Annotated in this window: 49 protein-coding genes, 1 tRNA gene and 1 riboswitch (1 of these 51 cut by a window edge); of the genes, 32 read left to right on the plus strand and 18 right to left on the minus strand. The window is 64.8% G+C overall.

Going from position 1 to position 56,731, the window contains the following annotated elements; all coding sequences use genetic code 11:
* Positions 1 to 275: 275 nt before the first annotated feature.
* Genes Q4543_RS06915 through Q4543_RS06925 form a run of 3 tightly spaced genes read left to right on the plus strand, consistent with a single transcriptional unit; the run spans position 276 to position 2,145 of the window.
* The gene (locus tag Q4543_RS06915; RefSeq protein ID WP_303437064.1) at positions 276 to 926 is read left to right on the plus strand and encodes a MerR family transcriptional regulator; all 651 of its coding nucleotides are present in this window, start codon (positions 276 to 278) and stop codon (positions 924 to 926) included.
* Positions 926 to 1,132, plus strand: coding sequence for a hypothetical protein (locus tag Q4543_RS06920; RefSeq protein ID WP_303437065.1), 207 nt, complete (start codon positions 926 to 928; stop codon positions 1,130 to 1,132). The genes Q4543_RS06915 and Q4543_RS06920 overlap by 1 nt, the downstream gene beginning before the upstream one ends.
* Positions 1,126 to 2,145: a tyrosine-type recombinase/integrase gene (locus Q4543_RS06925; protein ID WP_303437066.1), complete on the plus strand. Its 1,020-nt coding sequence runs from the start codon at positions 1,126 to 1,128 to the stop codon at positions 2,143 to 2,145. The genes Q4543_RS06920 and Q4543_RS06925 overlap by 7 nt, the downstream gene beginning before the upstream one ends.
* An 81-nt stretch (positions 2,146 to 2,226) precedes the next feature.
* Here Q4543_RS06925 and Q4543_RS06930 read toward each other — a convergent pair.
* A tRNA-Cys gene (locus tag Q4543_RS06930) sits at positions 2,227 to 2,300 on the minus strand.
* Between the two features lie 240 nt (positions 2,301 to 2,540).
* Here Q4543_RS06930 and coxB point away from each other — a divergent pair.
* From coxB to Q4543_RS06965, 7 genes are read left to right on the plus strand one after another with little or no spacing between them, the layout of a single operon-like run.
* Positions 2,541 to 3,509, plus strand: coding sequence for a cytochrome c oxidase subunit II (coxB, locus tag Q4543_RS06935; RefSeq protein WP_303437067.1), 969 nt, complete (start codon positions 2,541 to 2,543; stop codon positions 3,507 to 3,509).
* Positions 3,506 to 6,061, plus strand: a complete 2,556-nt coding sequence (locus Q4543_RS06940; protein ID WP_303437068.1) for a cbb3-type cytochrome c oxidase subunit I — start codon at positions 3,506 to 3,508, stop codon at positions 6,059 to 6,061. Before coxB ends, Q4543_RS06940 begins: the two co-directional genes overlap by 4 nt.
* The gene (locus Q4543_RS06945) at positions 6,058 to 6,474 is read left to right on the plus strand and encodes a hypothetical protein (RefSeq protein WP_303437069.1); all 417 of its coding nucleotides are present in this window, start codon (positions 6,058 to 6,060) and stop codon (positions 6,472 to 6,474) included. The genes Q4543_RS06940 and Q4543_RS06945 overlap by 4 nt, the downstream gene beginning before the upstream one ends.
* Entirely contained in the window at positions 6,474 to 7,040 is a 567-nt protein-coding gene (locus Q4543_RS06950) for a cytochrome c oxidase assembly protein (protein WP_303437071.1), read from the plus strand. The genes Q4543_RS06945 and Q4543_RS06950 overlap by 1 nt, the downstream gene beginning before the upstream one ends.
* On the plus strand, positions 7,037 to 8,110 hold the full coding sequence (locus Q4543_RS06955; protein WP_303437072.1) for a c-type cytochrome: 1,074 nt from the start codon (positions 7,037 to 7,039) through the stop codon (positions 8,108 to 8,110). The genes Q4543_RS06950 and Q4543_RS06955 overlap by 4 nt, the downstream gene beginning before the upstream one ends.
* A gap of 35 nt (positions 8,111 to 8,145) precedes the next feature.
* Complete coding sequence (locus tag Q4543_RS06960; protein ID WP_303437073.1) at positions 8,146 to 8,544, plus strand: hypothetical protein; 399 nt, start codon at positions 8,146 to 8,148, stop codon at positions 8,542 to 8,544.
* A complete protein-coding gene (locus tag Q4543_RS06965; protein ID WP_303437074.1) occupies positions 8,545 to 9,228 on the plus strand; it encodes an HTTM domain-containing protein in 684 nt (227 codons plus the stop codon).
* Between the two features lie 3 nt (positions 9,229 to 9,231).
* Here the strand turns inward: Q4543_RS06965 and Q4543_RS06970 are convergent, their stop codons facing one another.
* Genes Q4543_RS06970 through Q4543_RS06990 form a run of 5 tightly spaced genes read right to left on the minus strand, consistent with a single transcriptional unit; the run spans position 9,232 to position 14,165 of the window.
* On the minus strand, positions 9,232 to 10,338 hold the full coding sequence (locus Q4543_RS06970) for a P1 family peptidase (protein WP_303437075.1): 1,107 nt from the start codon (positions 10,336 to 10,338) through the stop codon (positions 9,232 to 9,234).
* Entirely contained in the window at positions 10,335 to 11,153 is an 819-nt protein-coding gene (locus Q4543_RS06975; RefSeq protein ID WP_303437076.1) for an ABC transporter permease, read from the minus strand. Before Q4543_RS06975 ends, Q4543_RS06970 begins: the two co-directional genes overlap by 4 nt.
* The gene (locus tag Q4543_RS06980; protein ID WP_303437078.1) at positions 11,150 to 12,028 is read right to left on the minus strand and encodes an ABC transporter permease; all 879 of its coding nucleotides are present in this window, start codon (positions 12,026 to 12,028) and stop codon (positions 11,150 to 11,152) included. Before Q4543_RS06980 ends, Q4543_RS06975 begins: the two co-directional genes overlap by 4 nt.
* Positions 12,025 to 13,086, minus strand: a complete 1,062-nt coding sequence (locus Q4543_RS06985) for an ABC transporter ATP-binding protein (RefSeq protein ID WP_303437079.1) — start codon at positions 13,084 to 13,086, stop codon at positions 12,025 to 12,027. Before Q4543_RS06985 ends, Q4543_RS06980 begins: the two co-directional genes overlap by 4 nt.
* A 50-nt stretch (positions 13,087 to 13,136) precedes the next feature.
* Entirely contained in the window at positions 13,137 to 14,165 is a 1,029-nt protein-coding gene (locus tag Q4543_RS06990; protein ID WP_303437081.1) for a spermidine/putrescine ABC transporter substrate-binding protein, read from the minus strand.
* A 105-nt stretch (positions 14,166 to 14,270) separates the two neighbouring features.
* On the opposite strand from Q4543_RS06990, the gene Q4543_RS06995 reads away from it, so the two are divergent.
* Positions 14,271 to 15,137, plus strand: a complete 867-nt coding sequence (locus tag Q4543_RS06995; protein WP_303437082.1) for a MurR/RpiR family transcriptional regulator — start codon at positions 14,271 to 14,273, stop codon at positions 15,135 to 15,137.
* Between the two features lie 116 nt (positions 15,138 to 15,253).
* Here Q4543_RS06995 and tal read toward each other — a convergent pair whose 3' ends face one another.
* The 6 genes from tal to Q4543_RS07025 form a co-directional block, all read right to left on the minus strand.
* A complete protein-coding gene (gene tal / locus Q4543_RS07000) occupies positions 15,254 to 16,192 on the minus strand; it encodes a transaldolase (RefSeq protein ID WP_303437083.1) in 939 nt (312 codons plus the stop codon).
* 28 nt (positions 16,193 to 16,220) lie between these two features.
* On the minus strand, positions 16,221 to 17,012 hold the full coding sequence (locus Q4543_RS07005) for an SDR family oxidoreductase (RefSeq protein ID WP_303437084.1): 792 nt from the start codon (positions 17,010 to 17,012) through the stop codon (positions 16,221 to 16,223).
* 30 nt (positions 17,013 to 17,042) lie between these two features.
* On the minus strand, positions 17,043 to 17,810 hold the full coding sequence (locus Q4543_RS07010; RefSeq protein ID WP_303437085.1) for an SDR family NAD(P)-dependent oxidoreductase: 768 nt from the start codon (positions 17,808 to 17,810) through the stop codon (positions 17,043 to 17,045).
* Positions 17,811 to 17,832: 22 nt separating this feature from the next.
* On the minus strand, positions 17,833 to 19,314 hold the full coding sequence (locus tag Q4543_RS07015; RefSeq protein ID WP_303437087.1) for a sugar ABC transporter ATP-binding protein: 1,482 nt from the start codon (positions 19,312 to 19,314) through the stop codon (positions 17,833 to 17,835).
* Positions 19,315 to 19,360: 46 nt separating this feature from the next.
* Positions 19,361 to 20,287 (minus strand): substrate-binding domain-containing protein, encoded by a 927-nt coding sequence (locus Q4543_RS07020; RefSeq protein WP_303437088.1) that lies wholly within the window; start codon positions 20,285 to 20,287, stop codon positions 19,361 to 19,363.
* A gap of 97 nt (positions 20,288 to 20,384) precedes the next feature.
* Positions 20,385 to 21,359, minus strand: a complete 975-nt coding sequence (locus Q4543_RS07025) for an ABC transporter permease (protein WP_303437089.1) — start codon at positions 21,357 to 21,359, stop codon at positions 20,385 to 20,387.
* A gap of 227 nt (positions 21,360 to 21,586) precedes the next feature.
* On the opposite strand from Q4543_RS07025, the gene Q4543_RS07030 reads away from it, so the two are divergent.
* Genes Q4543_RS07030 through Q4543_RS07045 form a run of 4 tightly spaced genes read left to right on the plus strand, consistent with a single transcriptional unit; the run spans position 21,587 to position 25,835 of the window.
* Positions 21,587 to 22,408 carry a transketolase gene (locus Q4543_RS07030; RefSeq protein ID WP_303437090.1) on the plus strand — a complete coding sequence of 274 codons (822 nt, stop codon included), beginning with the start codon at positions 21,587 to 21,589 and terminating at the stop codon, positions 22,406 to 22,408.
* A complete protein-coding gene (locus tag Q4543_RS07035) occupies positions 22,405 to 23,364 on the plus strand; it encodes a transketolase family protein (protein WP_303437092.1) in 960 nt (319 codons plus the stop codon). Before Q4543_RS07030 ends, Q4543_RS07035 begins: the two co-directional genes overlap by 4 nt.
* Positions 23,365 to 23,368: 4 nt before the next feature.
* Complete coding sequence (locus Q4543_RS07040; protein WP_303437094.1) at positions 23,369 to 24,826, plus strand: FGGY family carbohydrate kinase; 1,458 nt, start codon at positions 23,369 to 23,371, stop codon at positions 24,824 to 24,826.
* A 43-nt stretch (positions 24,827 to 24,869) separates the two neighbouring features.
* Positions 24,870 to 25,835, plus strand: coding sequence for a sugar-binding transcriptional regulator (locus Q4543_RS07045; RefSeq protein WP_303437096.1), 966 nt, complete (start codon positions 24,870 to 24,872; stop codon positions 25,833 to 25,835).
* A gap of 198 nt (positions 25,836 to 26,033) precedes the next feature.
* On the opposite strand, the gene Q4543_RS07050 is transcribed toward Q4543_RS07045, so the two are convergent.
* Complete coding sequence (locus Q4543_RS07050; RefSeq protein WP_303437097.1) at positions 26,034 to 26,507, minus strand: 6,7-dimethyl-8-ribityllumazine synthase; 474 nt, start codon at positions 26,505 to 26,507, stop codon at positions 26,034 to 26,036.
* A gap of 65 nt (positions 26,508 to 26,572) precedes the next feature.
* Positions 26,573 to 26,703: riboswitch (FMN riboswitch) on the minus strand.
* A gap of 95 nt (positions 26,704 to 26,798) precedes the next feature.
* Entirely contained in the window at positions 26,799 to 27,983 is a 1,185-nt protein-coding gene (locus Q4543_RS07055; RefSeq protein WP_303437098.1) for an ROK family transcriptional regulator, read from the minus strand.
* A 146-nt stretch (positions 27,984 to 28,129) separates the two neighbouring features.
* Here Q4543_RS07055 and Q4543_RS07060 point away from each other — a divergent pair, with 146 nt between their 5' ends.
* The 7 genes from Q4543_RS07060 (at position 28,130) to Q4543_RS07090 (ending at position 35,030) form a co-directional block, all read left to right on the plus strand.
* Positions 28,130 to 29,383 carry an ABC transporter substrate-binding protein gene (locus tag Q4543_RS07060; protein ID WP_303437099.1) on the plus strand — a complete coding sequence of 418 codons (1,254 nt, stop codon included), beginning with the start codon at positions 28,130 to 28,132 and terminating at the stop codon, positions 29,381 to 29,383.
* 125 nt (positions 29,384 to 29,508) lie between these two features.
* A complete protein-coding gene (locus tag Q4543_RS07065; RefSeq protein WP_252737505.1) occupies positions 29,509 to 30,357 on the plus strand; it encodes a carbohydrate ABC transporter permease in 849 nt (282 codons plus the stop codon).
* On the plus strand, positions 30,354 to 31,205 hold the full coding sequence (locus Q4543_RS07070) for a carbohydrate ABC transporter permease (protein WP_303437100.1): 852 nt from the start codon (positions 30,354 to 30,356) through the stop codon (positions 31,203 to 31,205). The genes Q4543_RS07065 and Q4543_RS07070 overlap by 4 nt, the downstream gene beginning before the upstream one ends.
* Before the next feature lie 4 nt (positions 31,206 to 31,209).
* On the plus strand, positions 31,210 to 32,325 hold the full coding sequence (locus Q4543_RS07075; RefSeq protein WP_303437101.1) for an ABC transporter ATP-binding protein: 1,116 nt from the start codon (positions 31,210 to 31,212) through the stop codon (positions 32,323 to 32,325).
* Positions 32,325 to 32,963 (plus strand): nucleoside/nucleotide kinase family protein, encoded by a 639-nt coding sequence (locus Q4543_RS07080; RefSeq protein ID WP_303437103.1) that lies wholly within the window; start codon positions 32,325 to 32,327, stop codon positions 32,961 to 32,963. The genes Q4543_RS07075 and Q4543_RS07080 overlap by 1 nt, the downstream gene beginning before the upstream one ends.
* 9 nt (positions 32,964 to 32,972) lie before the next feature.
* The gene (locus Q4543_RS07085; RefSeq protein ID WP_303437105.1) at positions 32,973 to 33,719 is read left to right on the plus strand and encodes an SDR family oxidoreductase; all 747 of its coding nucleotides are present in this window, start codon (positions 32,973 to 32,975) and stop codon (positions 33,717 to 33,719) included.
* 72 nt (positions 33,720 to 33,791) lie between these two features.
* A complete protein-coding gene (locus Q4543_RS07090) occupies positions 33,792 to 35,030 on the plus strand; it encodes an aminopeptidase (RefSeq protein WP_303437106.1) in 1,239 nt (412 codons plus the stop codon).
* Between the two features lie 566 nt (positions 35,031 to 35,596).
* On the opposite strand, the gene Q4543_RS07095 is transcribed toward Q4543_RS07090, so the two are convergent.
* From Q4543_RS07095 to Q4543_RS07110, 4 genes are all read right to left on the minus strand, one after another.
* Positions 35,597 to 38,671: an efflux RND transporter permease subunit gene (locus tag Q4543_RS07095; RefSeq protein WP_303437108.1), complete on the minus strand. Its 3,075-nt coding sequence runs from the start codon at positions 38,669 to 38,671 to the stop codon at positions 35,597 to 35,599.
* Positions 38,668 to 39,735 (minus strand): efflux RND transporter periplasmic adaptor subunit, encoded by a 1,068-nt coding sequence (locus tag Q4543_RS07100; RefSeq protein ID WP_303437109.1) that lies wholly within the window; start codon positions 39,733 to 39,735, stop codon positions 38,668 to 38,670. Before Q4543_RS07100 ends, Q4543_RS07095 begins: the two co-directional genes overlap by 4 nt.
* Positions 39,732 to 40,802 carry an efflux RND transporter periplasmic adaptor subunit gene (locus Q4543_RS07105; RefSeq protein ID WP_303437110.1) on the minus strand — a complete coding sequence of 357 codons (1,071 nt, stop codon included), beginning with the start codon at positions 40,800 to 40,802 and terminating at the stop codon, positions 39,732 to 39,734. Before Q4543_RS07105 ends, Q4543_RS07100 begins: the two co-directional genes overlap by 4 nt.
* Positions 40,803 to 40,898: 96 nt before the next feature.
* Positions 40,899 to 42,140: a replication initiation protein gene (locus tag Q4543_RS07110; protein ID WP_216003556.1), complete on the minus strand. Its 1,242-nt coding sequence runs from the start codon at positions 42,138 to 42,140 to the stop codon at positions 40,899 to 40,901.
* Between the two features lie 554 nt (positions 42,141 to 42,694).
* Here Q4543_RS07110 and Q4543_RS07115 point away from each other — a divergent pair.
* From Q4543_RS07115 to treY, 10 genes are all read left to right on the plus strand, one after another.
* Positions 42,695 to 44,119, plus strand: a complete 1,425-nt coding sequence (locus Q4543_RS07115) for an AAA family ATPase (RefSeq protein WP_216003557.1) — start codon at positions 42,695 to 42,697, stop codon at positions 44,117 to 44,119.
* The gene (locus Q4543_RS07120; RefSeq protein WP_303437112.1) at positions 44,119 to 45,189 is read left to right on the plus strand and encodes a ParB/RepB/Spo0J family partition protein; all 1,071 of its coding nucleotides are present in this window, start codon (positions 44,119 to 44,121) and stop codon (positions 45,187 to 45,189) included. Before Q4543_RS07115 ends, Q4543_RS07120 begins: the two co-directional genes overlap by 1 nt.
* A 125-nt stretch (positions 45,190 to 45,314) precedes the next feature.
* A complete protein-coding gene (locus tag Q4543_RS07125; protein ID WP_303437113.1) occupies positions 45,315 to 45,848 on the plus strand; it encodes a hypothetical protein in 534 nt (177 codons plus the stop codon).
* 12 nt (positions 45,849 to 45,860) lie between these two features.
* Positions 45,861 to 48,446: an HWE histidine kinase domain-containing protein gene (locus Q4543_RS07130; RefSeq protein WP_303437114.1), complete on the plus strand. Its 2,586-nt coding sequence runs from the start codon at positions 45,861 to 45,863 to the stop codon at positions 48,444 to 48,446.
* Positions 48,447 to 48,683: 237 nt separating this feature from the next.
* Entirely contained in the window at positions 48,684 to 49,667 is a 984-nt protein-coding gene (locus Q4543_RS07135; protein ID WP_303437115.1) for a TRAP transporter substrate-binding protein, read from the plus strand.
* A complete protein-coding gene (locus Q4543_RS07140; RefSeq protein ID WP_303437116.1) occupies positions 49,645 to 50,163 on the plus strand; it encodes a TRAP transporter small permease in 519 nt (172 codons plus the stop codon). Before Q4543_RS07135 ends, Q4543_RS07140 begins: the two co-directional genes overlap by 23 nt.
* Positions 50,160 to 51,443 carry a TRAP transporter large permease gene (locus tag Q4543_RS07145; protein WP_303437117.1) on the plus strand — a complete coding sequence of 428 codons (1,284 nt, stop codon included), beginning with the start codon at positions 50,160 to 50,162 and terminating at the stop codon, positions 51,441 to 51,443. The genes Q4543_RS07140 and Q4543_RS07145 overlap by 4 nt, the downstream gene beginning before the upstream one ends.
* A gap of 147 nt (positions 51,444 to 51,590) precedes the next feature.
* The gene (gene glgX / locus Q4543_RS07150) at positions 51,591 to 53,666 is read left to right on the plus strand and encodes a glycogen debranching protein GlgX (protein ID WP_303437118.1); all 2,076 of its coding nucleotides are present in this window, start codon (positions 51,591 to 51,593) and stop codon (positions 53,664 to 53,666) included.
* Positions 53,663 to 55,369 (plus strand): malto-oligosyltrehalose trehalohydrolase, encoded by a 1,707-nt coding sequence (gene treZ / locus Q4543_RS07155; RefSeq protein WP_303437119.1) that lies wholly within the window; start codon positions 53,663 to 53,665, stop codon positions 55,367 to 55,369. The genes glgX and treZ overlap by 4 nt, the downstream gene beginning before the upstream one ends.
* On the plus strand, positions 55,366 to 56,731 hold the 5' portion of the coding sequence (gene treY, locus Q4543_RS07160; protein WP_303437120.1) for a malto-oligosyltrehalose synthase. 854 nt of this gene lie beyond the right edge of the window; only the first 1,366 of its 2,220 coding nucleotides appear in the window; it begins with the start codon at positions 55,366 to 55,368; its stop codon lies beyond the right edge, outside the window. The genes treZ and treY overlap by 4 nt, the downstream gene beginning before the upstream one ends.

The following is a 56,731-nucleotide window of genomic DNA, read 5'->3' on the forward strand; positions in this document are numbered from 1 at the left end:
CCGTGACCGAGGCTGTAGGATAAGTGTGTCCGGGGGAAGGGGCAGCTTGGCCATCAGCGGCTTTGTGCAACAGAGCCCTAAAACACCCTCACGTCCCCGCCGCTGTGGCATCGCTGTTGGAGGTTATTGCAGACCTTAGCGCGCGCGCAGAGAACGACTGCTCCGAAGCTGCGGGAAACGCTGATTTGGGGTGGTGAAAATCCCCCTGCCTCAAAATGCGTTTGTTGACACGAAGTTATAAATTGCGTTACGTTACACGAATTTAGGTGTAGCAGATGAAACTGAAACTTGAGACATATACGCCAGCGGAAGCCGAGGCGATTACAGCGGTCAAACAAGCGACAGTTCGCAACTGGCGCCGTGCTGGCCACCTGCCTCGGCAGGAAGGTCACGCACGTTACAACTTGGCTGACATGCTGGTCATGTTCGTGATGGGCATGCTGGTTTCGCGCGGGACCACCCCGGAAGCGGCAAAAGAGTTTGCGAGCGAAACTGCCCGTGCGATTTTCCAAAGCACGATCTGTAGCATGAAAGCATTTTCGGAAGGTGTTCATGCCATGGCAAAAGCAGAGCTTGGGGAAATCTCGGAAGAAGAGATTTCCCCGTTCAAGGCAAGGTTTGGCGCCGAGTTTCGCATTGAGACGCTTGAATTCGTGCGCAGCCAAGAAATCATGATCAAGGCGGCTGAGCAGATGGCCGGAGTTGCCGAGATGAAGCATCCTAGCTGGTTGATTATTTGGGCGGACGGAGGGCTGGAGTTTCTTTTCGGCGATGAGGATGAAGACGACGACTTCTTCGGGAATATTCAACACGGTCAGCCATATGTACAAGGGCCGGTCATGCTCTTTTGCCTCGGGGCTCTGGCGCAAATGGTGATCGACCGACTTCCCCGCCCGGCAATTCGTTTGGACGAGGAAGGCCAGTGATGGCATCGCTTGCGCTTATTCTCGCCACTGAACGCAACGCTGCGAAGCTGCTCGACATGAAGCCCGCCGATTTTCGCGGGCTAGTGGATGCGGGAGTGTTGCCAAAACCTGCCGAAATCGGCGGATTCGAGCGTTGGGATGTGGAGCAACTGCGCGCCATCGCCCTCGGTGATTTGGCCAATGGTGCAGGGGTGATCGAATGGTGACCCATCGCAAGAAACTGCTTTGGCGTCATCCCGCTGGCCGCTGGTATGTCAGGAAGTACATGAACGGCAAGATGGCCTACCTGGGCCGGATCAAGGCGGAGGAAGGCACCGCCGAATTTGATCGCCAGTATTGGGAAATCGTGAGCGGCAAGAAAGCAGCGGCTAAAACTTCATGGGGCGCGTTGATCGAGGCGATGAAGGAAACGGACAAATGGTCCAACTTCTCACCGCGCTATCGCAAAGACCTTGAACGTGTCTTTGAATATCTCAAAGAGAAGGTCGGTCATGCGGATGTAGCCTGCCTGACCCAGGCGGACATCTATGACGCGATGGAGAAGAATCGGGATCGTATCCGGTTCGCCAATTATATCCCGACCGCAATCAGCATGTTGTCCAAGCTCGCGATCCGAAAGCGGTGGCGAAAGGATAACCCGGCGATCGACATTGAGCCGCTCAAGGTGCCAAAGGCACGTCAGAAGCCTCATCTGCCGTGGGAGGACTGGGCGGTGGAAAAGATGCGCAGTGAAGGCGAGGCAATCCCGCTGCTCATTTTTGAGATCGGTGTGGGTAGCGTCCAGCGTCCGGGCGATTGGGTAGACTTCCAGTGGGGAGACTATGACGGGGATACGCTCAAGCTGCGCCAGAATAAGACAGACAAGCCGCTCCAACTTCCCTGCACTGCCGCGCTCAAAGCGGCGCTGGATCGTGCCAAGGCTGAGCTTGCATTCGCACCACACCCGTCTCGGCACATCCTGACGCGATCGGATGGCTCGGCGATGGACTATCACGCAATGGCACGCGTCATGGTGCGCGAACGCAAGCGACTGGGCCTCATGGACTTTGATCAACACGCCCTGCGCTATCGCGGCGTGATGGAATTGGCATGGGCGGGATGCACCGATGACGAGATCGCCAGCTTCAGCGGTCACACTTCAAAAGCGATGATTATCAAATATGCGGGGGAGGCAAGGCAAATCATGCGAGCACGTCAAGCTGCGGCGAAGCGCAAATGAATAGAACAAGCACAGAACGTGAAACTGATACCCAAATTGATACCCTGACCCAACGCGATCATGCTAACGCATTGAAAAATATGGAGGCGAGTAGGAGAATCGAACTCCTGTACACGGATTTGCAATCCGCTGCGTCACCACTCCGCCAACTCGCCATCCGTGTGGTTCACGCCATTTAGCCGATGTCACAAGGCGGCGCAAGTGGTCAAGCGGTCTGTGGTGAAAGCTGGTAGCCTCCGGCCCGGATCGGGTGCGCATTGGCCCTCGTCGGGAGCGCCTGCAAGCGTCTTGGAGGCCCGTGGTCACACACGCGAACACATCAGTTCATTTTCTCGGGAACAGTTTGCGATCCCGTTGGTTCGCCTCTCAAGGGTTATCCAGACAGGGCCGAACCATTGCGGAACGCCGTTTTCCTCATCAGCCCGCTGCTGCTCGGCGGCTGCGCGGGACGACATAACTGGCTTGCGGGCGCCGGGGCCGAGGCGGCCCGTATCGAACATCTGTTCTGGGTCCTGCTGATCGGCGCAGCCGTCATCTGGTGCACCATCATCGCCGCCGCCGTCTATGCGAATCGGCGGCAGGTCGACCCCAAGCTGGAACGACAGGCGCGCTGGTTCATCATCTGGGGCGGCGCGGTGATTCCGACATTTCTGGTCAGCGGCCTGCTGATCTGGGGCATGGTCATCCTGCGCGACATCACCTCGGATGGCGGCGACATCACCGTGCGGGTCGATGGCGAGCGCTGGTGGTGGCGAGTGATCTACGACGGCCCTGATGGCGACGTGGTGACCGCCAACGAGATCCGCCTGCCGGTGGGCCAGACCGCGCTGTTCCGGCTGACGGCGGATGATGTAATTCATTCGTTCTGGGTTCCCGCCCTGGGCGGCAAGATGGACATGATCCCCGGCCGCGAAACCACGCTTGCGTTGACCCCGCAAAAGACCGGCAGCTGGGGCGGGCTCTGCGCCGAATTCTGCGGCGGGGCGCATGCGCTGATGCGCTTTGACGCGGTGGTGATGGAGCCGGAGGATTTCGACGCATGGCTCGCCGCCGAAGCCGCGCCTGCGCAGGTGGCCGAGGGCGATCCCGGCCTTGCGATCTTTCTCGAAGAGGGCTGCGGCGCCTGCCACAGCATTCGCGGCACGCAGGCTGCCGGACCGGTCGGCCCCGACCTGACCCATGTCGCCGCCCGCGAGCGGCTTGGCGCCGGGATCTACGCCATGAACGCAGACAACATGGCCCGGTGGGTCACCGAAACCCACGAGATGAAGCCGGGCATCGACATGCCGCCCTATCCCGATCTGGACGGCGCGCGCCTTGACCGGCTCGTCACGTTCCTCATGAGCCTGGATCACGCCGAATGACACAGGAAATAGACCTTTCCAAGCTGCCGCCCGCCCAGCCTTTTGACGAGGCCCGCGACAAGGCGCAGCGCGCACGCCTGATGACGGTCTGGCAAGAGCCGCCGGGCTGGAAGATCATCACCGCAGTCAACAACAGCCATATCGGCAAATGGTATCTGCTGACCTCCTTCGCCTTCTTCGTCTTTGCGGGCATCCTTGCGCTGATGATCCGGGCGCAGCTGGCGGTGCCGAACAACGATCTGTTCAGCCAGCAGCTTTATAACCAGCTGTTCACCCTGCACGGCACGGCGATGATGTTCCTGTTTGCGGTGCCGATCTTCGAGGCGGTGGCGATCCTGATCCTGCCCGAAATCCTTGGCGCGCGCGATCTGCCGTTTCCGCGGCTGTCGGCCTTTGGCTACTGGTGCTTCCTGATCGGCGGTGTGTTCGTCTGCGGCTCGATCCTGTTCGGCGTGGCCCCCGATGGCGGCTGGTTCATGTACACGCCGCTGTCGTCGAACACCGAATACAGCGGGCTTGGCGCCGATATCTGGCTGCTCGGCCTGTCGTTCATCGAGGTGTCGAGCATCGCCGCCGCCGTCGAGCTGATCGTCGGCGTGCTGAAATGCCGCCCCCCGGGGATGCGGCTGAACCTGATGCCGCTTTATTGCTGGTACGTTCTGGTGGTGGCAGGGATGATCCTGTTTGCCTTCCCGCCGTTGATCGCCGGGGATCTGCTGCTCGAGATGGAGCGCGCCTTTGGCTGGGCCTTCTTCGATGTCGACCGGGGCGGCGATCCGATGCTGTGGCAGCACCTGTTCTGGATCTTTGGCCACCCCGAGGTTTATATCGTGTTCCTGCCATCGATCGCGCTGATCGCGACGATGCTGCCGACCTTTGCCGGGCGGCCCATGGTGGGGCATAGCTGGATCGTGCTGTCTGCGATCGGCGTGGCCTTCCTGAGCTTTGGGCTCTGGGTGCATCACATGTTCACCACCGGGCTGCCGGAAATCTCGCTGAGTTTCTTCAGCGCGGCCTCCGAGGCGGTGGCGGTGCCGACCGGCATCCAGATATTCTGCTTCATTGCCACGATGCTGGTCAGCAAGCTGCGCCCTTCGGTGCCGATGCTGTTTGCAGGCGGCGCGCTGGCGATCTTTGTCTTTGGCGGGCTGACCGGTGTCATGGTGGCGCTGGTGCCCTTCGACTGGCAGGCGCATGACAGCTATTTCGTCGTGGCGCATCTGCATTACACGCTGATTGGCGGGATGCTGTTCCCGCTGATGGCGGGGATTTGCTACTGGTACCCGTTCGTGACGCAAAGGGCGATGAATGACCGTGCGTCCCGCTGGGCGTTCTGGCTGATGTTCGGCGGGTTCAACCTTGCCTTCCTGCCAATGCACTGGACCGGCATCATGGGCATGCCGCGCCGGGTCTGGACATATGATCTCTCCGATGGCTGGGCGGTGCTGAACATGGTATCGACCATCGGGGCCTTTGTTTTTGCCGCCGGTTTCGCGGTGCTGGCCGCCAACGTGCTCTGGCCACGGGGCAAGGCGCCACTGGTCGCGCGCAACATCTGGAACGCTGGCACCATGGAATGGTCCGGCGAAGTTCCGGGCAAGCCGTGGGGCGCGCGGTCGATCCCCTATATCCACACCCGCTATCCGCTGTGGGAGCAGCCCGGCCTCGTCGAGCAGATCGACCGGGGTGAATGGTTCCTGCCTGACGCCGAAGAGGGCAAGCGCGAGCTGATCGTGACCGATATTCTCGACGCGCGGCCCCTCTACGTGCAGCGGGTCGGCGGGCCGACCTTCCTGACGCTTGGCTCGGCCTTCTGCCTTGGCACGGTGTTTATCCTTGCCACCTTTCACCTCTGGTCGCTGGCGCTGGCATTCGGCGCGGGATTCATCGGCTTCACCCTGTGGTGGCTGTGGACCGGCACCTCTGAAATTCCCGAGCGGCCCAGCAAGCCGGTGGGGCGCGGGCTGACGCTGCCAACCTATGCGCAGGGCAACCGCTCGCCCGGCTGGTGGGCGGTGTTCATCACCATGACCGGCGATATGACCGCCTTTATGGGGCTGGTGTTCAGCTATCTCTTCTACTGGACGGCGCTGCCCGATTTCTTCCCGGTCGCGGCGCAGATCCCGGCGTTGCACTGGCTGCTTCTCGGTCTTGGCGGGCTGATTGTCGGCTGGTTGATGAGCGTCGGCGCGCGCCGGCAACTGGGGCAGGGCGCGCGCGGCACCGCGATGGCGCTGCTGCTGGGGGCAGTGCTGGCGGGCTTTGCCGGGCTGGGGGCCTGGGCCTTTGCCGCCCATGAGGCCGGGCTTGATCCGACCGTGCACAGCTTTGATGCGATGGTCTGGATGCTGGTGCTGTGGATGGGGCTGCATTTGCTGCTGAACGCGGTGATGCATGTCTATGTCGCGGCGCGCATCTGGGCCGACATCTGCAACCCGGACTACCGGGCAGACCTGATGAACCTGACGCTGTTCACCCATTTTCTGGCACTGACGGCGATTGTCATCTTCATCCTGCTGGCGGTGTTCCCAATGCTGATGGGTGCGGTATGAGACACGAATCCGACAAGCAGCCGGGCCGCTTTGGCCCTCCGGGAGACGCACCGCGGGTCATCGATCAAGGCTCGGTCTGGATCATGGTCGCCGCCCCGACGCTCTGGGCGATTCATTTCGTGGCCAGCTATGTGCTGGCGGCGACATGGTGCGCCAAGGCCGGGCCAGCGCTGAGCGAGCCGCGCTGGATCATCGTCGCCATGGGGGTGGTTTGCATCGCGCTGATCGTCTGGCTGGGGATGATGGCAGTGCGGCGCTACGGCGGCGTCTTCGTGATCTTCGAAGAAATCACCGAAAGTTCGGAGCGCGGGCGCGACAAATTCATCGGCCATGTCTCGTTGTTGCTCTGCGTGCTCTCGGTGATGGCGATCATCTTCACCACGCTGCCCGGCTTCATGTTCAGCACATGCTGATGCGGCGCGCCATCGCCTGCGCGCTGCTGGCGGCGCTGTGGTTCGGGCCATTGCCGGGGCTGGCGACGGGGTCGATGGTGCTGCACATGGTGCTGCATCTGGGGGTGACCACGGCGGTTCCGGCGCTCTGGGCGCCGCGCCTGCCGCTGGCCGGGCCGGTGGCACTGCTGCTGGGCGGTGTGGTCGAAATGGTGGTTGTCTGGGGCTGGCACCTGCCGGGCCCGCATCTCTGGGCGCGGTTCACCGGCAGTGGATTTGCGCTGGAACAGGCGTCCTTCCTTGGCGCGGGGATGCTGCTTTGGGCGGCAGCGCGCAGCGCTGGCCCGTTCGGCGGCGCGCTGGTGCTGCTGGCGACCACCATGCACATGACACTGCTGGGGGCGCTGATCGGGCTAAGCCCGCGCGATCTCTATGGCGGGATCTGCGCCGGGCATCTGAGGCTGAGCGCGCTTCAGGAACAGCAGATCGCCGGGGCGCTGATGGCGGGCGCGGGCGGCGCGATCACCCTTGTCGCCGCGCTGGGGCGGCTGGCGAGGGCATTGGAACTCAAGGAGGCGCAGGCATGACGCGCTGGAAACTCTGGGCGGGGGCGGCGCTGGCCGTGCTGGTTATCGGTGGCAACGCTTTTTACTGGCTGGGTGCCTATAACATCGCCGCCAGCAAACCACATCTGCCGGGCGTCAGCGGGGCGCTGCACCAGTATCTGCGCAACGCGGTGACGGTGCGCGGCTGGGGCGTGCATATGCCCGAACATGTCGATCTTGCCGACGACGGGCTGATCCGCCTTGGCGCAGGGCATTTCGCCACCGGCTGCATGAGCTGCCACGGCGCGCCGGGGATTGCGCGCAACCCGGTCGTTACCGGAATGCAGCCCGAACCGCCGATGCTAAGCGGCGATTACGAGGCCCCCGAATACTGGTGGATCGCCCGCCACGGGTTCAAATACACCGGCATGCCGGCTTGGCCCGGCGAAGGGCGCGATGACGAACCATGGGCGCTGGCGGCCTTCCTGTCGCGCTACGACAGCTTTGACCGGGCCTCTTTCGAGGCGGCCGCCTTTGGCCGCGCCGGGGCCTATGACGGCGATGGCGTGCGCTTTGGCGGCCTGCCGGGCGCGATCCCGCCCGAGCTGGGCTGCGCCCGCTGCCATGGCGACGACGGGCTGGGCCGCGACGGCACCGCGCCCAAGCTTGCGGGCCAGTCACAAGCATGGCTGTCGCTGGTGCTGAGCGCCTATGCCGACGGGCACCGCGAGAGCGGCTTCATGGAACCGCTCGCCGCCCCGCTGAGCGAGCAGACCATCGACGCGCTGGCGGCGCGCTACGCCGGGATGGGCGGGACATGGCAGGCAAAGACGCTGGCGATGGGCGATCCCGCGCGCGGCGAAACGCTCGCCCGGCAGGGCAGCGAACATGACGACATCCCCAGTTGCGCATCGTGCCACGGCGCCAATGCCCGCGCCGACACTCCAAGGATCGCGGGGCAGGATGGCTACTGGCTGGTCAACTGGCTGCACTTGTACCGCGATGGCCCGGTGCCGCAGACCCCGCGCGCGCATCTGATGGCCGCCGCCGCAAGACCGCTCAGCGACACCGATATTCTTGACCTTGCCGCCTATTACGCCGGGGGCGGCTAACCTCGCCTTAACCAGACCCGCGCGAGGATCGGCGCATGATTGTCCTGCGCCTGCTTCGCCTGTTGCTGCCTGCCCTGATCCCGTCCTGGCGGTTCTTTCGCGCTGTCGCCGCCTCGCCCCGGATCGAGGTTTGTGCCGCTGGCAGCGCCGATTGGCGCGAGGTGGCGCCGCGCCCCGATCACCTGTCTCTGGCGCGCATGTGCCGACGGATGCTGTGGAACCCGCGCTGGAACGAGGCGCTGTATCTTGTCAGTCTGGCGGAACGGGTGGTGGAACAGGGCTCGGCCCATGCCATGCACGAGTTGCAACAGCGGGTCAGCAAACTGCGCCCGAACGAGCGGCTTGAGCTGCGGCTAGTGTTCATCAACGTACAGGGCGGCGCGCTGATGCGCGAGGTGCTGTACCAGAGCGCCCCGTTCGGAGGGCCGTGCTGAATGGGCTTTGAGTTCGCGCTGCGGCTGACCGAGGTGATGCTGGCGCTGGCACTGGCGCAGCAAAGCCTCGAGCAGATCGCGATAGATCGCCGCGATGCGCCGTGGCTGGGCCTGCGGCTGGCGCTATGCGCCGCGCTGCTGGTCCCGGCACTGGCCGCGCCGGCGATCTGGGGCCTGTTCGGGTTGGGGCTCTGGTGGCTCTGGCGCTACGACGGCCCGTTCAACGGCGGCTCGGACAAGATGACCTTGCTGATCCTCGCCTGCCTGAGCGCCGCGCATCTGGCGCCAGACCGGTTCTGGGCCGAAATGGCGCTGGCCTATCTCGCGGTGCAGCTGGTGCTTAGCTATGTGATTTCGGGGCAGGTCAAGCTGATGAACCCGGCTTGGCGCAGCGGCGAGGCACTGCGCGACGTGTTCCTGTTTTCCGCCTATCCGGTCAGCGAAGGGCTGCGCGGGCTGGCCGACCGGCGGCTCGTCACCTTTTGGGGCGGCTGGCTGGTGATGCTGACCGAGAACGCCTTTCCGCTGTTCCTGCTGCACCCGCTGGCGCTGCTTGCCGGGCTGGTGCTGGCGGCGGGGTTTCACTTGTCGAACGCCCTGCTGTTCGGGCTGAACCGGTTCTTCTGGATCTGGCTGTGCGCCTGGCCCTCGCTGATCTGGCTTCAGGGGCGGCTGACGGGCTAGGGGTCAGCCCGCCAGCAAGCCCATCAACCGCTCTGTATCGATCGCATGACACAAGCCCGCGGCGGGCCGGGCCAGCGGCACGGTCTGCGCGGCGCACAGCGCATTCAGCACCGCCTCATCCACCGCCTCGACCGCGGCCATGTACACCGGGTCCAGCCGCTCGTCGTTCAGGCAGCTCATCTGGCGCCACGCCCCCGAAAATTGCGGCAGCTCCATCTGGTTGGCAGTCGAGAGCGCAAGGAAGATATCGCCGGAATTGTTGCCTCCGGGCGAGCCGGCCCGCCCGATGCCGATGGCGGCACGGCGCGACAGCCGTTCCAGCTGACCGGGCAACAGCGGCAGGTCGGTGGCGAGGATGACGATGATCGAGCCGCGCTCGCTGCTCATGCCGGGAATCCGGTGATCCGTCATCGCCTCGCCGACGCGCTTGCCGGCAACCGTCAGCCAGGGGCGCAGCCCGTGGTTCGCCTGCACCAGCGCCCCAAGCGTAAATCCCTGCCCGTCGATGTCGATGGCGCGCGACGCGGTGCCGGTGCCGCCCTTGAACTCGTAGCAGATCATCCCCGCGCCGCCGCCGCTGTTGCCCTCGGCAACCGGGCCGGGGCGCGCCGCGTCCAGCGCCCTGCGGGCAAGGTCTTCGGTGACGTGCAGGCCGTTGATGTCGTTGAGAACGCCGTCATAGGTTTCGGCAACCACCGGCATCGCCCACAGGTGGTTGTCTTCCCACGTGGCGCCATAGGTTTCGATCATCCAGCGCACCGCCGCGGTATGACAGGCCCCGATGGCATGCGAATTCGAAATCATGATCGGCCCGGCCAGCCAGCCGCCATCGCGCACCCAATGTGCCCCGGTCATCTCGCCATTGCCGTTCAGGCTGAACTGCCCGGCCCAGACCGGGCGTGGCACCGGATCGCGCCCGCGCGGCAAGATCGCGGTGACGCCGGTCTGCACCTGGATGCCACGGGTCGCCAGCTTCGGGTCACGCGATGACAGCAGCTCGGCGGTGCCGACCTCGATGCCGGGCACATCGGTGATGGCGTTGAGCGGGCCGGGCGTGCCGGGCAGGGGAATCCCCACCGCACGGGCGCGGGGACGGGTTGGCGATGTCATGTCTGGCGTCTCGATCTGAGGTAGAGGCCGATGGCGGCGACAAGCAGCGTGAACAGCAGCATCAGCGTCGCGATGGCGTTGATTTCCGGCTTGATGCCACGGCGCAGCATCCCCCAGATGTGGATCGGCAGCGTGGTGTTGCCGGTGCCGGCGATGAAATAGGTGATCACCAGATCATCCATCGAGATGATGAAGGCCAGCAGCCCGCCGCCAAGAATGCCCGGCGCGATGGTCGGCAGGGTGATCTTGCGAAAGGTCTGCGCCGGGGTGGCGCCCAGATCGGCCGAGGCCTCTTCGAGACCGGGATCGCTTTGCGCCAGCCGGGCCGAGACGGTGACAAAGACATAGGACACCAGAAAGGTCGACTGGCCGATGATGATCGTCATCATCGACAGGTTCATGCCGATGGTGATGAAAAAGATCAGCAGCGCGATGCCCAGCACGATATCGGGCATGATCATCGGCAGCATCATCAGCGCCCGGTACATCGGCGCCAGCCGGAAGCGATAGCGCGCCACCGCCAGCGCCAGCGCGGTGCCGAACACGGTCGACAGCGCCGAGGTCGACAGCGCGACGATCAGGCTGGTGCGCACCGCGTCGTACAGCTGCCGGGTGCTGTCGACATAGGTGGCGCTGTCGGCCAGCGCGGTCTTCATCCCGAGGATCTGCCGGTACCAATCCAGCGTGAAGCCGTCCCAGATCATCATGTTCAGCGTGTTGGCGTTGAACGAATAGATCACCACCAGCAGGATCGGCGCGTAGACAAAAGCAAGGAACAGCAGGCCATAAAGGCTCAGCAGGCGGCGCATACTCATGCCCTTGCCCTCGCAAGCCGCATCTGTGCCAGCAGCAGAACCAGCACCGCCGCCATCACCAGCATCGCCAGCGCCGATCCGAAGGGCCAGTTGCGCGCCGACAGGAATTGCTGCTCGATCAGGTTGCCGATCATCAGCACCTTTGCCCCGCCCAGCACCGAGGGCACGATGAAATTTCCAAGCGCCGGGATGAAGGTGATCACCGATCCGCCGACGATCCCCGGCATCGTGGCTGGTAGCACCACCTTGCGAAAGGTCTGCCAGCGGATGGCGCCAAGATCAGACGACGCCTCGATCTGCGCCATGTCGAGCTTTTCGATCGCGCCGTAAAGCGGCAGGAACATGAACGGGATGAACACGTAGGTCATGCCAAGGATCACCGCGAAATCGGTGTACAGGAATTCCACCGGCGCCGAGGTCAGCCCGGCCCCCATCAGCGCCTGATTGAGAAACCCGGTGGGCCGCAGGATCAGCACCCATGCGAACAGCCGCACGATCAGGCTGACAAAGAACGGCAGGGTCACAAGAAAGATGGCAAAGGCGCGCAGCCCAGGGCGCATCCGGCTGATCCAGAACGCCGCCGGATAGCAGATCAGCAGGCTGCTCAGCACCGTCAGCCCGGCCAGCCGCAGCGAGCGCAGGAAGATGGCGATATAGACCGGGTCAAACGTCTCGTAGCGGGTGTTGGCCCAGCCAAGGATGCGCCCGAAATTGAGATGCGAGAACACCCAGTCGACGCCGCCATACAGCCCCGGCGTCAGAAAGGCATAGACCAGCATGATCAGCAGCGGGCCGAAGAAAAAGACCAGCAGGAACAGTGTCGGCGCGCCCAGCAGCCCAAGCAGGTGACCCCGTTTGCGGCGCTCAAGACTCATGGCAGCACCTCGTCGATCAGGTGCAGCCCCTGCGCATCGGCATAGAGCGTCATCGCCGCGCCGATATCGGGCAGCGCCCCGTCGGCGCGCAACAGCGCACGCAGCGTGCCATGCCCGGCGGTGTCGAGCACGACCTGATGATCCGTGCCGGTGTAAAACGTCTCGCGCAGCGTGCCGTCAAAGCGCAGGGCGGGGCCGTCGGGGGCACGCAGGCAAAGCGCTTCGGGACGCAGCAACAGCGTGGCAGGCCCGCCCCGGCGCACCGCCGCAAAGCCTTGCCCGTCACGCAGGCGCGCAGTGGTGCCCGAGACCTCTGCGGACAGCAGGTTGCTTTCGCCCAGGAAATCGGCGGTGAACAGGTTGGCCGGTGTGCGGTACAGCGCGCCCGGCGTGCCGATCTGCTGGATGCGGCCATGCGCCAGCACCGCGATGCGGTCAGACATGGTCAGGGCTTCTTCCTGATCGTGGGTGACGAAAATGAAACCGATGCCCAGCTCGCGTTGCAGCGCCTTGAGTTCCTGCTGCATCTTCTGGCGCAGGTTCTTGTCGAGCGCCGACAGCGGCTCGTCGAGCAGCAGCAGTCGCGGCTTTCCCGCCAGCGCCCGTGCCAGCGCCACCCGCTGCTGCTGGCCCCCGGAAAGCTGCGCGATCGAGCGCTGCTGCATGCCGGACATGCCGACAAGATCCAGCATCTCGCCGACGCGGGTGTCGATCTCGCGCTTGTCGCGCCCCGCGATTTCAAGCGCATAGCCGACGTTGCGCCCCACGCTCATATGCCCGAACAGGGCGTAGCGCTGGAACACCGTGTTCACCGGGCGGCGATGTGCGGGCATCTGCGTGACGGCGGTGCCGTCGATCAGCACATCGCCATCGTCCAGCGTCTCAAAGCCGCTGATGGTGCGCAGCAAGGTGGTCTTGCCGCAGCCCGACGGGCCCAGCAGCGTGACGAATTCGGCGCTGGCAAGCTTCAGCGACACACGGTCGAGCGCGGTCATGCTGCCGCCCTCGGGCGTGGCAAAGACCTTGCGGGCCCCGACGATTTCAAGGGGAGAAGGCATAGTCGTTCGTTCCTGCGATCCGGCGGGACGCGCCCGCCGGAGAGTTTCAATCAGCGGGACGTTTTGATGCGGGTCCATTCCGCATTGTACAGTTGCAGATCGCGGCCAAGGTCTTCGAAGATCTGCAGCGACTGGATGACCTCCTGCGACGGGTAGATCGTCTCGTTGGCGGCGATCTCGGCGGGGATCAGCTCTTGCGCGGGCAGGTTGGGGGTGCCGTTCATCTGCTGCGCCACGTTCAGCGCGGCGATCTCGGGGTGCAGGTAGAATTCAAGAAACGCCTGTGCGGCCTGCTTGTTCGGCGCCGATTCCAGAACGCAGATGTCTTCCTGATACATCGTCGCGCCTTCCTTGGGGATGATGTAGCCGATGGTGTCGGGGTTCTCGGAGACGTAGAGGTTCGCGCCCACGTACCAATGCGCGGCGGCCACATCGCCCGAAATCACCTGCGGCACGGAATCATAGGTAAAGGCGGTCACCCCGGCGCTGTGCTCGATCACGTAATCCGCCGCCGCTTTGACCTGCGCAGGATCGGTGGCGTTGACCGGAGCGCCGGTCATGATCAGGCCGATGCCGATGGTTTCGCGCAGATCGTCCAGCAGGGTGATCTTCTTGCCCGCCTCGCCAAGGGCAAAGAAATCCTCCCAGCCGGTGATCTCGCCCGCCAGCGCCTTGTTGTAGACGATGCCGACATTGCCCCATGCATAGGGCAGGCAATATTCGGCATCGGGATCGGTTTTCGCGCGCACGAATTGCGGGTCGATATTGGCAAAGCCGGGTGCCTTGCCGATGTCGGTCTTGGCTAGCAGGCCAAGCTGGAACAGGATGTCATGCATGTGCACCGACGGGAAAACGATGTCGTAACCCGTGGCACCGGCTTGGATCTTGGCAAGCATTTCCTCGTTTGAACCATAGCTGTCGAGGGTGACCTCGATGCCGGTTTCTTCGGTAAAGGCGTCAAGCACGGCGGGGTTGATGTAATCGCCCCAGTTGTACAGCGACAGCCGCTCTTGAGCAGAGGCGGCAAGCGGCGCCAGCAGCAGGGTTGCGCTTAGGGCAAGGGGCGATTTGTGCGTCATGGGGGCGTCCTGTCAGATGATGTTCCGGTTTTTCCTTGAGTCGGGAAGATGGAGTGATACTGTCATTTTGGTCAAATGTTAGTTTTCTGTCATATAGGATTGCGCATGTCTCACGGGTTTTCCTCCTTCGCCCAGGCGTCTTTCGATGAATTTATAGGCAAGATGGAAGCCGGGCTGCCGGATCTGCCCCGGCAGGAAGCCAAGGTGGCGCAGTATTTCCTGCTGAACCTCAACGCGATCTCGTTCGAGACCGGCAAGACCATCGCGCAAAAGGCCGGGGTGGCGGAAATCACCGTCGGGCGGATGCTGCGCCGCTTCGGCTGCGCCGGGATGAAAGAGTTCAAGGAGCTGCTGCGCCACCGCTATTCGGTGATCGGCGACAGCGTGAGCGATGACACCGCCGAGCTCAGCGGCGACTGGCAACAGCAGAGGGCCGCCGAGCTGCGCGCCGTCGGTACGGTGTATTCGCGGATCGGCTCTCCGGCCTTTGCAGCGGCCGAACGCTATCTGCGCGAGGCGGACGAGGTACATGTCACCGGGTTTCAGACCGTGCGCGGCCTTGCCGAAGACACCGCGCGACGGATGGCGCTGGCCCGCCCGCGCGTGCGCTTTGTGTCTGGCCACGACAGCATGTTGTCCGAATGGCTTGATCCGCCCAAACTAGGCGCAAGCTGCCTGCTGATCATCGACGTGGTGCCCTATGCCGCCGAATGCGAAACGCTGGCGCGGCTGGCCCGCGAGCAGGGCCGCACGGTCGTGGTGGTGACCGACGAATATTGCCACTGGGCGCAGGAGGTGACGGATGCGGTGATCAACGCGCCTTCGAAAACCGGCCTGTTTCTGGAATCGGTTCTGGGCCTGACCGCTGCGACCAGCCTGCTGATCCATGCGGTGGCAACCGGCCCGGGCAGCGACCCCGACCAGCGCCTGCGCGACTGGAAGCGTCTGGCGCAGCGCATCGGTATCTTCTGAACGCGCCTACGCCGGACGCAAGCGGGCGGGCCGACACAGTGTTGGTCAGCCAGCCGCGCCTAATCTGGTTTATGTAAGCTTTGCCCCAGACCAGAAACCCGGCCCGGGGCAGATGCTCAGCGCTCTGCGATCAGCGCGATAAGCTTGCGGTGATCGGCGTCAAAATTGCGGATGCCCTCGGCCAGCTTTTCCGTCGCCATGGCATCGGCGTTGAGCGCCCAGCGGAAGGCAGGCTCGTCATAGCTGGCCTTCGCCACACCGGTGGCCTTTTCGGGCGACAGCATGCGCGGCAGCTCGGATGTATCCGCCGCCATCTCGTCGAGCAGCTTGGGCGAGATCGTCAGGTTGTCACAGCCCGCAAGCGCCTTGATCTGGTCGGTGTTGCGGAAGGACGCGCCCATCACCACGGTGTCGATGCCGTTGGACTTGTAATAATCGTAGATGCCGCGCACCGATTTGACGCCGGGGTCTTCATCGGGGGCGTAGCTGTCGACGCCCTCGGCCTTCTTGTACCAGTCGGTGATCCGCCCCACGAAGGGCGAGATCAGGAAGGCCCCCGCATCGGCGCAAGCCACCGCCTGCGCCATGCAGAACAGCAGCGTCAGGTTGCAGTCGATGCCCTCGTCCTGAAGCACTTCCGCCGCGCGGATGCCCTCCCAGGTGGCCGCGAGCTTGATCAGGATACGGTCCTTGCCGATGCCGCGCGCGGCATAATCGGCGACGATCTCGCGGGCGCGGGCGATCGAGGCGTCCTTGTCAAAGCTCAGGCAGGCGTCGACCTCGGTCGACACCCGGCCCGGCACCAGCCGCGTCAACTCGGCGCCCACGGCGACGGTCAGCGTCGCGACCAGCGCTTCGGGCGACAGCCCGGCGGCGCGGCCCTTTTCGATCTCGGCAGCGATCAGCGCCTCGGACGCCGGGTCCTTCAGCGCCGCCAGCACGAGGCTGGGGTTGGTGGTGCAATCCACCGGCGCCAGCCGCTTGACGGATGCGACCTCTCCGGTGTCGGCCACGACCTTGGTTATGCCGCGCAATTGTTCCAATACGGTGGTCATCGGATGTCCTTTCCCTTTGCTGCCAGCGTTACCAGCAGCAGAAACCGCCGTCTACCAGCAGGTCCACCCCGGTGACATAGGAGGCTGCATCCGACAGCAGGAATACCGCCGGGCCGACCATCTCATCGACCGAGGCCATGCGCTGCATCGGCGTCTGGCTTTCGAATTCCTTGGTCTGGTGCACCATCTCGGGGCGGGTGTTCATCGGCGTGGCGGTATAGCCCGGCGAGATCGAATTGACCCTAATGCCATGGCCGACCCATTCCATCGCGATGGATTTCGACATATGGATCACCCCGGCCTTGGACGCATTGTAATGCACCTGATTGAGGCCACGATTGACGATCACCCCCGACATCGACGCGATATTGACGATCGCGCCGCCCTTGCCATGGGCGATCATCGCCCGGCCCTGCGCGCGGCAGGTCAGCCAGATGCCCTTCATGTTGATGTCCATCAGGGTCTGGTACTGATCCTCTTCCATCTCTTCGATCTTGTTGGCATTGGCGATGCCCGCCGCATTCAGACACAGCGTCAGCGGGCCCAGATCGGCCTCGGTTCGTGCCACGGCCTCGGCCATGGCATCGCACGAGGTCACATCAGCCGCGATCTGAACCGATTTCGCGCCCGCCCGCGCGATGAAATCGGCGGTCTGCGCAAGCCCGTCATCGCTGCGCCGGTCGATCAGCGCGACATTGGCGCCGCATTGCGCTAGCCCCATGGCGATGCGCTGGCCAATGCCGCTACCAGCGCCGGTGACAAAGGCGGTCCGGCCCGAAAGGTCGAACATCTTTGGGGTGTTGAGAGTGATCTCGGCCATGTCTGGCACTCCTTCCGTGCTGCCCTGAGCTCAGGACATGATCAGGCCGCCATCGACGTTGATGGTCTGGCCCGTGATGTAATCGGCGTCGCTGCTGGCAAGAAAGGCGATCAACGCCGCCACGTCCGCGCCCGACCCGGCGCGTTTCATCGGGATATTCTGCACCCAGCTGTCCATCAGCTCGCCGGGGCCGTAATCGCCCAGCATCTTGCCCCAGACGCGGTCGTTGTAATCCCACATATCGGTTTTGATGATGCCCGGGCAGATGGCGTTGACGGTGATGTTGTCCAGCGCCACCTCCTTGGCAAGGCTCTGGGTCATCCCCATGACGCCGAATTTCGACGCGGCATAATGCGGGGTATAGATGAACCCCGCGCGCGCCTGCCCCGAGGCGATGTTGATCAGCTTGCCGCCGCCGCGTTGCCGCATCCGCCGGATCGCTTCCTGGCAGCACAGGAAGGCGCCCTTGGCGTTGACGTCCATGGTGGCGTCCCAGTCGCGCTCGCTCAGATCCTCGATCTTGGCGATGGTGATGATCCCGGCGTTCTGGACCGAGATATCAACCCCGCCGAACGCCTCCTCGGCGGCGTCATAAAGCGCCACCACGGCGGCCTTGTCGGTCACATCGCAGATCACGCCGATGGCGCGGGGCAGCGAGGCCGCCGCCGCCATCACCTGCTCCTCGACCGAGGCAAGCACCACATTCGCCCCCTCGTCCGAGAAACGCTGCGCGATGGCAAAGCCGATGCCCTTGTTGCCGCCGGTCACGACGACGGTCTTGCCTTGAAAACGGGTCATGATGTCCTCCCTTTGGCGCGGATCAGGCGGTTGCCAGCTCCATCACCGATACGTTGTTGGCTTGCGCATGATCGAGAATGCCCGACTGCCGCCCCGCCGCCATCACCATGATGCGGTTGGACACCCCCAGCACTTCCTCGAGATCAGAGCTAACGACGATCACCGCCACGCCCGATTGCGCGAGGCCGACGATGATGTCGTAGATCGACGAGCGCGCACCGACGTCGATGCCCCGCGTCGGCTCGTCGAGCACCACGACCTTGGGATCGCGCGCGAGCCACTTGGCGATGACCACCTTCTGCTGGTTGCCGCCCGACAGCTCGTTGGCCTTTTGCGGGCCTTTGCCCTTGACGCCGAACTTGGCGATATTGGCATCACCGAACGCGCGCACCTTGCCCGAGGTGATGAAGCCGCCGGTCGCAACCTTGCCCAGATTGGCGTAGCCGATGTTTTCCGCGATGCTGTGCTCCAGTACCAGCCCCTGAAGCTTGCGGTCCTCGGGAACCAGAACGATGCCGCTCCTGATGGCATCGCGCGGGGATTTCGGCGTGATATCGCGCCCGTGCAGCAGCACCTTGCCCGATGCGATGGGATCGGCCCCGGCGATGGCGCGCACCAGCTCGGTGCGGCCCGCGCCGACCAGCCCGGCAATGCCGAGGATCTCGCCCTTGCGGACGGTGAAATTGACGCCCTCGAAATCGCCGCGGGCCGAGGCAAGGCCCTGCACCTCGAGCACCGGTTCATCGCAAGGCGTGGGCAGCGCCGGGAACATCCGGTCAAGCTGACGGCCCACCATGGCCGCGACAATGCTGCGGATCGGCACATCGGCGCTGTCGAAATCCTGCACCTTGGCGCCGTCGCGCATCACCACGATGCGGTCGGCAACCTGACGGATCTCTTCAAGCCGGTGCGAAATATAGATGATGCCGACGCCTTCGGATTTCAGCCGCGCGATCTGTTCGAACAGCCGCTTGGTCTCTTCGCCGCCCAACGCGGCGGTCGGCTCGTCGAGGATCAGCAGCTTTGCGTTCAGCGTCAGCGCCTTGGCGATCTCGACAAGCTGCTGGTTGGCGGTCGACAGCCCATCGACCTTGCGGGTGGGCGACACATCAAGGCCCAGCCGTTCCAGCCCGTGCTTCGCCTGCTGCGCCATGGCGCGCCGGTCGATCATCCCGGCGCGGCGCGGGTAGCGCCCGACAAAGACGTTTTCGGCGATGCTCAGATGCGGCAGCAGCATCAGTTCCTGATGGATCATGCCGACGCCCGCGTCGATCGCCCCCCCCGGATTGGCCGGGGCGTAGGGCTGGCCCTGCCATGTCATCTCGCCCGACGAGGGCGCGACGGTGCCGCTGATGATCTTGGACAGCGTTGATTTGCCCGCGCCGTTCTCGCCTAGAAGCGCGACCACCTCGCCCGGACGGACATCGATATCGATGCCGTGCAAGACCTGAATCGGCCCGTAGGACTTGCGGATATTGCGCAGCGACAGGATCGGAGCGGTCATGAGCATTGCCTTTCGCAGGTGTCGATAAGGGTGGCCGGTGCCGTGGTTACGGATGCTCGGCGACGTAGTCGGCCGCGTTCTCGGGCGTGGTCAGGAAGCCCGGCAGCAGCTGCTCGGCGGGCAGCTTTTCGCCAGCGGCCAGCTTGATGGCGCTGTCCACGGCAAGGCGACCGATGCCGCGCACCTGCTGGGTCGCGGTGGCGTCATAGCCCCCCTCGGCCAGAACCGGCAGCGCGGTGGTGTCGCCGTCAAAGCCGCCGATATAGACGCGGTGATCGATGTTCGACACTTTCACGCCCTGCATCGCGCCCATCGCCAGACCGTCGGCCTGACCAAAGATGATGCTGACCTTCGGGTTCGCCTGAAGCAGGTTCTGCGAGATATCAAGCCCTTCGGCCTGCGACCACTGGTTCGACCACTGCTGCGCCACCAGTTCGACGCCGGGGTTTTCCTCGATGGCCATCATGCAGCCCTTGGTGCGCTCGACCTCGGGGGTGGTGCCCTTCTGGCCGTGGATCATGATCATCTGGCCCTCGCCCCCGGCGAGAGAGATGATGTGCTTGCAGACCTCATAGGCCGACGCGGCGTTGTTGGTGGCGATGAAAGTATCGCCCGGCTCGCCTTCGGCGTTGCGGTCGACGTTGACGACGGGGATGCCTTGCGCCCGTGCCAGACGCGCCGGAACCGTCGCGGCGGCGGCGCCAGCGGGCAGATAGATCAGCGCGTCGATGTTCTGGGTCAGCAGATCCTGCACCTGGCTGACCTGTGTCGCACCATCGTTCTTGGCGTCGACGGTGATGACCTCGATGCCCTTTTCCTTGGCGTATTCCTCAACACCGATCTTGATCTGGTTGAAATAGTCGGCCTGCAGGTTGGTCACGGCAAGGCCAAGGCGCTTGACCTCGGCGGCCTCGGCGCTGAATGCGAACGCGGCCATGGCGGATGCTGCAAGCAGGGATGCCTTGAGTTTCATGGATGTCTCCTCCGGTCGTTTCGAAACGCTCCTCGCGTCTCGTCAGGGTGCCCCGCAGGGCAGTGGCCGGCGGGCGCGGGGCACCCGCCGGGAAAATTCAGCGCTTCTTGAAGGCTTCGGCAGCGACGGCGAGCGCGATGACCACGCCGATCACCACCGCCTGGGTAAAGGGCGACACGCCCAGCAGGTTCAGCCCGTTGCGCAGCACGCCGATGATCAGCACGCCGATGATGGTGCCGACGATGCCGCCCTGCCCGCCGCTCAGGCTGGTACCGCCGATCACCACCGCCGCGATGGTGTCGAGCTCATAGGTAAAGCCAGCGGTGGGCTGCACCGAGTCCAGCCGCATCGCCAGAACCACGCCGCCAAGCCCGGCCAGCACGCTGGACACCACATAGACGCCGACGGTCAGCAGATTGGTGCGAATGCCCGCAAGCCGCGCCACCTCGGGATTGCCGCCAATGGCATACAGGCTGCGCCCGGCAGAGCTGTAGCGCAAGAACACCCACCCCAGTGCGAACACCACCAGCATCACGGCAACGGTCGCGGTCAGAAAGCCGCCGTAACGGATGAAGGCCAGCATCGAGAACCACGCCGGAAAGCCGACGATCTGCTGGCCATCGGTGATCATGTTGGCAAGGCCGCGCGCGATCGACATCATCGCCAGCGTAGAAATAAAGGCGGGCACGTTGAACAGGGTGATCAACAGCCCCGACACCGCGCCGCTGGCCGCCGCGCAGGCCAGCGCCACCGCGATGCCGATGCCCAGCGGGTAGCCCGCGACATTGGCGACATATCCCATCACCATCATCGCCAGCGCCAGCACCGAGCCGACCGCAAGGTCGATGCCGCCGATCAGGATGACCAGCGTCATGCCCACCGCCATGATCCCCAGCACGGTGATCTGGTCGAGCACATTGAGCAGGTTGCGCAGGGTGAAAAACGAGTCGGTCGCAAAGGACAGGAAGATGCACAGCAGCACCAGCCCGATCAGGGGGCCAGTTGCCCCGCTCAGCGAGAACATGTCAGAAAGCCGCGGCCGCTCCGACGACGTGGATTGGGTCATGGTCATCCGATCCTCCTCCAAGGGTGCCCGATGGGCCTTCGGTGTAATGCATATTTATTCATGCATGATGGAAAATGCCTAATCCGACATAACCCCGCTGTCAAGCCATAGATGCACCTTAAATTCGCCGCAGCGCAGCGCCAGCTTCCGCTATCTCGGCAGCTTGACAGCGTCGGTTTTTGTATGTTTATATCTGCTGGAATATTTATTCACTCATGCAAGGGGATACCGAAATGGACACCCAAGACCTTCGCCGCATGGCGAACCAGATCCGGCAGCGCGACGTTCGGGCCGTCTTTGAGGCTGGGGCCGGACACATCGGCGGCGAGATGTCGGTCACCGATCTGCTGACGGCGCTGTATTTCGACATCATGAACGTCGATCCGGCCAACCCGTTGGACCCCAACCGCGACCGCCTTGTGCTCAGCAAGGGCCACACCGCGCTGGCGCTCTACATCACGCTGTCGAAAAAGGGCTTCATCCCCGAAGCGGAAATCGAGACCTTTCTGGCGCATAACTCCCGCCTCAATGGCCACCCCAACCGGGTCAAGGTTCCGGGGGTCGAAACCAACACCGGCCCGCTGGGCCACGGCCTGCCGGTTGCGGTTGGCATGGCCACGGCGGCCAAGCTGAACGGCGCGTCGTGGCGCAGCTTTGTCATCACCGGCGACGGCGAGATGCAGGAAGGCTCCAACTGGGAGGCGATCATGGCCGCCGCCCAGTTCAAGCTGGATAACCTGACGCTGATCATCGACCACAACCGCCTGCAGCAGGGCGCAAGGCTGGCCGACACCAACAACCTCGCGCCCATCGCGCCAAAGGTCGCCGCCTTCGGCTGGGCGGTCGAGGAAATCGACGGTCACGACATGGAGCAGATCACCCGCGCCCTGTCGGCAGACACGATCACCCAAGGCAAGCCCAAGTGCATCGTCGCCCACACCAACAAGGGTCAGGGCATCAGCTTCATGTCCGACAACGTCGCATGGCACCACAAGGTGCCCAGCGAAGACCAATACCGGCAGGCCATCGCCGAACTCGAGGAGGCCCTTCAATGAACATGCCCTTCAAGGACGCCAAACTGCACGATTGCCGCAATGCCTTTGTCGCCGCTCTGGAAGAGCTGGCCGAGGCGAACCGCGACATCGTCACCGTGTGCAACGATTCGGTCGGAAGCTCGAAGCTGGGCGGCTTCAAGGAAAAGTTTCCCGAACGGCTGATCAACGTCGGCATCGCCGAGCAGAACATGGTCGGCGTCGCGGCCGGGCTGGCCAATGGCGGCAAAATCCCCTTTGTCTGCTGCGCCGCGCCGTTCCTGACCGGCCGCGCGCTGGAACAGATCAAGGCCGATGTCGCCTACAGCCAGACCAATGTGAAACTGGTCGGGATTTCTTCGGGCATGGCCTATGGCGATCTGGGCCCGACGCATCACTCGATCGAAGATTTCGCATGGATCCGCGCCTTGCCGAACGTTGCGGTGATCGCTCCCGCCGATCGCATCGAAACCGATGCGGTGATCCGCTGGGCCGCGCAATATGACGGCGGCTGCTTCCTGCGCCTGAGCCGCGTCGGCGTGCCCGACCTGCTGCCCGAGGGCCATGTGTTCGAACTGGGCAAGGCCAACCTGCTGCGCGACGGCGCCGATCTGACGATCATCGCCAATGGCACGCTGGTGCACCGCGCCATGAGGGCCGCCGCCCTGCTGGCCGACAAGGGCATCGAGGCGCGCGTTCTGAACATGGCCAGCGTGCGCCCCATCGACGAAGACGCCATCGTGGCCGCTGCAACGGACACCGGCGCGATTGTGACCGTCGAGGAACACACCACCTTTGGCGGTCTGGGCTCTGCCGTGGCCGAAGTGGTGGTCGACAAGGCCCCGGTGCCAATGGCACGGCTCGGCGTGCCGGGGGTGTTTGCGCATACCGGCTCGGCAGAGCAGCTGCTCGATGATTTCGGCATGGCCCCCTCGGCCATCGCCAACAGCGCCGAAGCGCTGCTGAAACGGAAAGGCTAAGACCATGGAACGCGCCATTCTGGCAATCGACGAAGGCACCACGAATTCCAAGGCCGTGCTGGTGTCGCAAACCGGAGAGATCCTCGCCAGTGGCGCGTCCCCCGTCCCCACGCAATATCCCCAGCCCGGCTGGGTACAACAGGACGCCAATGCCATCTGGGCGGCGACGCAGAGCGCCATCAAGGCCTGCATCGCCGCCCGGCCCGATGTGCAGGTCTCGGCCATCGGCATTTCCAACCAGCGCGAATCGGTGTTGATCTGGGATCGCGCCACCGGTGCGCCTCTGGGGCCGGTGGTGACCTGGCAATGTCACCGCACCTCCGCTGCCTGCGAGGCGCTGAAGGCCGCTGGCCACGAGCCAGAGGTCATCGCCAGAACCGGCCTGCCGATCGACCCGATGTTCCCGCCGACCAAGGCGGCATGGCTGCTGAAACATCACGCCAGCGCGCCCGACATCTGCATCGGCACGGTGGACAGCTGGCTGATCTGGAACCTCTCGGGCGGTGCGGTGCACGCAACCGACCGGTCCAACGCCGCGCGCACCCAGCTGTTCAACCTCGCGCAAGGCACATGGGACGATGATCTTTGCGCACTTTTCGGCGTCGCGAAATCCATGCTGCCCGAGGTCCACGACAGCGCGCATGTCTTTGGCACCACCAAGGGCGCGGGCGTGCTGCCCGACGGCATCCCCATCGCCTCGGCCATCGGCGATTCCCACGCCGCGCTGTTCGGGCATGGCGCCTTTCACCCCGGAGACGGCAAGATCACCTTCGGCACCGGCTCTTCGGTGATGACCACTGTGCCCGATTTCATTGTGCCGCCCAAAGGCATCACCACCACCATCGCCTGGTCGCTGAACGGCCAGAGCACCTATGCCTTCGAGGGCAATATCCTTGTCTCCGCCTCGATCCTGCCATGGACACAGGCGCTGCTTGGCCTGCCCTCGGTCGATGCGCTGATGGATCTGGCGCAAACGGTCGACGATAGCATGGGCGTCACGCTGGTGCCCGCGCATGTCGGCCTCGGCGCGCCGCATTGGAACGCCGAGGCGCGCGGGCTGATCAGCGGCCTGACCTTCGGCGCGGGCCCGGCGCATGTGGCACGGGCGGCGGTCGAAAGCATTCCTTTTCAGGTGCGCGATGTGTTTGCCATCATGGCGCAGGCGGCGGGCGGCATCGGGCGGGTCTCGGTCGACGGAGGTCCGTCGCGCAACCGCTTCCTGATGGGGCTGGTCGCCGACATGCTGAACCACCCGGTCACCCCGGCACGCAGTACCGAAGCCTCGGCGCTTGGCGCGGCCCATCTCGCCGGGCTGGCAACCGGCCTGTGGCCGGACCTGAAGGCGCTGTCGCAACTGGAAAGCCGCGACGCCGACATCGCCCCGCAGATGGCCCCAACGCAGCGCGCGCAACGCCAGAGCGCATGGCACAAGGCAATTGCCCGCAGCATCCTTGACGTGTAGTGAATAAAAATTCACAGGCAACCTTGGCCGGGAGAATCCACAAATGTCGCGCCTGAACGAGCTGCGCATGATCGCGCGGGTGGCCCAGATGTATTACGTCGAAAAGCAGCGGCAGGCCGACATCGCGAAACACCTGCGCATGTCGCAGGCCACCGTGTCGCGAATGCTCAAGAAGGCGCAGGAAGAACAGATCGTGCGCACCACGGTCGTCGCCCCGTCGGGCACCTATGCCGAACTCGAGGCCGGCCTGCGTGAACGCTTCGGCCTGTCCGAGGCCATCGTCGTCGAATGCTCCGAAGACCGCGACGGCGCGATCATGGCCCGCATCGGCGAGGCCGCAGCGCATTTCCTTGAAGCAACGCTGCAACCGGACGAGATCATCGGCGTGTCAAGCTGGTCGGAAACCATCCTGCGCATGGTCGACAACATTCACCCGATGAAATCGGGCAAGGCGAAATACGTGGTGCAGACGCTCGGCGGCATGGGAGACCCGGCGGTCCAGACCCATGCCAACCAGCTCACCACTCGGCTGGCGCGGCTGACCGGCGCCGAGGCCCACCTGCTCAGCGCCCCCGGCGTGGCGCAATCGCGCGAGGCCAAGCTGGTTCTGCTGGGCGACCCCTATGTGCGGGAAACAATGGATCTTTTCAGCAAGATCACGCTGGCCATCGTCGGCATCGGCGCGATTGAGCCATCCTCGATGCTGGCGCGCAGCGGCAATGTCTTCTCGTCGCGCGAATTGTCCGATGTGACCGACGCAGGCGGGGTCGGCGACATCTCCTTGCGCTTCTTCGACAGCTCCGGTGACCCGGTACGCACACCGCTCGACGAGCGCGTGATCGGCATGTCTCTGGAAGAGCTGTCAAACGTTGAGCGGGTGATCGGCCTTGCGGGCGGCCAGTCCAAGACCGAAGCCATCCGCGGCGCGCTGCAGGCCGGTGTGCTCGACCTGCTCGTGACCGACAAGTTCACCGCCGCGCGACTACTCCGGAACGGTCCCGAGTCATAAAAACGCCCCGCCCCGCCGCGATGCCCGGCCTGCCTCCGGCGGGGATATTTAAGGCCAGAAGAAGCCATGGGCGCCGCGCACCGGTTTCTTCTGGCTTCAAATATCCCGGGGGGAGCGCGAAGCGCGGGGGGCTGGCCCCCCTCTGCCCACAGTCAAGGGTGAAGAGGCCCGGAGCAAAGCGCCCCGGACCCGTCAGCCTCAGGCGACGGCCTTTGCTGCGGCGGGCCGGTCCAGTTGCCCATGGAGCGCGGCAATCGACAGGGCTGCGCGGGCGGCCTCGCGTCCCTTGGTCACGAAATGCGTGCCAAAGAACCCTTCGTGCTCGGCGGTCGGTTGGAAGTGGTGCGGCGTCAGCGACACCGACAGCACCGGAACGCCGGTGTCGAGCCCGGCCTTCATCAACCCGTCGACCACCGCCTGCGCCACAAAGTCGTGGCGGTAGATGCCGCCATCCACGACAAGCGCCGCGCAGGCGATGGCATCGTAGTCACCGCTTTGCGCCAGTTTGCGCGCCAGAAGCGGCATTTCGAAGGCGCCCGGCACCTCGAAGACATCGACGGGCGCAGTCACGCCGGCGTCTTTCAATTCGGCAAGGAATCCTTCGTGCGCGCGGTCGACGATATTGGCGTGCCAACGCGCCTTGATGAAGGCAAACTTGGGGGATTTTGTCATAACTCTGGTCCTTTCCGCATGACAGAATCCCAGAGCGTCGAAGCACGGCGCCAAATGGCCCCGCCCCCCCTTCTCTACCATCCGGACTTTCACCGTCGGCCCCGGAGTTCCACCGGATCTGCTGACCCATCGTCTATGATGGCGCTCGCGGGCTGTCACCGCCGGTGGGGAATTGCACCCCGCCCTGAGAATTCCCCAGATCTGGAATCGCTGCACCGCAAGGTCAAGTCGTTTTCCTGCGAATGATTGCTGAAAATGCTCTGACGCCCAGCCAGACGGCATTTTTGCGCATCAGGTGACCGCGACAACTGGCTCACCGGCGAATTCCGTCTCGTGCAGCATCATCGCGGCCCCAAGCGCTACCCCTTCGGGCCCGACTTCCGACAGGATCAGCCGTGGCCCCGGCGTCTGTTCGAGCAGGTTGCGCGACAGCGCCTCCTGCACCAGCTTTTCGCTGCGGGCGAACAGCGTGCCGACGCGCCCGCCAATCACCACCGTCGCGGGATTGAGCAGCGTGGTGACAATCGCCAGTCCGCGCGCCAGCTGCCAGGACCAGTCCTCGAGCACCTGCCGGGCGGCCTTGTCGCCGGTATCGAGCGCGTCGAGATATTCGGCAAGATGCGCCGCCTGCCCGCCAAGCGTCTGGAACCGCGACAGAACCGCCTGCCGCGCCACGTAGCTTTCGAAACTGCCCCGGATCGCGGTCAGATTACAAAAGCCCGCCTCGCCGATCGGCATATGGCCGAGTTCGCCAGCGATACCCCCCACGCCTTCGAGGATGCGCCCCCCGGTCATGATGCACCCGCCGACGCCATCGTCGAGCAGCACGAAGACCGCCTCATCCAGCGATTCCGGCCCCCGATGCAGCGAGCGCGCCGCCAGCGCAAAGGCGTTGGCGTCATTCACAAGGCGACGCACCGGCAGCGCCCCCAGCCGGTCCTGCAGCATCTCCTGCACCGCAACACCGACCCAGCCGAGCGGCGGCGCGCGCAGCACCCGCCCATCCAGATCGACGATCCCCGGCACCGCGACATTGACCCCGGCGACGATCGACGGGTCCTTGAGCGTTGACAGGTAATCCTCGACCATGACGCCGATGCGCTCGACCACGGTGCCCGGATCGGCCGGGCGGCTGGGCACCCGCTCTTCGCGCAGATAGCGCGAGCGGCCCCGGTAATCGACCGCCGCCACCCGCAGAAAGCTCGCGCCGATATCGGCGCCAAGGTAATGCGCGTGATCCGGGTTCAGGCGCAGGCGGATCGACGGCCTGCCCGTGCGGCTTTCGCGCCACTGGCCGGAATCGTCGATCTCCTGCACGCGGCCTTCGTCGAGCAGCGAGGCGACGATGCTGGAGGAGGTCGAGCGCGTCATCGACAGCGCGCGGGCAAGATCGGCGCGGCTCATCGAGCCGGTTGCCGCAAGGCATTCCAGCGCCCGCATTTCGTTCATCCGCCGCAGCACCACAGGCCCTGCCATGACGCTTTCCTCCGCGTTCAAATCCCCCCGTCCGTGCCCCGCCGTCCGTGGTTGACAAGTATTACACAATATGTTTGTTTTGCAACCAAACAAACTGGCGACCCGGATGGAGAGACGGATTCGCCAATACCCATGAGGAGGAGATCATGGCTCTCGGAAAATCGGCTCGGCTGCTGGCGACAGTGGCCGCTTGTGGACTTGCGACCGGCGCTTCTGCGGCGGATGTCGAAGTCCTGCACTGGTGGACTGCTGGCGGCGAAGCCGCGGCGCTCAACGTGCTGAAAGAAGATCTCGCCGGCCAGAGCGTCGGCTGGGAAGACATGCCCGTAGCCGGCGGGGGCGGCGCGGCCGCGACCACCACGCTCAAGGCCCGCGTTGCCGCCGGCAACCCGCCGACCGCCGCGCAGCTGCTTGGCATGTCGGTGCGCGAATGGGCGCAGGAAGGCTCGCTTGGCGACATCACCGCGCTGGCGGATGAGGGCAACTGGGCCGACGTGCTGCCGCAGGCCGTAGTCGATTTCGCCACCTATGACGGCAAGTGGGTTGCGGCGCCGGTCAACATCCACCGCCCGAACTGGCTGTGGATCAACGCCGCGATCTTCGAAGAAAACGGCCTGACCCCACCCACCACATGGGAAGAGTTCAACACCGTCGCCGCCGCGCTTCAGGAAAAGGGCATCACCCCGCTGGCGCATGGCGGCCAGCCCTGGCAGGACGCCACCGTCTTCGATGACGTGGTGCTGGGTCTTGGCGGCGCCGATTTCTACCGCAAGGCGATCATCGAGGCCGACCTCGACGCGCTTGGCTCTGACACCATGGTTCAGGTCTTCGACCAGATGCGCACCCTGCGCGGTTATGTCGATGACAACTTCTCGGGCCGTGACTGGAACCTTGCCACCGCGATGGTGCTGAACGGCGAAGCCGCGATGCAGCTGATGGGCGACTGGGCCAAGGGCGAAATCATCCGCGCCGACATGGTGCCGGGTGAGGACATCCTGTGCATTCCCGCGCCGGGCACCGCCGGGTCCTACCTGTTCAACACCGACTTCTTCGCCTTCTTCGACGTGACCGGCGACATGAAGGCGGCACAGGACGCGATGGCCAATTCGGTCATCTCGCCGGAATTCCAGCACGCTTTCAACAAGGTCAAGGGCTCGATCCCGCCGCGCACCGACGTGGACATTTCCGACTATGACGCCTGCGCCCTCAAGGCCAAGGACGACATCGCGGAAGCCTCGGCCAATGATGCCCTGCTGGGCAGCCTCGCCCATGGCCATGCCCAGACCTCGTCCGTGCAGCGCGCCATCTTCGACGTGGTGACCGAGCATTTCAACTCGGACATGTCGTCGGAAGACGCCGTGGAAGAACTGGTGCTGGCGGTCGAATCCGCCTCGATCTGATCTGACACCCCACAAGGACCGGCGGCGCCCACGCTGGCGGTCCTCTCTGCCTCAAGACAACCCACCCGGAGGTCATCGTGGCCGCTCACCCCGCCCCGTCGGCGAGGGCAAGGTTGCGTGTGCTCTTGCCGCGCCTCGTTCTCAGCCCGTCGCTCGCGCTTGTCGCGTTCTTCGTCTATGGCTTCATCGCCTTCACCACCTATCTCAGCTTTTCCGACAGCAAGATGCTGCCGAGTTACGGCTGGGTCGGGTTCCAGAATTACGAGACGCTGTTTTCCCTGCGCATGTGGGATATCGCGGTCACCAACCTCGCGATCTTCGGCATCCTGTATATCGTGATCTGCTCGTTCCTCGGTCTGATGCTGGCGATCCTGCTCGACCAGCACATCCGCGCCGAAGGCTTCATCCGCACCGTGTACCTGTATCCGATGGCGCTCAGCTTCATCGTGACGGGCGTGGCGTGGAAATGGTTCCTCGATCCGGGCATCGGGCTGGAAGCCGTGATGCATGACTGGGGCTGGACCAGTTTCGAATTCCGCTGGATCAAGGATCGCGACATGGCGATCTATACCATCGTCATCGCGGCGGTCTGGCAGACCAGCGGCTTTGTCATGGCGACCTTCCTTGCTGGCCTGCGCGGCATCGACAGCGAGATGCTCAAGGCCGCCCGCGTCGATGGCGCCGGAACCTTTGCCGTTTACCGGCGCATCGTCATCCCGCAGCTGCGCCCCGCCTTCCTGTCGGCGTTCGTGGTCTTGGCGCATATGGCGATCAAATCCTATGATCTCGTGGTCGCGCTGACCAATGGCGGGCCCGGCAACGCCACCGCCGTGCCGTCGACCTTCATGTATTCCTACACCTTCACCCGCAATCAGATGGGCATCGGGGCGGCCTCGGCGGAAATCATGCTGCTGACCATCGCCGCCGTGATCATCCCCTACCTGTGGTCCGAACTGAAGGAGGACAAGCGATGACCCTGCGCCCCGCCCGCATCCTTCTTTACGCCATTCTGGGGCTGTTCTGCCTGTATTACCTGCTGCCGCTTTACGTGATGCTGGTGAATTCGGTGAAACCCCTACAGGAAATCACCTCGGGCGGCATGATGGAACTGCCGCAGGTCTGGACCCTTGCGCCATGGCACAATGCCTGGTCGCAGGCGCAGGTCGGCGTCGAGGCAACCGGTCTCAAGCCCTATTTCCTCAACAGCTTCCTGATGGTGGTGCCCGCCGTGACGATTGCCACGGTGCTTGGCGCGCTCAACGGCTACGTGCTGACGAAATGGCGCTTTCGCGGCGATACCATCCTGTTCGGCCTGATGCTGTTCGGCTGCTTCATCCCGTTCCAGATCGTGCTGATCCCGATGGCCCGCAGCCTTGGCTTTCTCAATCTTTCGGGCACCGTGACCGGCCTTGTCTTCGTGCATGTCGTCTATGGCATCAGCTTTTCCACGCTGTATTTCCGCAACTATTATTCCGCCTTCCCGACGGAACTGGTGCGCGCGGCGGAAATCGACGGGGCTGGGTTCTTTACCATCTTCTGGCGCATCCTCGTGCCCAACTCGGGCCCCATCGCGGTGGTCTGCGTGATCTGGCTGTTCACCAATATCTGGAACGACTTCCTGTTCGGGGCCTCGTTCAGCGATTTCAGCAGCCAGCCGATGACCGTCGCGCTCAATAACCTCGTGCAAAGCTCGACCGGCGAAAAAGAATACAACGTGCATTTCGCCGGGGCCATCATGGCCGCTTTGCCCACTCTGTTTGTCTACATCGTCGCCGGGCGCTTCTTTGTGCGCGGGCTGATGTCCGGCTCCGTGAAAGGATGACCTGATGACCCAGGCATTTCTCAACATCGACAAGGTCACCAAGGCCTATGGCGCAGTGCAGGTGCTCAACGAGACCAACATCGCCGTGCAGAAGGGGGAATTCCTCGTGCTGGTCGGCCCCTCGGGCTGCGGAAAGTCGACCCTGCTGAACATGATCGCCGGGCTGGAAAACATCACCTCCGGCGAGGTGAGCATCGACGGGCGTGTGGTCAACGACGTGCCGCCCGCCGATCGCAACATCGCCATGGTGTTCCAAAGCTATGCGCTTTATCCCAACATGACGGTGCGCGGGAACATCTCGTTCAGCATGGAAATGCACAAGGTTCCCAAGCCCGAGCGCGAAGCCAAGATCGCGCAGGTGGCCGAGCTGCTGCAGATCACCCACCTGCTCGATCGCAAGCCGGGGCAGCTGTCGGGCGGCCAGCGCCAGCGCGTTGCCATGGGCCGGGCGCTGACCCGCGATCCGGCGGTGTTCCTGTTCGACGAGCCGCTGAGCAACCTCGACGCCAAGCTGCGCGTCGACATGCGCACCGAGATCAAGAAGCTGCACCAAAAGCTGGGCACCACCATCGTCTACGTCACCCATGATCAGGTCGAGGCGCTGACCCTGTCGACCCGCATCGCGGTGATGTTCGGCGGCGACGTGCAGCAGCTGGGCACCCCCGAAGAGGTCTACAACAACCCCGCCAACATGTTCGTGGCCGGGTTCATGGGCTCGCCCGCGATGAACCTGTTCCCCGCCGAGCTGATCGAGCTGAACGGCACGGTCGGGGTCAGGGTGGTGACGGCGGGCGGGTTCATCACCCTGCCCTTCCCGCATGGCGCGCATCTCACCGATCAGATCGGCCGCGAGATCGTTCTCGGCGTGCGCCCGGAATCGATGACCGACCCCGAAAGCGCCGACCACGACAGCCATTGCCTTGAACATGTCGATCTGCCGGTCGAACTGGTGGAAACCACCGGGGCCGACAGCTTTGTCACCATCCTTCTGGGCGGCAAGGAATGCATCGGACGTTTCCGCGGCAAATCGACCGCCACCGCCGGGCAACTGACCCATGTCACCTTCGACATGACCCGCGCCGTCGCCTTCGATCCGAAAACCGAACAGCGGCTGGCCTGATGTTTGCCCTGCCCGAAACACTGGTGGATCGCGTGGTCTCCCTCCAGGGAGACCGCCGGCGCATCGTCGCCGTAGTCGGCGCGCCCGGATCGGGCAAGTCGACGCTGGCCGAGGCCCTGGCCGAGGCGCTGAGCGCGCAGGGCATCAGCGCCGCCGTGCTGCCGATGGATGGCTTTCACTACGACGACGCGCTGCTGGAGGCGATGGGCCTGCGCCCGCGCAAGGGCGCGCCGGAAACCTTTGACGTGGCGGGCTTCTCGCAACTGCTGACCCGGCTGCGCGCCAATGACGAAGATCAGGTCTGCGTGCCGGTCTTCGACCGGGCGCTGGAAATCTCGCGCAATGCCGCGCGGATGATCCCGTCATCGGTCGAAATCCTCATTGTCGAGGGCAATTACCTGCTGCTCGACGCCCCCGGCTGGCGCGATCTACGCAAGCATTACGATGTCTCGGTGATGCTCGACGTCCCCGAGGCCAAATTGCGCGCCCGCCTGTGGAAGCGCTGGCAGGATCACGGCATTCCCGAAGCCGAAATTCCCGCCAAGGTCGAAGGCAACGATTTGCGCAACGCCCTCACCGTTCTGACCCAGTCGCTGCCCGCGGATCTGACGATCCCGCAGCCCTCCCCCACGCTCTGAAAGACCCCCATGACCAACTTCTCCTCCCCCGGTTTTGCCGACAAAGGCCCGATCCTCGTCACCGGCGCATCCGGTGGCATCGGCGGCGCCACCGTGCGCCAGCTGGTCGCCGCTGGCGCCACCGTCATCGCCAATGGCCGCAACGAAGAGGCGCTGGCCGAGCTGGCAAAGGACACCGGCTGCCGCACCCTGCCCTTCGATTTGACCTGCGAAGATTCGGTCAAAGCTGCGCTGGAAGGGCTCGACCTCTGGGGCGTGGTGAACTGCGGCGGCTGGGGCGGCGAAATCGCCACCCCGATGGAAACCGACATCAGCGTCTTTGACAAGGTCATGGCGATCAACGCCCGCGGCGCGCTGCTGGTCACCAAATATGCCTCGCAGACCATGGTCGCCGCAGGCAAAGGCGGCGCCATCGTCAACGTCTCGTCGCAAGCCTCGCTTGTAGGGCTGCGTGGGCACATCTCATATGGCTCGTCCAAGGCGGCGCTCGACAACATCACCCGCGTCTCGGCGCTGGAACTGGGCGAATACAACATCCGGGTCAACGCGGTGAACCCGACGGTGGTCATGACCCCGATGTCGGCCTGGTACTGGGGCCGCCCCGAAGTGCAAGGCCCGTTCCTTGACACCATGCCGCTGCACCGCTGGGCCACCGAAGACGAGATCGCCGCGCCCATCGTCTTTCTGCTGTCGGACGGCGCGTCGATGATTTCGGGCATCACCCTGCCCATCGACGGCGGTTTCACCGCGGTTTGATCGCGGCGCGGCGCGGGGTTGCCCGCGCCGCAGGGCATGTTACCTCTGGCGGGACAACCCATGAGAGGTACCATGACCGACAGCCCCATCGACCCAAGCCTTCTCGACCGCCTCGCCGACGTGGCGGTGCACACGGGGCTGAACCTTCAGCCCGGCCAGCAGCTTATCATCACCGCCCCGGCCGAAGCCCTGCCCTTGGTGCGCCGCATCACCGTGGCGGCCTACAAGGCCGGCGCCGCGCTGGTGACCCCGATCCTGAGCGATCCTGAACTGACCCTCGCCCGCTTTGCCCATGGCAGCGACAACGGCTTCGACAGCGCGGCCGACTGGCTCTTTTCCGGCATGGCCGACGCCTATGCCAACGGCGCCGCCCGCCTCGCCATCGTCGGCGAAGACCCGATGCTGCTCTCCGAAATGGACCCGGCCAAGGTGTCACGCGCCGGCAAGGCAACCTCGAGTGCCTACAAACCGGCGCTGGAAAAGATCTCGAACTTCGAGATCAACTGGTCCATCTGCTCTTATCCCGGCCTCGCATGGGCCAAGCGCATGTTCCCCGAGCTTCCCGAAACGCAGGCCCAGCAAAAGCTGGCCGAAGCGATCTTTGCCGCCTCGCGCGTAGATCGCGACGATCCCGTCGCCGCATGGGCCGAACACAACGCCGCGCTCAAGACCCGCAGCAGCTGGCTCAACGAACAGCGCTTTGCCGCGCTGCATTTCAAAGGCCCCGGCACCGATCTGACAATCGGTCTGGCCGACGATCACGAATGGCACGGCGGCGCCGCCCCGGCCCAGAACGGCGTGACCTGCAACCCCAACGTGCCCACCGAAGAGGTCTTCACCACGCCCCACGCCCACAAGGTCAACGGCACGGTGCGCAGCACCAAACCGCTGTCCCATCAGGGCAGCCTGATCGACGGCATCGAGGTCACCTTCACCGATGGCAAGATCACCGAAGCCAAGGCCGACAAGGGCGGCGACATCCTGCGCGAGCTGATCGCGACCGACGACGGCGCCTCGCGCCTCGGAGAGGTCGCACTGGTGCCCCATGGCTCGCCGATCTCGCAATCGGGGCTGCTGTTCTACAACACGCTCTTCGATGAAAACGCCGCCTGCCACATAGCCCTTGGACAATGCTACTCGAAATGCTTCGTCGACGGCGCCTCCCTGACCCCCGAAGAGATTGCAGCCAAAGGCGGCAACTCCAGCCTGATCCACGTCGACTGGATGATCGGCGGGCCAGACACCGACATCGACGGCCTCACCGCGGACGGCACGGCGGTACCGGTTTTCCGCAAAGGCGAGTGGGCCTGACGCCTCACTGATCCCGGAAACCAACACCAGACCGCAAAATCCGGCCTGCCTCCGGCGGGGATATTTAGAGCCAGAAGAAACCAGAGCGCAGCGCCCCTGTTTCTTCTGGCCTCAAATATCCCGGGGGGTGAGGCCGTAGGCCGAGGGGGGCAGCGCCCCCCTTGCCGCGTCAGCCAGCCAACACCACACCTTCATATCTGAATCGGTACAACCGAGCGGACCCTCGCCCGGCGAAAACGTATGCCGGAGAGAACTTAACTCAGGTACCTTGGCTTCGAACCCCCGTGTTTCGCGAGGTTCTGTTAAGGTTGCTCGCGCAGGCCTCGTCTTCAGATTGGAAGGCGCACAAACGGTTAAACGGACTCTATCGCACCGGCAGCGCCGCATTCGCGGTGATCCCGCGTCCGCCCGAAGAGCCCAGAACCTGTACCAGCCCCCCGGCTGCCCCCCACTATTGCGGCGAAGGCGGCTAGCGTCGCCTCGGCCGGAACCTCGAATGACTGCATCTCGCATGCCGGCTTCGGAGGCGCGGGCGTCCTTGATGCGAACACCCGCCGCACGCCCGGTCAGGCCTGCGGGCTTGCATGGCGCGGATGTTTGCCGTCTGCGCCCTCCTTCACCTGAAACACCGCGAGATACAGCGCCGGAGCAAAGACCAGCGTGATCACCGTACCTGCGATGATGCCGCCCATCATGGCAAAGGCCATCGGCCCCCAGAAGATCTGCCGCGAAATCGGAATCAGCGCCAAGGATGCCGCCGCAGCCGTCAGCAGGATGGGGCGGGCGCGCGCGTCCGAGGCTTCGAATACCGCGTCCCAGGCGGGGCGGCCTTCGACGCGCAGGGTCTGGATTTCGTCGACGAGGATGATGGCGTTGCGGATCAGGATGCCGATCAGCGCCAGCACCCCAAGGATCGCCACAAAGCCAAGCGGCGCGCCGGACGGCAGCAGCGCTGCCACCACCCCGATCAGGCCCAGCGGCGCGACGCAAAGCACCACGAACGCCAGACGGAAGCTTTGTACCTGCACCATGATCAGCGTCAGCATGATCAGCATCATCAGCGGCACCACAGCGGCAATTGGCGCCTGACTGTCGGTCGAGCTTTCGACGGTGCCGCCGATCTCGACCGCATAGCCCGCCGGCAGCGCGTCCGAGAAGGCCGCGATGGCGGGCACCAGATCGCCGACGATGGTCGCCGGCTGGGTGGGGCCTTTGATCGCGGCGCTGACGGTCACCGTGGGTCGACGGTCGCGCTGATGCACCACCGGCTGTTCGACGCCCCAGTCAAAGCGCGCCACCGCCCGCAGCGGAATCGCCCGCCCGTCGCCCGCCGACAATTGCAGCCCCGGCAAGCCCTCGACCGTGCCCCGCGACGAGGCATCGCCGCGCGCCAGAATATCCACCAGATACTCACCATCGCGCAGTTCCGTCACCGTGGCGCCATCGTAGATCGCCGCCAGCGCCCCGCCGATATCGGATTGCGAGATCCCGAGGCGCCGCGCCTGATCCTCGAGGATCTGCACCCGCACCACGCGGCTTGGCTCGTTCCAGTTCAGCACGATGCTGTCGAGCCGCCCGTCCTGCGCCATCACCGCCGCCAGCGCGCGCGCATGATCGCGCAGCGCGGCGACATCCGGCCCGCTGATCCGGTATTGCACCGGGCGCCCCACCGGCGGCCCGATTTCCAGCAGCTTGACGAAGATATCCGCCCCCGGAAACTCCCGCAGCGCCAGCGTGTCGAGATCGGCGCGCAGCGCATCGCGCGCATCGGTCGACGGGGTCTGGATCACGATCTGCCCCATGTTCGACGTCGGCGTCGGCACGTCATAGGACAGCAGGAACCGCGGCGCGCCGCGCCCCACGTAGGTCGACCAGAACTCGGCCCGCTCGTCGCCCTCCAGCGCCGCGGCAAAGCGCGCCATCTGCGCCGAGGTTTCGGCAATCGTGCTGTTCTGCGGCAGGGTGAAATCGACCACCAGTTCGGTGCGATCTGAGCTCGGAAAGAACTGCTGCTCGACAAAGCGCATGCCGAACACAGACATCCCGAAGGTCAGCACCGTCAGCAGAATCGTCGCCCAGCGGTGCCGCATCGCCAGCAGCAGCAGGCCGTGAAAGCGTCGCCGCAGCCAGCCCGGCCCGGAATCGTGATGCTTCATCTTGGCAGACAGGAAGGTGACCCCCAGCAACGGCGCGAACAGCACCGCCACCACCCAGCTGACCACCAGCGACACCGCGATCACCACGAACAGCGAAAAGGTGAATTCCCCCGCCGCCGAATCGTTCAGCCCGATGGGAATGAACCCGGCCACCGTGACCAGCGTTCCCGTCAGCATCGGAAAGGCGATCGAGGTCCATGCATAGCTCGCCGCCCGCGTCAGGCTTTCGCCCTTTTCCAGCCGCGAGATCATCGTCTCGATGGCGATCATCGCATCATCTACCAGCAGCCCCAGCGCGATGATCAGCGCCCCCAGCGAAATCCGCTGCAGCGTGAAGCCAAGCTCGTTCATCACCACGAAGGTGATCGCCAGCACCAGCGGGATCGCCACCGTCACCACCAGCCCGGCCCGCAGCCCGAGCGAGACAAACGACACCGCCAGCACGATCACCACCGCCTCGGCCAGCGCCTTGAGGAAATGGCCCACCGCCTCGTCCACCACATGCGGCTGGTCGGCCACCTGCGCGATGTCGATGCCAACGGGCATCGACGCCTGCGCCGCATCCATCACCGCGCTCAGCGCCTCGCCGAATTTCAGGATGTTGGCGCCCTCGCGCATGCCCACCGACAGGCCGATGGCGTCCTGCCCCATGTAGCGGAACAGCTCGGAGGGCGGGTCTTCGTAGCCCAGCCGGATCTCCGCGACATCGGCCAACCGGAAGAACCGGTCATCGACGCGAAGCGAAATGTCGCGCAGGCTCTGCGTGCCCTCGAAGGCGCCCGAGACCCGCACCAGAACCCGCTCCGGCCCGGCCTCGATCACCCCCGACGGGGTGATGGCGTTCTGCGCCGCCAGCGTTTGTTGCACCTGCTGCTGGTTCAGCCCCAGCGCCGCCAGCCGCTCGGTCGAGAATTCAAGGTAGATGACCTCGTCGCGGGTGCCGAAAATCTCGACCTTACCGGCATCGGGCAGCGCCTGCACATCGCGACGCACCTCTTCGACCTGTTCGCGCAGCTCTCGCGGGGAAAAGCCATCGGCGGTAAAGGCAAAGATGTTGCCATAGACGTCGCCAAAGCTGTCGTTAAAGCTGAACCCTTGAAATTCATGAGGAAATTCCCCCTGAATATCCGCCATCATATTGCGGACCTGCTGCCAGATGCGCGGCAGCTGGTCGGCCTTGGTGGTGGGCAGCAGTTCCAGATAGACCACCGCGCTGCCCGGCCGCGTGACCGAGCGGGTATAATCCAGCTCGTCGAGATCCTCGAGTTCCTTCTCGATGCGGTCGGTGACTTGATCGAGCGTATCCTGCACCGTCGCGCCGGGCATCGCGGCGCTGATGATCATCGTCTTGATGGCAAAGTTCGGGTCTTCCTCGCGGCCAATCTCCACATAAGCCAAGGCCCCGGCCAGCAGCGACACCGCCATCAGGAACCACACGAATGACCGGTGCCGCAGCGCCCAGTCCGACAGGTTGAAACGGCTCATTCCGGGATCCTTTCTCCGACGGGCTGGCCGTCTTGCAGCGAATGGATGCCGCGTGTGATCACTTCATCCCCCTCGCTGATTCCATTTGTGATCACAGCGTAGCCCATCAGGCTGCCCGCCACCGTCACCGAGGTCAGCTGCGCGGTCGCGCCCCCTGCCCCGCGGCTGACCCGCCAGACCTTGTCGTCGAGGATCGCGGCTTCGGGCAGGGCAATGGCGCTTTGCCCGTCCCCCTGCGGGCGAGCCCGCGCCAAGGTGCCGATACGGAAGGCATCGGGCGGCTCGATCAGCGCCAGATGGGCGCGCCGGGTGCGGGTGCTTTGCGCCGCCACCGGTTCGATCCGGTCCAGCGTCGCAACACTGGTGATCGACGGCTCGGAGATCAGCTGCACGTCGAACAGCGCGCCGGGGTCCAATCGCATGGCGTCGGCCTCGGACAGATCGATCAGCATTTCGCGCTGCGTCAGCCCCGACACCTGCACCACCGGATCGCCCGCCGCCAGCGTGTCGCCCTGATCGGCATAGGTAGCGGTGACGATGCCATCCTGCGGCGCGCTCAGCGTTGCCAGCCCCAGCAGGTCTTCGGCCTGCGCGCGCTGCGCCTGCGCCTGCGTCAGCGCCGCCTCGGCGGCGGCAAGCGCCCGCGTCGCATTGTCGAGCGTCACCTGCGTTTCCACCCCGCGCGCCTTGAGCGTTTCGGCCCGGTCCCGCGCATCGCGCGCTGACGAGGCATTGGCCTCGGCCACCGACACCCCCGCCTCGGCGGCGCGCAGCCGCGCCGTCAGCTCTTCTGGATCGAGCCGCGCGAGCACATCGCCCTTGGCCACCCGATCCCCAAGCCGGGCCGGACGTTCGGCCACCGTGCCGATCATCGGAAAGCCAAGATCAACCGCGATGCGCGCCGCGATCGGCCCGACGAAATCGGGCTGCGGCAGCGACTGGCGCGCGACAATGACGCTGACCACCGGACGGGGCGTTTGGGTTTGGTCAACCTCTTCCTGCGCCATCAGCGGCAGCGCGGCCAGATTGGTCAGGATCACAAGCAGGGTGGCCAGCAGTCTCATTCCCCCTCCTCCGCGCTCAGGGTGTTCACGTCGATGACATTGCGGCCGGGAAACAGCAGCTGCGCCCCCTGCCCCACGATGCGGTCGCCCGGGCTCAGCCCGTCCGAAACCGTAAGATATTGCGTGGCGAAGCTGTCGATGGTCACCGGCACCAGATCCACGTCGCCCTCTGGCGTCAGACGCCAGACCGCGGGCGCATCGCCGATGGCGCTGAGCGCCTGCCACGGCAATTGCACCACCTCGCCCTCTGCCTCGAAGCTCACCTCGCCGCGCACCGCCTCGCCAAGGTCGAGCCGAGCCGGAGGATTGGGGATGGCGACCTTGACGGCCACGGTGCCGGTGTCCGAGGCCACCAGCGGCGAGACCTCGCGGATGGTGCCGGTAAAGATGTCGTCTGGCTCATTTAGGGTGTGCAGCGTCACCGTGGCCGCGCCGATGGATTTGGTCAGCAGCACCTCGGGAACGTCAAACACCGCCTCCATGTCGCCGCCAAGCGCAAGGTCGAACACCGGCTGGGCGGCGCCGACCACCTGCCCGTCCTCGGCCAGCCGGTCGATGATCGTGGCCTCCTGAGGCGCGCTGAGGGTGGTGTCGCGCAGCGCCTTCTGCGCCTGTTCCAGCTCGGCCTGCGCCCGGGCAAGCGCACCGGCGGCGGCCTTCAGACTGTCTTCGGCGGCATCGCGTTCGGCGCGGGTGGTGGCCCCGCGTTCGAACAGCGCGTCCAGCCGGGTGAAATCGCCCTGCGCCTGCGTTTCATCGGCCTGCGCCGAGGCCAGCCCAGCCTCGGCCGATCGCAACGCCTGCTGCTGCTGCACCGGGTCGAGACGGGCGAGGACATCTCCGGCGGCGACCCTGTCGCCTTCGCGCACGAGAACCTCGATCAGCCGTCCGGCAACCGGGAAGGCGGCGGCGATCTCGTCCCGCGCCGCGATCTCTCCGGTCAGCGCGTAGGTGCGCAGCGGAAGAACGGCGGTGGCAGTGACGATCTCGACAGGCAAGGGGTCGGCGGCTTGCACCGCGCTGCCGAGGCAGGCCGCAAGGAGGCAAAGAGGGGCAAGGCGCGGCATGGTAACCTCCTGTCAGGATTCACGTGGCATAGTCCTAGCGTGACCGCGGGTCAGGGCAACAGGGCAAACTTTGCGTCAAATCGCAGCGCTTCGCAGTCAGTTCGTGGGATCAAGCCCGTCGAAGGCGCCCGGCGACAGCTCTTCCCAGAACGCCGCGATGGCCTCGGCATTCAGGGCAGACATCCAGGCGTGGCGTTCGAAATCTTCGCGGGCGGCACCTTCGAGCCGCGCCATGAACAGGCGCTTGTCCGCGTCGCGCTGGGTGGGCGTGCGGGCGGCGGCAAGCTCCTTGATCCGGGCGAGGCGTCTTGCGCGGGCGGTGACCGGAGCAGGGGTCGGTGCAGGGTTTCGCGGCGAAACCTCCTTGCCGTAATCTTCGGACAGCGCCTTTGTCAGGTAGCCGACCGGGTTCGATACACCGGCCTGACCCGCGACATAATCGAGCTTCTGGCGCACATAGGTTTCCCCGTGCTGGCCCATCCATTGCCGCGCCAGCCGGTCCGAGACCCCAAGCGCCTTGAGCCGCGCATAGACCGGGGCATTGCGGAACCCCTCGCCATCGTCGAGATCGAGGATCGCCAGCTGCGGATTTTCGGCGATGCGAAAGCGGATATCGGTCACCGCGCGGCCCATCTTGCGCAGCTCTGGTGTCACCACGATGTTCGAGGTCTTGTTCACCTCGGCCACGGCGGGTTTGATGATCTTGGCGTTCAGATGCTTGAAGGTCTCGTAATAAGGGCTGTCGGACACCCCCATCAGCCGACGGAACAGATCCAGAGACCACCATCCGGTCGAGCCGGTCCGCACGAAACGGTAGCAATTCTCGTATAGCGCCAGCGCGTGCCCGGAGGTGAACCGGCGCTGGATGTTGAGGTTGATCAGCGCAAACACCTTGGGGTCGTGCAGCTTTTCCGCCAGCGCCGGGGAATAGGCGTATTCGCAGATTCCGCCCTTGAGCTTGGCATAGCTCAGCAGCGCCGAAACGCCCCATTCCTGCCGCCCCTCCTCATCCAGCATATCCCATTCCGCCACCGTCTCGGCGAGCCCTCGCAAGGACGCCTTCAGGGTTTCCATGTCATTCGAATTGTACCCGATCATCAGGCACAGCGTGCGCGCATCGATCTGGTGCCGAGTTTGCGTGGTGATGGTGTCATAGGCGTTAAGCAGCAGAACGTTGCTCAGCTTGCGCTGCAACAGCGTCAGCTTGCCGGACACATGGATCGCCGCGACGTGTTTCTTGACGGCGCCGCGGCGCAGGGGGCCCGAAAGCCTGTCGCGCGGAATATCCGCCGGGTTGCCTGCCTCGTCCATCGCACCCTCGTCCGTACTGCCGATCATGCCCATCTGCGGGGCAGGGCCTTGTCGGCGAGTCGCCCTAGCCCGGTTGCCCAGAGTATCCCCCGAAAGGTATCCGCTGGCAAGCGTCCCTCTGGCACCTATACGCCCGCCGCTCCCCATCCCGCAGACGGGTACCCAAGGCCGGCATCCCTGTCACAAAGGTATCCATTTGCAGGAAAGGCCACATCTGAGCCCAAGATGATTCGTGCCAGCAAGGCTCTAACACGGGTCAAAGCAGCGCTTTTGCCCAGTCTGCCCGCTACAAACCCGAGAATCGGCACCCTTTCTCCTGCAAACGGGTGCCTGTTGCCCCGAAAACGGATACCCAGCGCCCTGTATACTGGTCCCTTGGACCATGTTATCTAATTGTAAATATTTATCTCTATCGTCCTTAAAGACTCTAAAGATCCTAAAGACTCGACAAAGCAATCTGCCCGCTGCTTGCCAGAATAATCAATGGATTGACCGCACTGGCAGATCCGCGTTTCACAAGCCGCTCTTCATGTGCCATAGTTTCCCCGATATCGCGGCAACAAGCGAACATCCGAGGCACCATGGCACAGAAACCCAGTGGCGCGGGCAAGCCCGATCTGCCCCCGTATTTCAACATCGACCCGGCAAAGGCCGAAAGCAAGCTTGGCGCGCCGATCGATACCGCGCGCTTTGCCAAGGCGGCGGCTTTTGCCGCCCGCGGGCGCGACGATCTGGCCAAACGCGGCTATGCCCCTGATGGGCAAAAACGGCTGCGGCGGTTTTCCACGTGGGAGGTTTGTCGCTACCTGATCCCCGTCGCCAGCGCGCATCTCCGCCGGGTGCTGCGGCAGAATCCCGAGCTTCCGCAGGGCGAAGGCGAGGGCAATTCCAAGTGGTTCACGCTTGAGGAAATCCTGATCCTGCGCGACCATTTCGCCATCGAGGGCGCCAAGGATCGCGAATACCGCGCATGGCGTCCCGAGGGGTTGCCTGCCAAGGTCGTCGCCGTGGCCAATTTCAAGGGCGGCGTCGGCAAGACCTCGACCGCCGCGCATCTGGCGATGAGCGCGGCGCTGGATGGCTACAAGGTGCTGGTGATCGACCTCGACAGTCAGGGCTCGATGACCTCGATCATGGGCGGCAAGGTCGAGGACGAATGGCAGACGGTGTTCCCGCTGCTGGCCCGCGATTTCGCCCAGCATCTTGCCGCCGAAAACCGGGTGCGCGAGGCCGAAGGACAAACTCCTTTCGATTTCGACGAAACCCTGTCCGAGGCGTTAAAGGTTTCGCCACGAAACCTCGTGCAGAAAACCCACTGGCCCAATATCGACCTGATCGGCGCCCAGCTGAACCTGTACTGGGCGGAATTTCAGGTGCCGGTGTGGCGGATGCGGGCGCGCAGCTGGGCGCTGTGGGACAGCCTGCAAAACGCGCTGAGCGAGGGCGGCCTGCTCGATGAATATGACATCGTGCTGCTCGATACGCCGCCGGCGCTGGGGTATCTGACCATCAATGCGCTGGCCGCGGCTGATATCCTGCTGGTGCCGCTGGGGGCGTCGTTTCTGGAATTCGACAGCACGGGGCGGTTTTTCGACATGATCTATTCCACCTTCGCGTCGATCGAAGATGGCGAGAACAGCCGGTTGCGCGCCGAAGGTCTGCCCGAGACCCGGTTCGAATGGGATGCGGTGCGGGCGCTGGTGACGCGGTTCGATGCCGGGCAGCAGACCGATCTGGCCAATGTCATTCAGGCCTATTTCGGCGAGTTCATGACCACCTATCGTCAGGAAGTCACCGCCATGGTCGGGCAGGCGGGCGAGCAGGTGAGTGGCATTTACGAGACCGATTATCGCGACTTCAACCGTGACACCTATGTGCGCGGGCGCGAGACGTTTGACCGCACATGGGCCGAGGTCAAGGAAGTGATCCTTGGCTGCTGGTGGCGGGATCTGAAGATGGCCGAGGCGGAAAGGGCCGCTGGCGCAGGTGAGCAGGAGGCAAGCTGATGGCACGACGCAGAAAGCTGGAGGCGCCAAGCGCCGATGAATTGCAACGGCTCGAGGCCGAGTTCACCGCCGGGCCGGTTGGCCGCGCCGCGCCGATCGCGCAGGTCGCGGGCGAAGCGGCGGCAGGGCATGATCCGCGCCCGGCCGAGGCGCGCGAAACTGCCGCGCGCGACCGGGTCGATGCGCAGGCGCATCGCGACGCCAGAGACCGGGGGCTGCTGCTGCTGGATATCCCGCTGGGCGAGATCGAGGCCGACGCGCTGGTGCGTGACCGCGTGGTGATGGATCACGAGGAGATGGAAGAGCTCAAGGCGTCGATTTCCCGCAACGGGCTGCGCCTGCCGATCGAAGTGTTCGAACGGGCGGGGCAGGGGCCGAAATGGGGGCTGCTGTCGGGCTATCGCCGCCTGCACGCCATGCGCGCCCTGCACGCGATGACCCAGCTCGAGGCGCATGCGTCGATCAAGGCCATCGTGCGCGACCCGGCGGCGATGGGCGGCACCTTCGCGGCGATGATCGAGGAAAACGAGATCCGCTCGGCGCTCTCGCCCTATGAGCGCGGCCGCATCGCGGTGATCGCGGCGCAGCAGGGCGCGTTTGGCAGCACCGAAGAGGCGGTGGCGACGCTGTTCCCGCAGGCCTCCAAGGCGAAGCGTTCGAAGATACGCAGCTTTGCGCTGATCTTCGAAGAGCTGGGCGATATGCTGACCTTTCCCGACCTGATCAAGGAAAAGGACGGGCTGGCGCTGGCCACGGCGCTGCGCGGCGGTGCCGAGACCCGTCTGCGCGAGGTGCTGGCCGAGCGGGTGCCGGAGACCCCGGCGCAAGAGGCGCAGCTGATCGCCGACGCGCTGGCCGAACTGGAGCCGGCCCCCGAGCCGCGCCGGGGCGGGCGCCCCAAGGCGGCGCCAAAGCTGGTGCGCCGGGTGCAGACCGACAGCGGGGTGAGCTTGCAATCGGGCGAGGACGCGCAGGGCTGGTTCATCCGCCTCAAGGGCGGGCGGGTCGATCGCGAACTGGTCGAAGTGCTGATGTCGGAAATGGAGCGCCTGCTTGGCGATCCGGACTGATGCGCCGCGATGCGGGCAGGCCTTGAAAAATAATCGCCTTAACAGGGAACCAATGCTGCGGGCGATGCGTTTTAAACCCTAAAGGGATTTTATGCGCCGCGCGGCTATATGAGGGACAGACCGGTTTGACGACTCCTCAGGACAGGGCCGAGCCCGGCTTCCGCCATCTGTTGCGTGTGCAGACCAAAGCTGCGCATGACACCGCCGAGGCGGTTTTTTCTCGTTTCATCAATGACCCGCGCGCGGGGCTTGCGTGGTTTCTCGCGGCGCAGCATGCGGCTTTTGCTGCACTGCAGCATGGGGCGCAGACCGGCGCGCTGCTCAGCGATCTGACGGCGCGGCTAGAGGCCGATCTGGCGGATCTGGGCCGCGTTCCGGTGGCGGTGCGTGGCATCGATATCGACCCGCTGGCCGTCGATTACCTTGTGCTGGGCTCGCGGCTTGGCACCGAAGTTCTGCGCCGCCGACTGATGGCCGAGACCCCGCCCGTGCCGATCCCTTCCTATTTCCTTGCCTGCGCGGCTCCGGGGCTGTGGCGGCAGCATTGCGCCTGCCTTGACACCATTGCCCCGGATAGCCCGCGGGCGCGCCATCTGACCATCGACGTTATCGCAGGGTATGAGCTGTTCCGCCGCGCGGCGGGCGCCCAGCCCGACTGAAGGACATTTTCCATGGCCCCTGCCGAAGACGGCTCCCCCCCGCAGACCAGCGTCGATCTGACAAATTGCGACCGCGAGCCGATCCACCGGCTTGGCCGGGTGCAATCCTATGGGGCGCTGATCGCGGTGTCTGGCGATCTGATCGTGCAACATGCCTCTGACAACCTTGGCGAGATCCTCGGCGTGTCGGCGCAGGACGCGCTGGGGCGGCCGCTGAACGAGCTGATCGTGTCGGACGGGTTTCAGCGCATCCGGCAGGCGCTGCGCGCGATCAAGGATCCGGACGGGGTGGCGCGGCTGTTCGGCGTGACGATGCGGGCCAGTGGGCGGGCGTTCGATGTGTCGGTGCATGGCTCTGGCGCGCGGCTGATCGTTGAATTCGAACCCAAGGCGGAAAACCGGGGCAGGGACGTGCTGCTGGATGTCTATCCGCATATCGCCGCGCTGCGCCATGACGGCAGCCTCGATCGGCTTGCCCGCGACGCGGCCCGTGCGTTGCGCAGCATCTCGGGCTTTGACAGCGTCATGGTCTACCAGTTCCAGCCCGATGCCAGCGGCAAGGTCATTGCCGAAAGCCGCGCCGATGGCCAGCGCCGCTATCTTGACCAGATGTTCCCGGCCTCGGACATTCCGATACAGGCGCGCGCGCTGTACACCCGCTCGCTGCTGCGGCTGATCGGCGATGTCGATGATCCTGGCAGCGCCATCACCCCGCCCGTCTCGCTGGATGGTCAGCCGCTTGACCTGTCGCTGGCGGTCACCCGTGCGGTGTCACCGATCCATCTGGAATACCTGCGCAACATGGGGGTACGGGCGTCGATGTCGGTGTCGATCATGAAGGACGGCGCGCTCTGGGGGCTGTTTGCCTGCCACCACGACAGCCCGCGCTACATCGATTACGAACGCCGCACCGCGATCGAGATGTTCGCGCATATGTTCAGCTACGAGCTGACCCGCCACGAGACCGCGCAGCGCAAGATCACCGAAGACGCCACGCTGCGGCTGCAGTCCCAGCTGATGGCCGATATGGCCAATGGGCGGGGGCTGGCCGACAGCCTGCTGGCGGTGTCCGAAGACCTCGACCGGGTGATCCCGCATGACGGGCTTGTGCTGTATGAGAACGAGGTGTTCAGCGCCACCGGCAGCACCCCGACCGAAGAGGAATTCCTTGGGATCACGCGGTTTCTTGACCGGTCCATCGGCTCGGGGGTGTTCGAGACCCATTGCCTTGGCAAGCTGCATCCGCCGGCCCGCGATTACGCGGACCGGGCTGCGGGCCTTCTGGCCATTCCGATCAGCAAGCGCCCGCGCGATTATCTGGTGCTGCTGCGCCGTCAGGCGGTGGACAGCGTCACTTGGGCGGGCAATCCCGAAAAGCCGGTCACGGTGGGGCCAAACGGCATTCGCCTGACCCCGCGCAAGAGCTTTGAGGCGTGGCGCGAGACGGTGATCGGCCAGTCGCGGCCATGGTCCGAAGGCGAACGCCACGCGGCATCGGTGCTGCGCACGGTGTTGCTTGAGGTGTTCCTCAAGGTCACCGATGCGGCCAACATCGAACGCAAGCGGGCGCAGGAACAGCAGCAGTTGCTGATCTCGGAGCTGAATCACCGGGTGCGCAACATTCTCAACCTGATGCGCGGCCTGCTGGCGCAATCGCGCAGCTCCGCCCGCACGCTTGAGGAATTCACCGAGAACCTCGACGGGCGCATTCAGGCGCTTGCCCGCGCCCATGACCAGCTGACCGCCGAGCAATGGGAGCCGGCCTCGTTCAAAGAGCTGCTGGGCTGCGAATTTGCCGCCTATGCCGGGGCGATGGCCGAGCGGGTGCAGATCATCGGCCCTGACGCCATGGTCTTGCCGCGCGCCTTCACCACGCTGGCGCTGGTGCTGCACGAGATGGCGACCAATTCGTGCAAATACGGTGCGCTGCGGGAGGCTGGCGGTCAGGTGATCGTGCGCACATCGGTGGATCGCTCTGGCGGTTTCCTGTTCGACTGGATCGAACGCGGCGGCCCGCCGGTGGCTCCGCCGCAGCGGCGCGGGTTCGGCACCACCATCATCGAAGGCGCAATTCCGCATGAACTGCAGGGCGACGCCGAGATCGCTTACAAGCTGACCGGGGTCGAGGCGCATTTCCGTCTGCCGCCCACGGTGCTGTCGCAGATTGTCGACGAGGCGCTGCCGGGCGCGGCCCAAGACCCTGTCGCCGCCGCGCCATCTGCGCAGTTCCGGCTGGCCGGGCAGGGGCTTGTGCTGGAGGATACGCTGATCATCGCGATGGATGCGCAGGGCATTCTGGAGGATCTGGGCGCGGAGAAGGTCGAGATCCGCGCCTCGGTGGCCGAAGCGCTGGACTGGCTGTCGGGCAACGAGGTGCAGTTCGCGCTGCTGGATGTCAATCTGGGCGACGGGCAGTCACTGCCGGTGGCCGAGGCGCTCGCGGCGCGCGGCGTGCCCTTTGTGCTGGCGACGGGCTATGGCGCCACGGCAGAGCTTGCCGCGACCTATCCGCCCTGCGCCGTCGTGCAAAAGCCATTCTCGGAGGCGACGATTCTGGCCGCGCTGCGAGAGGCGGCAAAGCTGCACCAAGGCGCATAGCGCGGTTGACGCAGCGGCAGAGCGGCCTTGCCGATGACAGTCAGAGCCGTGGTGCTTGCGCGCGTCGGCTGGGGCGGTTGGCGTGATCGCAGCGCCGTTCAAGGGCCGGATGGTCCGCGCAGACGCAATTTCTGCGCGCATCTGCCCGAAACTTTGGCAATATCGGGCCATTGCCTCTTGCCGTCGGGGGGCGCATCGGCAACATCCCTGCCAAATCAGAAAATAGGGACAGATCCGATGAAAGCCTTTCTTCTTTCGCTGACCGCCGCGCTGGCGCTGGCAGCCCCCGCCATGGCGCAGGATTTCGTCGCCCGCATCGGGCATCTGGAAAGCACCGCGCAAAGCCGCCATATCCATCTGGACAAGGTCGCCGCGCTGGTCGCCGAGCGCACCGGCGGCGCGGTGGAATTTCAGATCTTTCCGCAGGGCCAGCTGGGCAACCAGCGCCAGATGACCGAAGGTGTGCAGCTGGGCACGCTTGAGGCGACGGTGTCGCCCGCGGCCTTCCTTGGCGGTTTCAACCCGGTGGTGTCGGTGCTGGATATTCCCTACCTGATCCCCGCCGATGCGGCAGAGGCCGCGGCGCTGCGTGACGGGCCGTTCGGGCAGGCGCTGCTGGACAGCTTCAGCGACAAGGGGCTGGTCGCCATCGAGCTTTGGCCCAACGGCACCAAGCAGTTCACCTCGAACGAACCGCTGGCCTCGCTGGAAGATTTCGCCGGGCAGAAGTTCCGCGTCATGGACAGCTCGATCCTGATCGAGCAGTACAACGCGCTTGGCGCCTCGGCCATCGCGCTGCCGTTCGGCGAGCTGTACACCTCGCTTCAGACCGGCGTGGTGGATGGCGAGGAAAACCCCGCCGACACCATCCGCGCGATGAAGTTCAACGAGGTGCAGAAATACATGGTGGTCTCGGATCATGGCGCCATGGAAGACGTGGTGCTGTTCAACCCGATGTTCTGGGACAGCCTGCCCGAAGAGTATCGCGGCGTGATCACCGAGGCCTTTGCCGAAGTCATCCCCGAGCTGACCGCCCACAAGGCCGCCGCCGTGGCCTCGGCGATCGAAGACATCAAGGCCTCGGGCACCGACGTGCGCGTTGCCGACAGCGATGAGCGCGCGGCGCTGCGCGCGCTGACCTTCGGCCCGGCCTCGGCGGCCTATGTGGCCAAGGCGGGCGAGGCCGGGCAGGCGCTGCTTGATATCTACGCAGCGCAGTAAGCCGGTGATTGCCCTGCGCCTGTTGCGCCGCGTTGAACGCGCGGCGCTTGTCTGCCTGTTTCTGGGAATGGTGTTTCTGTACACCGGGTCGGTGATCACGCGCGAGATCGGCGGGCGCGTCGCGTCGGATTTCGCATGGATCGAAGAAGCGGTGCGGATGATGAACCTGTTTCTGGTGTTCCTCGCGCTGGGGCTGGCGCTGGAGCGGGGCAAGCATGTCGGTATCCATACGCTGCGCGAACGGCTTGCGCCCGGCGCGGTGCGCTGGGTGCGGCGGGGCATCGACCTTTTGGGGCTGGGGTTCAGCCTGTACGTGGCCTGGCTGGCGGTTGGCCTTGTGCAATTCGTTCTGAAAACCGGGCAGACGTCGCCCACGCTGGGAGTGCCGATGGGGCTGATCTATATTGCGCCGGTGATCGGCTTTGCGCTGCTGGGGCTGCGCTACGGGCTTAGCCTGTTTGGCGCGATCGACCGCTTTTCGGTGGAAGACACATGAGCTTCGCGATTGTTGCGCTGCTGGCCGTGGCCCTGCTTGGGCTGGGGTTCGAGATGCTGCTGGTGCTGGGCGTGCCGGCGCTGCTGTGGAAAGAGCTGGAGCAGGGGCGGCTGCCCGACGCGGCGGTGGTGCAGAAGATCGTCGGCGGCATCGACCATTCGACGCTTCTGGCGATCCCGTTCTTTATCTTTGCCGCGCATCTGATGGGCTCGGGGCAGATCGCCCGGCAGCTGGTCGGCGTGGTCAAGGCGCTGGTCGGGCATACGCGCGGCGGCATCGGGCATGTGGTGGTGGGCGGGTCGATGGCCTTTGGCTCGGTGTCGGGCTCGGCCCCGGCCACGGTCGCCGCCATGGGCCGCATGGCCTATCCCGAAATGCGCGCCGCCGGGTGGTCTGATCGCTTTTCGCTGGGCCTTTTGGTGGCGAGCGCCGAAACCGCGCTGCTGATCCCGCCGTCGATCACGCTGATCGTCTATGGCTGGATCACCGGCACGTCGATCTCGCGGCTGTTCGCTGGCGGGCTGGCGGTGGGTCTGGTGCTGGGCGCGGCCTTTGCGGCGCTGGTCAGCTGGCAGGCGCGGCGCGAAGGCGTCGTGTCAGCGCCGCGCCTTGGCTGGGGCGCACGCGCCCGCGCCGCCTGGGAGGCGAAATGGGCGCTGGGGATGCCGGTCATCATCCTTGGCGGCATCTATTCGGGCATCATCACCCCGACCGAGGCCGCGGCGGTCAGCGTCGTTTACGCCATCGTGGTCGAGATGCTGGTGCTGCGCAGTCTCGACCTCAGGGGCCTTGCGAAGATCACCGAGGACAGCGCCATCGGCACGGCAGTGATCTTTGTGCTGTTGGCCGTGGGCGGGCTGATCAGCTTTTTCGTCACGCTGGCGCAGATCCCGAATGCCATCATCGCGCTGCTCGACAGCGTCGAGGCCGGGCGCATCACCTTCCTTCTGGCGGTGAACCTGTGCTTCCTGATCGCGGGGATGTTCATCGATCCCAATTCGACGCTGCTGGTGCTGGTGCCGCCGCTCTATCCGGTGGCGATGAGCTTTGGCATCGACCCGGTGCAATTCGGCATGATCGTCACGCTGAACGTGTGCATCGGGATGATCACGCCGCCCTTCGGGCTGGATATCTTTGTCGCCAGTTCGACGCTGGGCAAGCCGGTGACGCAGATCATCTCTGGGGTCTGGCCCTTTGTGCTGGTCAACCTCGTGGTGCTGGCGATCATCACCTATATTCCGGCGGTGTCGCTGCTGATCCCGCGCTTGATCTTCGGCTAGGGGCAAGGGGCGCCGCAATATTGGGCTGAAACCCCCGGCGCCCCCAATGCTGCACCTGCAAAGGAACCAATTTGCAGCTACGGTGTTGTGGAAAGGTGCACCCTGTCTGGTGCAAGTGTCCCTTCCCTCGGTACCGGAACCCCATACATGTTCGATGTCACCCGCAAGGCCGACCCGCGAGACGTATCGTTCGATCTTTCTGCCGGGCGCCCCGATCGCCTCGGCGCGCGCCCCGACCCCGAGGGCACCAATTTCGCCCTGTTCTCGGACAATGCCGAAAAGGTCGAACTCTGCCTGTTCGACGAGGCTGGCACATCTGAAATCGCCCGGCTGGAACTGCCCCGCTCGGAGGGCGGCATCTGGTACGGCTATCTGCCCGGCATTGCGCCCGGTCAGGCCTATGGCTACCGGGTGCACGGCGCCTATGCGCCCAAGGATGGCCACCGCTTCAACCCCAACAAGCTGCTGCTTGATCCCTATGCCATGGCGATGCGCGGCCATCTGACATGGGACGATGCGCTGTTTGGCTACCCGGTGGGCGGCTCGGATCTGGAATTTGATACGCGCGATTCCGCGCCCTTCATGCCCAAGGCCGTGGTCGCCGACCCGGATTTCGACTGGGAGGCCGAGCAGATGCCGCGCACGCCCTGGGAAAAGACGGTGATCTACGAGGCCCACGCCAAGGGGCTGACCATGCGCCATCCCGGCGTGATCGAGGCCGACCGTGGCACCTTCAAGGCGCTGGCGTCGGACCCGATGCTGGAGCATCTGCAAAAGCTGGGGGTCACCGCCATCGAGTTGCTGCCGATCCATGCCATGGTGCAGGATCGCTATCTGGTCGATCAGGGGCTGCGCAATTACTGGGGCTACAACACGCTGGGGTTTTTCGCGCCCAACCGCACCTATCTGGCGGGCGAGGACGTGCGCGAGGTGCGCACCGCCGTCAAACGCTTCCACGATGCCGGGATCGAGGTGATCCTTGACGTGGTCTACAACCACACCGCCGAGGGCAATGAGCTGGGCAGCACCCTGAGCTTTCGCGGCATCGACAACGCGTCCTACTATCTGCTTTCCGAGGACAAGCGGCATTGTTTCGACACCACCGGCTGTGGCAACACGCTGAACGTGGCGCATCCGATGGTGCTGCGCATGGTGATGGATTCACTACGGTACTGGGTCGAGGTCTGCCACGTCGACGGTTTCCGTTTCGATCTGGCCTCGACGCTGGGGCGCGAGCCGGCCGGGTTCGAGCGTGAAGGCAGTTTTTTCAGCGCCATGCGGCAGGATCCGGTGCTGTCTCAGGTCAAGCTGATCGCAGAGCCGTGGGATATCGGCAGCGAAGGCTATCAGGTTGGCGGCTTCCCGTGGCCGTTTCGCGAATGGAACGACAAGTTCCGCGATGACACCCGCGCCTTCTGGCGCCGTGATCCGGGGATGACCGGGCGCATCTCGCAGCGGCTTATGGGCAGCCCGACGCAATTCGACCATTCGCTGCGCCCGGCCACCAGCTCGGTCAATTTCATCGCCGCGCATGACGGGTTCACCCTGTGGGATACGCTGAGCTACAACGACAAGCACAACGAGGCCAATGGCGAGGGCAACCGCGATGGCCATGACCACAACCTGTCCGACAATATGGGCGCCGAAGGGCCAAGCGAGGATGCGCATGTCGATGCCGCCCGTCTGCGCCGCGCCAAGGCGATGCTGGCAACGCTGTTCACCAGCCATGGCGTGCCGATGATTCTGGCCGGCGATGAGCTGGGCCAGAGCCAGCAGGGCAACAACAACGCCTATTGTCAGGACAACGAGATCGCATGGATAGACTGGGATGCCGCGCGCCCCGAGCTGACGCAGGCCGTGGCCGATATGATCGCCTTTCGCAAGGATTGGGCCGGGCATCTTGCGCCCGCCGGGTTCTGGCCGCGCCCGGAGGCCACCGAAAGCCACTGGCTGCATCCCGAGGGCCGCGAGATGAGCGAAGACGACTGGAACGACGATCTGTTGCGCGTCACCGGCCTTTGGCATCGGCGCGACGATTGTGACGACCTTCTGATCGTGCTCAACGCCATGGATGATTGCGAATTCGCCCTGCCCGCAGGCGATTGGCGGCGCTGCATCGACACCGCGCAGGAGGTGATTTCCTGTGACGAGCCAGTGTCGGGAACCGTGATTGTTTCGGGGCAGGCGGTCAGCGTGTTCAGAACCGGAGCGCCGCAAGCATGAGCGAACGGATCTGGGGCGCAGCGCCCCTGAACGACACCTGCTGGCGCTTTGGGCTATGGGCGCCAGCGGCCCGCAAGGTTGCGCTTGTGCTCGACGGTGACGAGATGGCGATGCACGGCCATGACGGCTGGTGGCAGATCGACACCTGCGCCGCGCCGGGCCTGCCCTACAGCTTTCGCATCGACGGCACCGACCGGCCAGACCCGGCCAGCCGGGCGCAGGTCGATACGGTCGACGGCCCGTCGCTCACCGTCGATCCGCGCGGGTTCGACTGGGGCGCGCCGTGGCAGGGCAGGGCGTTCGAAGAGGCGGTGATCCTTGAAATTCACGTCGGCAGTTTCACCCCCGAAGGGACGTTTGCCGCCGCAGCGCAGCGCCTGCCGGGCTTGGCGGCGCTTGGCATCACCATGATCGAGCTGATGCCGGTGTCGCAGTTCCATGGCCGCTGGGGCTGGGGCTATGACGGCGTGCTGAACCGTGCGCCGCACCCGGCCTATGGCACCCCGGACGAGATGCGCGCCTTTGTCCGCGCGGCGCAGGAACAGGGCATCTGTGTCATCCTTGATCTGGTGATGAACCACTTCGGCCCGTTTGGAAATTACCTCCCCAGCTACGCGCCGGAGTTTTACACCGACATCCCGACCCCTTGGGGCGACGGCATCGATTTCGAACGGCCAGAGGTGCGCGATTTCTTCCGCCAGTCGGCGCTGGGGTGGCTGGAGGACTACCGTTTGGACGGCTTCCGCCTTGATGCGGTGCACCAGATCCGCGACGGCTCGGAGCAGCATTTCATGCATGAATTGCTGCATGAGATTCACGCCTCCGCATGGGGCCGCCCCATCCACCTGATCTGCGAGGATGAACGCAACCTGCCCGATCTGCGCGAGGCGGGCTATGACGCGGAATGGAACGACGACTGGCACAATGTGCTGCATGTTGCCCTCACTGGCGAGACGCAGGGCTATTATGAACGCCATGGCGACGACCCCTTTGCCGATCTGGCGCATGCGCTGGCCCATGGTCAGGCGGATGAAGGCCAGCCCAAGGGCGATCATGGCGCGCGCGGCGCCCCGGCGGCGCATTTGCCGTGGAGCGCCTTCATCAATTCCAACCACACCCATGACCAGATCGGCAACCGCCCGCATGGCGACCGCCTGCTGACGCTGGTGGGCGATGACGTGGGCCGGGTGATCCACGCCGCGCTGCTGCTGATGCCCTTTACCCCGATGCTGTTTCAGGGCGAGGAAGAAGGCTCTGAAGCGCCGTTCCCGTTCTTTGTCGATCCGCCCGATGATCGGATGCGCCGGGCTGTGCGCAAGGGGCGGCGCAAGGAACTGGGCGCGCTTGGCTATGATCTGTCGAAGATGCCCGATCCCTGCGGGCCGAATGCCATGGACATGGCCTGCCCTTACCCGTCGCCAGACCCGGCGCGCGCCGAAGCATGGCGGGCGCTGACCGGCGAGTTGCTGGCACTGCGCGCCGCGCGCATCACGCCGCTGCTGCGTTCGGGCGATACCGGGCCGGGCGAGGTGTCGCGCCCGACGCCAAAGGCGTTTCGCGTTCGCTGGGGCTTTGCCGGCGGCGCTATCGAAATGGCCCTGTGCCTTGGCACCCCCGTGGGTGAGCAGCTGGACAGCGCCGATTTCACCCTCGGCAACACCGCCAGCGATGCCTTTGCCTTAGCCGTCAGGATCACCTCATGAAGCCGCTGTCCGCCACTTACCGTCTGCAACTGCGTCAGGGCGTGGATTTTGATCGCGCCGCAGAGCTGCTGGCGCATATCGACACGCTTGGGGCTTCGCATCTGTACCTGTCGCCGATCTTTACCGCGCCCGAGGACAGCACCCATGGCTATGACGTGGCAGACCCGTCGCAGATCGATCCGATCCTTGGCGGGCGCGCCGGGTTCGAACGGCTGGCGCGTGCGGCGCAGGCGCGCGGCATCGGCATCGTGCTGGATCTGGTGCCCAACCACACCGTGCTGTCGGTGGAAAACCCATGGCTTCTGGATGCGCTGAAACACGGGGCCGCCAGTGCCTATGCTGATTTCTTCGATGTCGACTGGGACGAGGGGTTGATCCTGCCCATCCTGTCAGAGCCGTTCGATGACATGGCGGCGGCGGGAGCTTTTGAAATCAATGCCGCCGAGGAGCGCATCGAATGGCAGGGCGGCTGGCTGCCGCTGGCCCCGGGCACGGCGGGGCTCGATCTGCCCGAGATGATGCGCGCCCAGCATTGGCGGTTGCGCTTCTGGGAGCGCGAGCGGCGGCGGCTGACGCATCGGCGGTTCTTCAATGTCACTACGCTGATCGGGATGCGCATCGAAGAGCAAAAGGTGTTCGATGCGATGATGGCGCTGCCGGTGGCGCTGGTGCGGGCGAGGCTGGTGCAGGGGTTGCGCATCGACCATGTCGACGGGCTGGCGCGGCCCGGCGAATATCTCGCCCGGCTGCGCGAAGCGGTGGGGCCAAAGGTGCCGGTCTGGGTCGAAAAGATCCTCACCGGCGACGAAGAGATGCCGCAGGGCTGGGCCACCGACGGCACCACCGGCTATGAGGCATCCGACCGCATCACCCGGTTGCTGATGGACGAGAGCGGGCAGCAGCGGCTCGACAGTTTCTGGCGCGAGGCGACCGGGGCGCATGGCAGCTACGAGGACATGTGCGTGCAGACGCGCGGGCTGATGCTTGACGGCGATCTGCGGGCGGAACTGGTCGAGATGCAGGGGCGTGCGCAGGCGGCGCTGGCCGAGCGCGGCGATACCCCTCGCGATGGCGAAGAGCTGCGCGCCGCGATCCGGGCGCTGTTGATGGTGTTCCCGCAATATCGGTCTTACGTGACCCCGGACGGGGCCCGCGACGAGGACGAGGCGTTGTTGCGCGTGACCTTTGAACGCGCCGGGGCGCTGGTCGGTGACGCCGCGACGCTGGCGGCGCTGCGCCGGCTGTTCGACGGCTCTGAGGGGCCGCAGACCTATGGCTTCGTGCGACGCTTTCAGCAGGTCACCGGGGCGGTGGTCGCCAAGGCGCAGGAAGACACGGCGTTCTTTCGCTATACCCGCAATC

The sequence above is a fragment of the Salipiger sp. 1_MG-2023 genome (assembly GCF_030547555.1).
Taxonomy (GTDB): Bacteria; Pseudomonadota; Alphaproteobacteria; order Rhodobacterales; family Rhodobacteraceae; genus Salipiger.

What these genes read in the sequence shown, in the direction of transcription:
- Q4543_RS06915 (WP_303437064.1), top strand. Translation starts at nt 276, where the DNA reads ATGAAACTGAAACTTGAGACATATACGCCAGCGGAAGCCGAGGCGATT.
- Q4543_RS06920 (WP_303437065.1), top strand. Translation starts at nt 926, where the DNA reads ATGGCATCGCTTGCGCTTATTCTCGCCACTGAACGCAACGCTGCGAAG.
- Q4543_RS06925 (WP_303437066.1), top strand. Translation starts at nt 1,126, where the DNA reads ATGGTGACCCATCGCAAGAAACTGCTTTGGCGTCATCCCGCTGGCCGC.
- Q4543_RS06940 (WP_303437068.1), top strand. Translation starts at nt 3,506, where the DNA reads ATGACACAGGAAATAGACCTTTCCAAGCTGCCGCCCGCCCAGCCTTTT.
- Q4543_RS06945 (WP_303437069.1), top strand. Translation starts at nt 6,058, where the DNA reads ATGAGACACGAATCCGACAAGCAGCCGGGCCGCTTTGGCCCTCCGGGA.
- Q4543_RS06950 (WP_303437071.1), top strand. Translation starts at nt 6,474, where the DNA reads ATGCGGCGCGCCATCGCCTGCGCGCTGCTGGCGGCGCTGTGGTTCGGG.
- Q4543_RS06955 (WP_303437072.1), top strand. Translation starts at nt 7,037, where the DNA reads ATGACGCGCTGGAAACTCTGGGCGGGGGCGGCGCTGGCCGTGCTGGTT.
- Q4543_RS06960 (WP_303437073.1), top strand. Translation starts at nt 8,146, where the DNA reads ATGATTGTCCTGCGCCTGCTTCGCCTGTTGCTGCCTGCCCTGATCCCG.
- Q4543_RS06965 (WP_303437074.1), top strand. Translation starts at nt 8,545, where the DNA reads ATGGGCTTTGAGTTCGCGCTGCGGCTGACCGAGGTGATGCTGGCGCTG.
- Q4543_RS06970 (WP_303437075.1), bottom strand. Translation starts at nt 10,338, where the DNA reads ATGACATCGCCAACCCGTCCCCGCGCCCGTGCGGTGGGGATTCCCCTG.
- Q4543_RS06975 (WP_303437076.1), bottom strand. Translation starts at nt 11,153, where the DNA reads ATGAGTATGCGCCGCCTGCTGAGCCTTTATGGCCTGCTGTTCCTTGCT.
- Q4543_RS06980 (WP_303437078.1), bottom strand. Translation starts at nt 12,028, where the DNA reads ATGAGTCTTGAGCGCCGCAAACGGGGTCACCTGCTTGGGCTGCTGGGC.
- Q4543_RS06985 (WP_303437079.1), bottom strand. Translation starts at nt 13,086, where the DNA reads ATGCCTTCTCCCCTTGAAATCGTCGGGGCCCGCAAGGTCTTTGCCACG.
- Q4543_RS06990 (WP_303437081.1), bottom strand. Translation starts at nt 14,165, where the DNA reads ATGACGCACAAATCGCCCCTTGCCCTAAGCGCAACCCTGCTGCTGGCG.
- Q4543_RS06995 (WP_303437082.1), top strand. Translation starts at nt 14,271, where the DNA reads ATGTCTCACGGGTTTTCCTCCTTCGCCCAGGCGTCTTTCGATGAATTT.
- tal (WP_303437083.1), bottom strand. Translation starts at nt 16,192, where the DNA reads ATGACCACCGTATTGGAACAATTGCGCGGCATAACCAAGGTCGTGGCC.
- Q4543_RS07005 (WP_303437084.1), bottom strand. Translation starts at nt 17,012, where the DNA reads ATGGCCGAGATCACTCTCAACACCCCAAAGATGTTCGACCTTTCGGGC.
- Q4543_RS07010 (WP_303437085.1), bottom strand. Translation starts at nt 17,810, where the DNA reads ATGACCCGTTTTCAAGGCAAGACCGTCGTCGTGACCGGCGGCAACAAG.
- Q4543_RS07015 (WP_303437087.1), bottom strand. Translation starts at nt 19,314, where the DNA reads ATGACCGCTCCGATCCTGTCGCTGCGCAATATCCGCAAGTCCTACGGG.
- Q4543_RS07020 (WP_303437088.1), bottom strand. Translation starts at nt 20,287, where the DNA reads ATGAAACTCAAGGCATCCCTGCTTGCAGCATCCGCCATGGCCGCGTTC.
- Q4543_RS07025 (WP_303437089.1), bottom strand. Translation starts at nt 21,359, where the DNA reads ATGACCATGACCCAATCCACGTCGTCGGAGCGGCCGCGGCTTTCTGAC.
- Q4543_RS07030 (WP_303437090.1), top strand. Translation starts at nt 21,587, where the DNA reads ATGGACACCCAAGACCTTCGCCGCATGGCGAACCAGATCCGGCAGCGC.
- Q4543_RS07035 (WP_303437092.1), top strand. Translation starts at nt 22,405, where the DNA reads ATGAACATGCCCTTCAAGGACGCCAAACTGCACGATTGCCGCAATGCC.
- Q4543_RS07040 (WP_303437094.1), top strand. Translation starts at nt 23,369, where the DNA reads ATGGAACGCGCCATTCTGGCAATCGACGAAGGCACCACGAATTCCAAG.
- Q4543_RS07045 (WP_303437096.1), top strand. Translation starts at nt 24,870, where the DNA reads ATGTCGCGCCTGAACGAGCTGCGCATGATCGCGCGGGTGGCCCAGATG.
- Q4543_RS07050 (WP_303437097.1), bottom strand. Translation starts at nt 26,507, where the DNA reads ATGACAAAATCCCCCAAGTTTGCCTTCATCAAGGCGCGTTGGCACGCC.
- Q4543_RS07055 (WP_303437098.1), bottom strand. Translation starts at nt 27,983, where the DNA reads ATGGCAGGGCCTGTGGTGCTGCGGCGGATGAACGAAATGCGGGCGCTG.
- Q4543_RS07060 (WP_303437099.1), top strand. Translation starts at nt 28,130, where the DNA reads ATGGCTCTCGGAAAATCGGCTCGGCTGCTGGCGACAGTGGCCGCTTGT.
- Q4543_RS07070 (WP_303437100.1), top strand. Translation starts at nt 30,354, where the DNA reads ATGACCCTGCGCCCCGCCCGCATCCTTCTTTACGCCATTCTGGGGCTG.
- Q4543_RS07075 (WP_303437101.1), top strand. Translation starts at nt 31,210, where the DNA reads ATGACCCAGGCATTTCTCAACATCGACAAGGTCACCAAGGCCTATGGC.
- Q4543_RS07080 (WP_303437103.1), top strand. Translation starts at nt 32,325, where the DNA reads ATGTTTGCCCTGCCCGAAACACTGGTGGATCGCGTGGTCTCCCTCCAG.
- Q4543_RS07085 (WP_303437105.1), top strand. Translation starts at nt 32,973, where the DNA reads ATGACCAACTTCTCCTCCCCCGGTTTTGCCGACAAAGGCCCGATCCTC.
- Q4543_RS07090 (WP_303437106.1), top strand. Translation starts at nt 33,792, where the DNA reads ATGACCGACAGCCCCATCGACCCAAGCCTTCTCGACCGCCTCGCCGAC.
- Q4543_RS07095 (WP_303437108.1), bottom strand. Translation starts at nt 38,671, where the DNA reads ATGAGCCGTTTCAACCTGTCGGACTGGGCGCTGCGGCACCGGTCATTC.
- Q4543_RS07100 (WP_303437109.1), bottom strand. Translation starts at nt 39,735, where the DNA reads ATGAGACTGCTGGCCACCCTGCTTGTGATCCTGACCAATCTGGCCGCG.
- Q4543_RS07105 (WP_303437110.1), bottom strand. Translation starts at nt 40,802, where the DNA reads ATGCCGCGCCTTGCCCCTCTTTGCCTCCTTGCGGCCTGCCTCGGCAGC.
- Q4543_RS07110 (WP_216003556.1), bottom strand. Translation starts at nt 42,140, where the DNA reads ATGATCGGCAGTACGGACGAGGGTGCGATGGACGAGGCAGGCAACCCG.
- Q4543_RS07115 (WP_216003557.1), top strand. Translation starts at nt 42,695, where the DNA reads ATGGCACAGAAACCCAGTGGCGCGGGCAAGCCCGATCTGCCCCCGTAT.
- Q4543_RS07120 (WP_303437112.1), top strand. Translation starts at nt 44,119, where the DNA reads ATGGCACGACGCAGAAAGCTGGAGGCGCCAAGCGCCGATGAATTGCAA.
- Q4543_RS07130 (WP_303437114.1), top strand. Translation starts at nt 45,861, where the DNA reads ATGGCCCCTGCCGAAGACGGCTCCCCCCCGCAGACCAGCGTCGATCTG.
- Q4543_RS07135 (WP_303437115.1), top strand. Translation starts at nt 48,684, where the DNA reads ATGAAAGCCTTTCTTCTTTCGCTGACCGCCGCGCTGGCGCTGGCAGCC.
- Q4543_RS07145 (WP_303437117.1), top strand. Translation starts at nt 50,160, where the DNA reads ATGAGCTTCGCGATTGTTGCGCTGCTGGCCGTGGCCCTGCTTGGGCTG.
- glgX (WP_303437118.1), top strand. Translation starts at nt 51,591, where the DNA reads ATGTTCGATGTCACCCGCAAGGCCGACCCGCGAGACGTATCGTTCGAT.
- treZ (WP_303437119.1), top strand. Translation starts at nt 53,663, where the DNA reads ATGAGCGAACGGATCTGGGGCGCAGCGCCCCTGAACGACACCTGCTGG.